Below are 52372 nucleotides of genomic sequence, written 5' to 3'. Positions count from 1 at the left end.
GCGCGGGAATTGAGCGAAGGCTGGCAGCGGCTCGACACCATCGACATCGCGATCACGCCGGGCGGGCGCAGCGAGGTCGGGCCGGCGGTCATTGCTGCGGTCCTGAGCTATGCCGGCAAGCCGGTGCCGATCTGGCGCGAAGGCGAATTGCAGACGACGGCCGGCTGGGGTTCCGGAGAAGTCATCGACATGCCCGGCCTCGGCCCACGGCGGGTCGCGCCGGTCGAGACGGTCGACGCCGAGACGCTCGGCCCGGGCCTCGACGTGCGGTCGCGCGTGAGTTTCTCCGCTGGGCTCGAAGCCGGCATCGAGCAATGGGGGCTGGCGCTGCTCGGCTGGCTGCGCCGCCGTGGTTGGCTCACCGAGTTCGCGCCCTTCGTGCCCTACCTCGTCAAGGCGCGCCGGATCACCCGCCTCTGGACTTCGGATCGCGGCGGGATGCGCGTCGCCATTGGCGGCATCGACGCCAAGGGACGGCCGCGCCGGGCCTATTGGTCGCTGCTGGCCGAGAACGATGACGGCCCGCAGGTGCCGGTGCTGGCCGCGGCAGCGGCGGTGCGCGCGCTGCTCGTGGACGGCATCGCCCCCGGTGCGCGCTCGGCTGCCGAAGCGCTCGATCTCGCCATGATCGAGGCCGAAATGGCGCCCTATGCGATCGGCACCAGCCAGGACGAGCGCGGCGCCGGCCCTGCCCTGTTCGAGACCGTATTCGGAGCAGACGCCTTCGCCGGCATGCCGGCGGCGATCCGCGCCTTCCACTCCGCCGATGCAGAACCGGTCTGGCAAGGTCGGGCTGACGTCGCACGTGGCGAGGGCGCGATGATCGATCTGCTTTGCCGGTTGTTCGGTCTGCCCGCCGCCGGAACCGACCTGCCGGTGACGGTCAGCGTTGCGCGCGGCGATTCGTTCGATGACAGCTCGGAAACCTGGACCCGCAACTTCGCCGGCCAGCGCTTCAGCTCGCATCTGGGCATCGATCGCGGCGAGCTGCGCGAGGCCTTCGGCCCGTTCTCCTTCACGCTGGCTGCCGAAGCGAGCCCGGAGGGACTGGCGCTGCCGATCGCCGCCTGGCGCGTCTTCGGCCTGCCTCTGCCCCGCTTCCTGATGCCGTCTGCCACTGCGCACGAGACGGTTGACGCGGACGGCCGCTTCCGTTTCGACGTGCGGCTCTCTTTGCCCTTCTTCGGCCTGCTGGCGCATTATCGCGGCTGGCTCAAACCTCGGGGATCAAGCGATGGATCAGGATAAGCTGGCAAAACTCAGGGCGCGCTATGCCGGGGCGAGCGGCGCCGACATCCATGATCCGCGCTTCGCCAAGGTCGCGGCCGGCCAGTTCCAGGGCGACCGGCGCAAATGGCCGTTCTCCGATGTCGCGACCTTCATCAGCGCGCCCTACCGCCCGGAAGCGCTTGGCCAAGCCGATCTCGGCGGGCTCGACGTCGCGATCATCGGCCTTCCGATGGATCTCGGGGTCACCAACCGAGCCGGCACGCGGCTCGGCCCACGCGCGGTGCGCGCCGTCGAGCGCATGGGGCCGATGGACCATGTCCACGGCACCGCGCCGTTCAGCATGGTCAAGGCGGCCGATATCGGCGACGTGCCGTTCCGCTCGCGCTATTCGCTGGAAAGCTGCCACGAGGATATCGAGGCGACCTTCAAGCAGATCGTGCAGGCTGGCGTCTCGACGCTCGGCGTCGGCGGCGACCATTCGATCACCTATCCGATCCTGAAGGCCGTCGGCGAGAAGCGCCCGGTCGGCATGGTCCATATCGACGCGCATTGCGACACCTCCGGCCCCTATGAGGGCTCGAAGTTCCACCATGGCGGGCCGTTCCGGCAGGCGGTGCTCGACGGCGTGCTCGACCCCGAGCGCGTCATCCAGATCGGTATCCGCGGCGGCGCCGAATATCTCTGGGAGTTCTCCTACGAGTCCGGCATGACCGTGATCCATGCCGACGAGGTCGACCGCATGGGCCTCGACGCGGTGATCGCGAAGGCGCTGGACGTGATCGGCGACGGGCCGACCTATGTCTCCTTCGACGTCGATTCGCTCGATCCGGCCTTCGCGCCCGGCACCGGCACGCCCGAGATCGGCGGCCTCACCCCGCGCGAGGCGCTCGCCATCCTGCGCGGCCTTAGAGGGCGCAACATCGTCGCCGCCGACGTGGTCGAGGTCGCGCCGCAATACGACGCGACCAGCAACACGGCGCAATGCGCGGCGCAGGTGCTGTTCCTCGAACTCTGCCTGATCGCCGAGGCGAGAGCCGCCGGCAAGGGCAGGCCGTGAAGCGAAAGGCGCTCCAGCTCGACGCGATCGACCGCCAGATCATCGCGATCCTGCGGACGGAGGGCCGGATCACCAACCAGGCCCTGTCGGAACGGGTTGGGCTCTCGGCCAGGCCCTGCCTCGAGCGAATGCGCCGGCTCGAGGCCTCCGGGCTGATCGCCAGCTATGGCGCGCGGCTCTCGCCCGAGCTCTCCGGCCACGCCATCATCGCCTTCGCGCAGATCTCGCTGCGCGACCATTCGGTCGGGCGGCGCGAGCGGGTCGAAAAGGTGCTGCGCGCCTGTCCTGATGTCGTCGAGCTTTTGGTGATCAGCGGCGATGCCGACTATCTCGCGCGCATCGTTGCGAGTTCGCTCGCCGCCTATGAGGAGCTGACCGGGGCCTGGCTCGCCGACAACCAGCTCGGCATCGCCCGGATCGCGACCACCTTCGCGCTGAAGGCGCTGAAGGACTTCGAGGGCTATCCGCTGCTCGAGGAGTAGGCCGGCGTCAAAGCGGCAACAGCGCGTCCGGCTTCACATCGCCGATCGAGGCGTAGCTGTGCGTTTCCCTGACCCCGGGTAAGGGCAGGATGACCCGCTGCAGGAACTCCTGGAACGTCGCCATGTCGGCGATGCGGGCTTTGACCAGATAATCGAAGCCACCGATCACCATGTGGCATTCGATGATTTCGGGCGCCTTCGCGACAGCCTCGGCAAAACGGTCGAAGACGTGCGGGGCGGTGTGATCGAGCCTGACCTCGATGAAGACCAGCGTCCCGCGCCCGATCTTCGAGGGCTCGAGCACAGCGCGGACGGCGCGGATGAAGCCCTCGCTGAACAGGCGCTTGATCCGCTGCGACGCCCCCGTCGGCGAGAGCCCGACGCGCTGGGCAAGATCGAGCACGGTGCGTCGGCCATCCTCCTGCAACAGCCCGAGCAGCAGCCGGTCGACGCGGTCAAGATCGCTCATGTTAGATTCGCACTTCTTGATAGTCAGTTGCGCGACAATCACGCAACAAAGCCGAAATTAGCATATTTCATCACACCAGATCGTCGCAATACTGTTTGAAAGGCACTTAACGCCAAGACGAAACCGAGGCGATCGACATCGTGGACAGCACACAAACTGCAACGAGCAATCACACGAAGGGTGAGGTCGCGCTTCTTTCGCTGAGTGAAGCGGAGATCAGAAACTGTATCGACCTGCGCAAGCTGCTCGACGCGCTGGCGGAAGGCTTCAAGGCCCTTGCCGATGACCGCGTCGTCATTCCGGCGCGACCACAACTCGACATTCCGGATGCAGGCTATTCGCTGGCGATGCCCGCCTGGATGGCGGGCATGCATCTGACCGTGAAACTGGTCAACGTCTTCGAAGGCAACATCGCCCGGGGCATCCCGAGCCATCTCGCGACGATCCATCTCTTCGATCCCGAGACGGGAATGCCCGTCTGCATCATGGACGGCACTTACATCACCGCCGTCCGAACATCCGGTTCGGCCGTGCTCTCGGTGCGGGAACTCGCCAGGCGCGATGCCCGGGTCGCGACCGTGGTGGGCGCCGGCGTCCAGGCCAGCCAGCACCTCAACCTGTTGCCGTTGGTTCGCGATTTCGAGGAGATCCGGGTGTTCTCGAAGAATTTCGCCGATGCGCGGGCGCTGGCTTCGCGTCACCCGGGCGTCACCGCCGTCGCGGATCTCGAGGCCGCGGTGCGCTCTTCGGATGTCGTCTGCCTCGCGACACACTCCTATGTCCCGGCGATATCCGCAGACTGGGTTCAACCGGGAACGCATGTGTCCTCGGTCGGTGTCGCGCCACCCGGCGGCGAGCTGCCGATCGATCTGATCGCTCGCGGCAACCTCTTCGTCGAGGCGCGGGAGGCCTTCGCGCCGACGCCGGTGGGCTGCTGTGAGCTGGCCGGCATCGATCCCGAGGCCGGCACCGACCTCGGTGCGATGCTGCTGGGACGGCGGCCAGGACGGACATCGGACCGCCAGATCACGATCTACAAGGCCATGGGCGTCGCCATGGAAGACATGGTGGCAGCCGATCTCGCCTATCGCGAGGCCCGGCGGCGAGGCGCGGGGCAGAGCATCTCGCTCTAGCTCGGGCGAACAGCAGAAATGCCATGCACGACTCGCATGGCGCTTCTGCTTGTCTCGACTCGAACCAGCAGGCACTTGCGATTCACGCATGCCTTGAGCATTATGTTGCAGCGCAATGCGCACCCTCGCGCTGCGACCAACAATAATCAATCCGGACCATCGTCATGAGCCTCTCGAGCACGGGAGACGCCTTCGCGCGCCCTGCCCGCTCCGCCACCTCGCCGCGTATCGGCCTTGTCCTGCTCGCTTTGGCGATGGGCGGCTTCGCCATCGGCACGGCCGAATTCGCGGTGATGAGCCTGCTGCCCTATTTCTCGGCCGGGCTCGGTGTCGACGAACCGACCGCCGGGCACGTGATCAGCGCCTATGCGGCCGGCGTGGTCGTCGGCGCCCCGATCATCGCGGTGCTGGCGACGAAGCTCTCGCGCCGCACGCTGCTGATCGCGCTGATGGCGGCCTTCGCACTCGGCAACGGCCTTTCCGCGCTTGCGCCCACCTATGGCTGGATGCTGCTGTTCCGTTTCCTCAGCGGGCTGCCGCACGGCGCCTATTTCGGTGTCGCAGCGCTGGTCGCAGCCTCGCTGGTGCCGGCGAACCGGCGCGCGCTCGCCGTGGCGCGCGTGATGCTCGGCCTGACGATCGCGACGATTCTCGGCGTGCCGCTGGCGAACTGGCTCGGCCAGGTGCTCGGCTGGCGCTGGGGTTTCGGCGTCGTCACCGCCCTGGCGCTGACGACGGTGATCCTGGTCGCGCTGTTCGCGCCGAAGGATAGGCCACAGCCCGGCGCCAGCGCCTTGCGCGAGCTCGGTGCGCTGCGCCATCGGCAGGTCTGGCTGACGCTCGCCATCGGCGCGGTCGGCTTCGGCGGTTTGTTCGCGGTCTATACCTATCTCGCCTCGACGCTGATCGAGGTGACGCAGGTTTCCCCTTCGATGGTGCCGATCGTTCTTGCGATCTTTGGGCTCGGCCTGACCTTCGGCACGCTCGCCGCCGCGTGGCTGGCTGACCGGATGCCGATGGCCTCGATTGCTATCATCCTGATCTGGACTGCGGGCTCACTGGCGCTCTTTCCGTTCGCCGCCGGCAATATCTGGGCGACCTGCGTCGTCGTCTTCATGATCGGTTGCGGCGGCGGGCTCGGCACACCCCTGCAGACGAGGCTGATGGATGTCGCGCAGGATGCGCAAACGCTCGCGGCGGCGCTGAACCACAGCGCCTTCAACACTGCCAATGCGCTCGGCCCCTGGTTCGGCGGCATGGCGATCGCCGCCGGTTATGGCTGGACCTCGACCGGCTGGGTCGGCGCCGGCCTCGCGCTTGCGGGCCTTGCGATCTGGCTGGTGACGCTGTGGGATGCGAAGGCCCGGCAACGGGCAGCCCTCGCCAGCGCCTGATCTCAGCGCGGTGTCGGCGCCGCGATCAGGCGCATCGCTGCGGGAATCGAAGCCTGGCCGGCCTCGAGCTGGTCGGTCAGCACATAGAACCAGTTGAAACCGAGATAGAGCGCGAGCCTGGCCTCGACCTCTTCGGCCGGGATGTCGCCGCGCGCAGCGGCTGCGTTGAAGAGACCACGGACATCCCGGAGCCGTTCGGGCAGGAACTTCTCGCGCAGCGCCGCCAGCGCCTCGGGATCGCTTTGCGCCTCCGCCAGCAGCGCCCGGAAGGTCCGCCCCGACGGGGTGCCGCACCAGAAGCCCCATAGCGCGATGGTGTGATCGACGAGGTCCCGCGCGAGATCGTCGGTCGGCACGGCCGTGATGATCGCCTTCTCGGCGGCATAGACCTCCATCAGCAGATCGGCCCGGTTCTTCCACCAGCGATAGATCGTCGGCTTACCCGCCCCGGCGCGGCGCGAGACCGCGTCGATCGAGAAGCCGGCATAGCCCTCTTCCGCCAGCACGGCGCGGGCCGCCGCCAGGATTGCCGCCTGTGAGGCCGGATTGCGCTTCGCCCCGATCGAGGCGCGGCGGGGTGGCGTCACGGCTTTTCCAGCCTTCATGAACGGCTCCCTGTCCCTCAACCCGGCTCGATGCTCAGGCCATCTCTGCAAGCGCGATCTTGCAACAAAACGAATTGATATCGAAACGGATCGTATCTATCAAATCACAACGAAACGGGCCGTTCCGTTATTGAGGTGACAATGACCGCTGCAACCCGCAATCCTATTCTCGCCCGCCTGCGTTTCCTGGGAACGCTGATGCTAGGGGCCTATCTGCTGATCAACCTGATCCTGGCCGCACTGGCGCCGGTGACGACCGGTTGGTCGACCTGGTCGGTGACCGCATTCGCCGTGCCGCCGATGGTGCTGGGCATGGTCTATCTCGTCATTCCGATCGCCCGCCGCTGAGGTCGCGGCCCGCATTTGTCCGATTCTGTCGTCATCGCGACAGAATCGGCTGCGATGCGGCCGCGTGGCAGCCTGCCTCGGCTGCTTTCGCGGGCCTACCCTCGAAGAAACGAGGGAGAACCGCCATGAACGCGATCGTGCTCGAACGGGAAGTCTGCGCGCAGAACTACGCGCCCCTGCCGATCATGCTCTCCCATGGCGAAGGAGTCTGGCTCACCGATGTCGCCGGCGTGCGGCGGCTCGACATGATGAGCGGCTATTCCGCCGTCAGCCTCGGCCATGGCCATCCGCGCATCCTCAAAGTGCTGAACGAGCAGGCCAAGCGCCTCGCCGTGACCAGCCGCGCCTTCCATACCGAGCCGCTCGGCCCCTTCCTGGCCAAGCTTTGCGCCGTCGCCGGCCAGGAAATGGCGCTGCCGATGAACACCGGCGCCGAAGCTGTCGAGACCGCGATCAAGGCTGCCAGGCGCTGGGGCCACAAGGTCAAGGGCATCGCCGACGGCAAGGGCGAGATCATCGTCGCCGACAATAACTTCCACGGCCGCACCACGACCATCGTCGGTTTCTCCTCCGATGAGAGCTATCGTGACGGCTTCGGCCCGTTCGCGCCGGGCTTCGTCAGCGTGCCCTTCGGCGATGCGGCCGCCATGGAATCAGCGATCACGCCGAACACCGCCGCGATCCTGATAGAGCCGATCCAGGGCGAGGCCGGTATCGTGCTGCCGCCGGACGGCTATCTCCGGGCGCTGCGCGAGCTTTGCGACCGGCACAACGTCCTCCTGATCCTCGACGAGATCCAGTCCGGCCTCGGCCGCACCGGGCACTGGTTCGCGCATCAGCACGAGGGCGTGAAGCCGGACGGCCTGATCGTCGGCAAGGCGCTGGGCGGCGGGGTCTACCCGGTCTCGGCCTTCCTGGCCTCCCGCGCGGTGATGGAGCTGTTCGGGCCGGGCTCGCATGGCTCGACCTTCGGTGGCAACGCGCTTGCTGCCGCGATCGGCTTCGAGGCTCTGGCGGTGATCGAGGACGAGAAGCTGGTCGAGCGCTCGGCTGAGCTCGGCGCCTATATGAAAGAGCGCCTGGTGGCGATGACTGCAGGCCTCGCCAGCGAGGTGCGCGGACGCGGTCTCTGGATCGGCGTCGAGATCGCGCCTGGCGCCGCAAACGCCAAAGAGATCGTCGCCCGCCTCGCCGATGCCGGCGTGCTGACCAAGGAAACGCATGAGCACACCATCCGCTTCGCGCCGCCGCTGACGATCAGCCGGCAGGAGCTGGATTGGGGGCTGGAGCGCTGCGAAAACGTCTTTGCGGCACGGGCGCGCTGAGCGCAGTGACAAAATCCGTGTGCGGCCGGCCTGGCGCGGCGCGAGAAAAATCCTCTCCGCCGTGCGATTTCAACAAATAAAACAGCGGCTTGCCTTGCGCCATCTTTGTGCGGACACGCTCAGAAAAGCTGCAAGAGCCTACTTGCGGCCCGCACCAAGGATCGCACAAGCTGTCGCGCACAAGCCGATGCGGGAACTCGAAACGCCCAATCGGCCAGATCCAAGGGGAGGTCCCATGAAAGGTTTCGCAAAGTTCTTCGCCGCCGCAGCGCTCACCGTTGCCGGCGCCACCGGGGCGCTCGCCCAGGCCAAGGAGTGGAAGGAAGTCCGGATCGGCACCGAGGGCGCCTATCCGCCCTACAACAACCTCAACGCCAAGAAGGAGCTGGAAGGCTTCGAGATCGATTACGGCAACCTTCTCTGCGAGAAGATGAAGGTGAAGTGCAGCTGGGTGGTGCAGGATTGGGACGGCATCATCCCGGCGCTGCAGGCCAACAAGTACGACATCATCCTCGCCGGCATGAACGCCACCGACGAACGCAAGAAGCAGGTCGAATTCACCTCGGTCTACAGCAAGACGCCGATCTGGATGATCGGCCCTAAGAGCACCGCCTCGGCCGATATCTCGCCCGCGACCCTGAAGGGCAAGTCGATCGGCGCGCAGGGTTCGACGATCCACGCCAATTACGTCGAGAAATTCTACAAGGACTCGACGGCGCGCCTCTATCCGACCCAGGAAGAGGCCAATCTCGACCTGCTCAACGGCCGTCTCGACTATATCGTCGCCGACGCGCTGGCCCTCGCCGATTTCCTCAAGGGACAGGGCAAGGATTGCTGCAAGCGGATCGCCGAGGTGACGCGTGACGATGCGATCCATGGCGCCGGCGTCGCCGGCGCCATCCGCAAGGCGGATACTGCGCTGAAGGATCTGGTCAACAAGGCGATCGCCGAGACCGTCGCCGACGGCTCGCTGAAGAAGCTTGAGGCCAAGTGGTTCAAGTACGAATGATCTGAAGCCTGCTGACGCCCACCCGTCGGCCGCTTCAGGCCGGCGGATTCTGAAGCAAGTCCACTCTTCTTCGAAGCGCGGACTTGCTTCAGGTCTTTGTATTGTCGCGTTTCCGGACGGCGAACCGGTACCCACTTCGCCTGAAAACGCTCCAGCCCCTCGCGCGCCGGCCCCGCCATGTTCGACAAACTCGCTCTGCTCGGCTTCGGTCCCGGCGGCTGGGGTTGGGCCCTGCTGCAAGGCGCGGCCAACACCATCTCGGTCGCGCTCGCGACCCTGCCCTTCGGCCTGGCGCTCGGGCTGATCATCGCGCTGTGGAAGCGCTCCGACAGCGTGCTGCTGCGTTCGCTGGCGACGATCTACACCACCGTCTTCCGGGGCGTGCCCGAGCTGCTGACGCTCTACATCATCTATTTCGGCATCCAGGTGCTGGTGCAGAAGGTCTGGAGCGGCTTCTCGATCCCGCCCTTCGTCGCCGGCATGGTGGCGCTCGGCATGGTGCTCGCCGCCTTCTCGAGCGAGGTCTGGGTCGGCGCGCTGAACTCGATCCAGAAAGGCCAGCGCGAGGCCGCCTCGGCGCTCGGCCTGTCGAAGGCGCAGGCCTTCCGGCTCGTCGTCTTTCCGCAACTGATCCGCGTCGCGCTGCCGGGCCTCGGCAACAACTGGATGGTGCTGCTGAAAGAGACCTCGCTGATCTCGGTGATCACGCTGCAGGACATCATGTTCATCGCGACGCGCGCCAATGTCGTGACCAAGGAGCCGTTCCTGTTCTTCGGCACGGCGATGATGCTCTACTTCTTCTTCTCGCTGGTTTCCGCCTGGGGCATCGGCAAGCTCGAGCAGCGCACCAATCGCGGCTACGCCGCCTTCGGCGGAGCGACGCGATGAACTGGTGCGAATATCCCGGCTACCTGATCGGCAGCGAGGCCCTGCAGAACTACGGCTGCCGCATGGCGAGCGGCCTGTTGCTCACCTTCGAGCTGGTGGTGCTCTCGGTCGCGTTCGGCTTCGTGCTCGCGATCGGCCTCGCGATCGCCAGGCTCTACGGCCCGCGCTGGGCGCAGATCGCGATCAACGGCTACACCACCTTCTTCCGCGGCACGCCGCTGCTCTGCCAACTCTTCCTAGTCTATTACGGCTTTGGCCAATTCCGCCTGTTCTGGCAGGATATCGGCCTGTGGTGGTTCTTCCGCGAGCCGTTCTACTGCGCGCTCTTCACCTTCACGATCAACACCGCCGCCTATCAGGCCGAGATCCTGCGCGGCGCCATCCAGTCGATCCCGCGTGGGCAGTTCGAGGGTGCGCTGGCGCTGGGCCTGCATCGCTGGGCGACGCTGCGCCGCGTGATCCTGCCGCAGGCGATGATTCTGGCGCTGCGCCCGCTCGGCAACGAGCTGATCGTGATGATCAAGGCAAGCGCGATCGCCTCGCTGGTGACGCTGTTCGACCTGATGGGCGCGACCCGCCTAGCCTTCGCCCGCTCCTTCGACCTCTCGATCTATCTCTATGCGGCGCTGATCTACCTCGTGCTCACCGAGATCATCCGCCGGGTCTGGGATAGGATCGAGCTCAGGCTGACGCGGCACATGGCGCTGCGGTAGGCGCCTCGCCCGGGCGCTCCGGGGATTAAGGCAGCAGAAGCCGAGGCGCGGATGCTCGCAAATCCGGCCCAGGCGCCGACAAGGGAAAGCAGCACAGCGCAGCCGGCGCATATTCCGATCGGAGACGCGGGGGACAACCGGCTTCCCTCACGCCCTGAAGGTGGAAGCCGCATGTCGCCCCCGACCGTGACCGCCCCGATCGCCCTGCTGCCGATCCAGACTGCGCCTTTGCCGTGGCAGTTCCGCTTCAAAGTCCACTATTCGTCGACGCAGATCCCGAGACACAAGATTTACATCGTCGCCTCAATGCAGCCGATGTTCGCCGGATTCTGGCCGCTCGCCGATCAGGACGTAATCGACCCTTGCGGCTTCAGCCAAATGCTGTGCCGGATTCTGCATTACGCCGGGCTGCATAATCTCTGGGGGCAGACGATCCGGATTCGGGCAAACTACCCGCAGCCGAACGGCGCCATCGCCGAAGCAACTCAGTCGGACCCGCAAGACCTCGAGCTGCCACTGAAGCCGCTCCTGCTCAACGGCATGAACAAGATCCAGTGCGTCGGCCAATTACCCTGCGGCCTCGCGCCGCCACCGCAAGGGCTGCGCCTGTTATGGGCGCAGCTTCCCGCGGATCTCAGCCACAACGCCTGGTATGTCGGCCAGGACAAGCGCCTGTCCGGCAACGCGGCGACGCTGAGCTTCGACCGTTTTTCCTTCTGGATCTCGGCCCTTGGCCTGCCGATCAAAAGCTCCGCCGGCATCCAGACCGGCGAGGCCTTCGCCAACCTGATCGGGGCGCTGCGGTACCCGGTCGGCTTCCAGTTCGCGCAAGCGAGCGTGGCGCAGATCGAGGAGGCCGCCAGCGCCGATGCCTCGATCTTCAATTACTGCATCTTCTGGAACGCGACGCGCCTGCTCCTGTACCATGGCGGCTTCTTCGAGTTCGGGCCGGGCGGCTTCGGCCAGCTATCGCCGGCCCAGTTCGCCTCGGGCCAGGTGCAAGACGCCCTGTGGAACGTCCGCCTCCGTCCGAAGCTGGGCATGACCTGGGGCCAGGCCAGCGTGATGTGAGACCGGCGCAGAGCCGGGCTTCGGACCGCGATTTGCGGTCGCTGCTATCGCATTTGCGCGGCTTCCCAGCATTGCGCGCCCACGCTAAAGCTGCGGACATCTGTCCCGAACTGCAGCAGAGCATCGCATGGTCAAGGCCGCTTTTCTCGGTCTCGGCGTGATGGGCTATCCCATGGCCGGCCATCTCAAGGCCAAGGGTCACGAGGCCACTGTCTACAACCGCTCCCCCCGCCAAGGCGCAGGCCTGAGTCGCCCAGCATAGCGGTGCCAACGCCGGCTGATGCGGCGAAGGGCCAGGAATTCATCAGGCGGGTCTGGGACCGGCTGGAATTGCGGCTGACGCGGCACATGGCCCTGCGCTGAGCGGCACTCAGCCCGGCAAGGTCAGGATCAGCGGACCGTTGGCGGTCGCGACCACGGTGTGCTCGTACTGCACGGTCGGCGCGCGCGGCTCGGCATAGAGCGTCCAGCGGTCGTCGCCTTCGTGCTCAGCCCAGTCCGCTCCCAGCGACAGGAATGGCTCGACGGTGAAGACGAGCCCCTTCTGCATGATGCGGCGCTCGGAGCGCTCGGGCCAGGTGGCTATCTCCTTGGGCTCCTCGTGCAGCGAGCGGCCGATGCCATGGCTGGCAAGGTTACGGACCAAGGTATAGCCGTTCTTCTGCGCGAAGCGGCCGACCGCCTCGCCAATCCCGGCGATCGGCTTGCCGGCCCCGACCTGGCCGAGCCCGGCCCAGAGCGCACGCTTGCCGTCGCGGCACAGCCGTTCGATCCGGCGATCGACCGGCGGCACCGTGAACGACGCTCCCGTATCGGAGTAATAGCCGGCCTTCTCGGCGGAGACGTCGATGTTCACCAGATCGCCCGCAGCGATCCGGCGGTCGCCCGGAATGCCGTGCGCGACCTCCTCGTTGATGCTGATGCAGGTGGCGCCCGGGAAGCCGTAGACGGTCTCGGGGGCCGAACGTGCGCCCTGCTTTTCGAGAATGTCGCGGCCGATCGCATCGAGCTCGGCCGTGGTCATGCCCGGCTCGAGCGCCCGCCCCATGGCCGCCAGCGTATCGGCGACGATGCGGCCGATCTCGCGCAGGCTCTGAAGCTCATCGTCATTGGTGATGGTCATGAGGCGGTTCCTGACCGATTTCGGCGAGAGCGACAAGCCAGGGCGCGGTAGACTGCCCATGCATGATTTCTGCATAATCGCGATCGCTGCTATCGCGCCCGCATCGCTTCCCTCGCCTTCTCCGGCGCGCTAAAGCCGCACTGAGCTTTCAGACAATGCAGCGGAGCACCTCATGGCCAAAGTCGCTTTCCTCGGTCTCGGCGTGATGGGCTATCCCATGGCCGGCCACCTCAAGGCCAAGGGCCACGACGTCACCGTCTACAACCGCTCGCCGGAGAAGGCGCAGAAATGGGTAGCGCAGCACGCCGGCGTCTACGCACCGACGCCGGCCCAGGCCGCCGAGGGCCAGGAAATCGTGTTCTGCTGCGTCGGCAATGACGACGATTTGCGCTCGGTGACGACCGGCGAGAACGGTGCCTTCGCCGCGATGGGCAAGGGCACGGTCTTCGTCGACCACACCACCGCCTCGGCCGATGTCGCGCGCGAGCTTGATGCCGCAGCGAAGGCGGCCGGCTTCGGCTTCATCGACGCGCCGGTCTCCGGCGGCCAGGCCGGCGCCGAGAACGGCGTGCTGACCGTGATGTGCGGTGGCGATCCGGCAGCTTACGCCAGGGTCGAGCCGGTGATCGCCAGCTTTGCCCGCATGTGCCGGCTGATGGGCCCCGCCGGCTCCGGCCAGCTCACCAAGATGGTCAACCAGATCTGCATCGCCGGCCTCGTCCAGGGCCTCTCCGAGGGCGTCCACTTCGCCAAGCGCGCCGGACTCGATGTCGAGGCGATGCTGGAGGTGATCTCGAAGGGCGCCGCCGGCTCCTGGCAGATGGAAAACCGCGGCAAGACGATGAATGCCGACAAGTTCGATTTCGGCTTCGCCGTCGACTGGATGCGCAAGGATCTCGGCATCGTGCTCGACGAAGCCCGCAACAACGGCGCCCGCCTGCCGGTGACTGCACTGGTCGACCAGTTCTATGCCGATGTGCAGAAGCTCGGCGGCGGGCGCTGGGATACGTCGAGCCTGTTGAAGCGGCTGGAAGGTTGAGCTGCCTATAGAACTGCCGCGAGTGGCGCAGAGCGCCGTTCTGGGCGATGCAAGGGCCCGTCATGAGCGCTGAATGGATCAAATACTCGGCAACGACTGCAATCGCGGTCACAGCGCTCGTGGCAGGCTTCGTGCAATTCGGAACCACAAGCTCTTTTTCGGTTCGGCAGCCGTTTCTGGAGAAGCAGACAGCGCTATGTCTCCTTGCGGCCGAACACGCCGCGCGGCTCGCCAGTTCGATCGATGCCAAGACCTGGAGCCATTCACGCGAAGAATTCTGGATGCTTTATTGGGGACCTCTCGCCGTCGTGGAAGACGTAGAGAGCCAATTTAAGAATCGTGTCGAAGGAGCGATGGTCTCATTTGGATCTGAGCTGGCAAAGATTGATCCGGCAACACCGTCGCTGCCGGTCAAGATTTTGGAGCAACCGGCGCTGCGAGTCGCTCATTCCTGCCGTGACCTGCTTCGCTCCAAATGGAATGTTGGCATCCTGCGATGGTTTGAGCACCTCTAAGGAAATCGCCCGCCATCGCTATGCTCGGCGAGTGTATTAGCCCACCAGCCGCGCCACCTCGGCCCGCAGCACCGGCACCAGTTCCGCCTCGAACCAGGGATGGTTCCTGAGCCAGCCATTGTTGCGCCAGGACGGATGCGGCAGCGGCAAGATGCGCGGCTTGCGCTCCTGCGCGAAGATTGCGCGCCAGTCCGCGACGGTCGCGGTCAGGTCGGCCGCCGCCTTCGAGCCGATATGCCAAGCCTGCGCATAGCGGCCGATCACCAGCACGAGTTCGATATGTGGCAGCGCCGCCAGCACGCGCTCACGCCAGGCCGGTGCGCATTCGCGGCGCGGCGGCAGGTCGCCGCCCTTGGCGTCGACCCCGGGGAAGCAATGCCCCATCGGCACGATCGCAACGCGCGAGGCGTCGTAGAAGCGGGCATGATCCAGGCCGAGCCAGTCGCGCAGGCGGTCGCCGGAGCGGTCGGTGAAGGGCCTGCCGCTGGCATGGACCCGCGTGCCGGGCGCCTGGCTCGCGATCAACAGGCGGGCGCCTGCCTCCGCCTGGATCACGGGACGCGGCTCATGCGGCAGGCGCGGAAGATAGACCGGCTCATCCCGGCAGATCCGGCACGCGCGCAATTCGGCGAGGACATCGTCGAGCGCTTCCAGCGAGCCGTCTCCTTGCCCGCTCATCGTCCGGCCAAGCGCTCCTGGCCCGGGCGCTGCGAGATCAGCCCGTCGCAATGCCAGGCCGGCATCTTGTCGGCATGCTTTTCGGGATCGCCGGGCTGGATGGCGAAGGCACCGACGATGCTGCCGTTGACGACGCTGCGCGGGACATAGAGCGTGCCGCTGCGCTCGACGGTGAAGCAATGGGTCTGGCGTGTCTCGATCGGGCCGTAATAGTAGCAGATCGCGTCCTGCGTCGTGGTCCAGCAGGCATCGCGGTTCGGCGTTTCCCGGTCGCGATTATACCCGCTCACGCGCCCATCCTCGTGATGGTACTCGCTGAAGGTCCCGCCGGTGCTGTAGCGTCCGGTCACCGTGTTGCCCTCGACGAGCTGGCGCATCTGTTCGCCGGTCAGACGTTCGACGGCGAGCGCCTCGCCTCCCCAGATCGGGAGCCCGAGAAGCAGCGCCAGCGCGAACAGCCTCACCGCGAGGCGAGCCGCGGCGACATCGCTGGCGGCAACGCGTTCGAGATCAGCCCATCGCAATGCCAGGACGGCGCCTTGTCGACGTGTTTCTCGGGATCGCCCGACTGGATGGTGGCGATGCCGTTGATCCGGCCGGTGCGGTAGGTCTTCAACACATAGAGCGTGCCGCTGCGCTCGACGGCGAAGCAATAGGTCCGGCGGGTCTCGTGGGGACCGTAATAGTAGCAGGCGGCATCGTCCGTCGTCGTCCAGCAGGCATCGGTGTTGGTCACGTGCCGGTTGTGCCCGGTCGCACGTCCATCCGGGTGATGGTACTCGCTGAACGGCAGCCCGTTATTGTAGCGGCCGGCGACGGTATTGCCCTCGAAGAGCTTGCGGATCTCCTGGCCGGTCAGCCGCTCGACCGCAGCGGCGCTCGTGACGCAAGCGCATAGCCCCAGGAGAATCGCTGCCGTCGAGGCTCGCATCATCGCGCCGCCACCCGCCGCGACATCGGAAGTTGCGGGCCGCGCGAGATCAGCCCGTCACAATACCAGGGCTTGCCGCCATCGGTATGATTGCGCGGATTGGCAAGCTCGATCGTCGCCACCGCATTGATCCGGCGATCGCCGACATTGCGCAGGATATAGAGCCGCTCGGTCAATTCGACCGTGAAGCAATGCGTCGTCCGGTCCTCCGGCGGGCCATAATAATAGCAGACGGCGTCGCCTTTGGTGATCCAGCAGGCGTCGCGGTTCTCCTGCCAGCCATTATTGCCGAGCGCCCGTCCGTCGGGGTCGTGATATTCGGTGAAGAAGCCGCCACCGGTGTAGCGGCCGCTGACCGTATTGCCGGTGAAGGCCTGGTTGATCTGCTCGCCCGTCAGCTTGTCCGCCGCCATGGCGGCAAGCGGCAGCATGAGCGCAAACAGGACGGCCAGCAGGCGCATCGTTCAAGCCTTCCAGCTCGGCCGGGCCGAGAGTTCGCCATGCCAGCGCCGGATGTTGGCGAAATCCTCTGGCAGCGGAATGCGCGAGGGCTTCATGAAATCGATGGCGATGCCGGCGGTGATGTCGGCCACCGTCAGCTCGTCGCCGCAGATGAAGCGGTTGGCACCAAGCTGCAGGTCGAGCAGCACCAGATGATCGTCGATCAGCTCACGATTGGCCTCAGCCCATTCCGGGACCTGGTCTTCGAGCTCGGCCATGGCGGGATGGCTGTGGCGGAACACCGCCGAGACCGCCGTGAACAGCCCGAGTTCGATGCGCCGGTTCCACATCTCGATCAGCGCAGCTTCCTTCGGCGCGGCGCCGAATAGGGGCGGCGCCGGATGCAGGCTCTCGATGTAGCGGCAGATCGCGATCGTCTCGGCCAGCGCCGTGCCATCCTCGAGCAACAAGACCGGGAGACGCTGCGACGGATTGATACGCGTGAATTCCGGCGTCCGGTGCTCCTTCTTGCCGATGTCGATCGGCACGAGCTCAGGCAAGGTCACGCCCTTCTCGGCGAAGAAGATGCGGACCCGCCGCGGATTGGGCGCGCGCCCGCCATCATAGAGCTTCATGCCCCTCGCCTTTCGTCGTCTCGAGACATGGCGGTTTCACGGTGCCGCCGCGGCCCTGTCAAGAGTTCAGCCTGCAAAGACGGCGGCAAGACGACGCGAACGAACGGATGACAGGAACAAAGCGTCCTCGCCCGCGATTACCGATCCGCAAGGGGGGAACCGATATGCCGCAGGTTTGGAGCTTCATCGTCTGGATCGTGGTCCTCGCCATCCCGGTGGGACTGATGCTCGCGACCTTCTGGTCACGTTCGCGCGAACCTGGCGCGGCACGCCTCGAAGGACCGCGCGAGGATGATCCGCGCGAGCCGTCCTGAACAGATCAGCCCGGCGCCAGCAGGATCAAGGCGAGCGGCACCGCAATAGCGGCCAGCACGGTCTGCAGCGCACAGATGCCGGCCATCAGCGGTGCATCGCCGCCGAGTTGGCGCGCCATCACATAGGATGAGGAGGCGGTCGGCAGCGCCTGGAACAGGATGGCGAGCGTCGCCGCCTGGCCGCCGAGGCCGAAGCCCTTCAACGCGGCATAGGTCGCGAGCGGCATCACCACGAACTTGACGAAGGAGGCGACCAGCGCCGGCTTCAGGCCGCGGCCGAGCGCGTTCCAGTCGAGCGCCGCGCCAACGCAGAGCAATCCGATCGGAAGCGAGGCCTGGCCGAGCGCCTTCAGGCAGCCCTCGACACCGGGCGGCAGGCCGAGGCCGCTGAGCTGGATGGCGATGCCGAGCACGCAGGACATCAGCAGCGGGTTGAGGGCAAGGCCACGGAGAATGCCGCGCAAGGTCGGCTGCGCCGAGCCCCAGCGGGCAAAGACCAGGACGCAGAGCACGTTCACGGTCGGCACGATCGCCGCATTCGCCACGGCCGCGAGTGGAAGGGCTGATGATCCCAGCATGCTGCCGGCCGCGCTCAGGCCGACATAGTTGTTGAAGCGGATGCCGCCCTGGAAGACCGAGGTGAAGGCGGCGTCGCTGTAGCCAAGCCAGCGCTTGGCCAGCACGAGTGCCGCCGCCACCGCGATGATCGCCGCCATCAGCGTCAACGCCAGTTCGGCGACGGGAAGCCCCTTGAGGTCGGCCATCGCCAGGGCGTGCACGAAGAGGGCCGGCAGCAGGACGTAATAGCTCAGCCGCTCGGCCTGCGGCCAGAACGAGTCCGGCAAAAAGCGCAGGCGGCGCATGGCATGGCCGAGCGCGATCAACAAGGCGATCGGCGCCAGTGCGAGCAGGATGGCACCGATCATGCCGGCAGCTCCGATCGGCAGGCGGGCAACGGCGTCATACGGCAGCGAATCCGACGAGAGGACAGGAGGAGATGATCCTTCTTTAGATTGCGATCGTCGAAGACGAAAATGCCAAAGCTGCCCGCGGCATTGACGAATCCGCATGGCTGGCGGGCGCATTCAGCGCGGATGGCTCCTACGCCACGCCTCCGGCCGCTCGAAGCTCAACGCCCAGATGCCGCGACCGGCCGCCTTCGCGTCGTCCTCCTCAGCTTGATAGCCGCCATAGGCGACAGCCTGGCCCTGGCGCACCAGCGCCGCGTTGATCTCGGCATCGCCCTGCCGGCAGCGCGCCAACCCGCGGCCATAACGGTCAGCCCGCGAGACCGTGCAGGTGACGTTGCCGAGTACGAGCATGGCAGCGAGCGCGCGCCGCGCCTGCCGGCCACAGGCGACCTCGCCGCCGCTCCGGTCCCGACAGGTCTGCCGGTATTCGGGCGCGTCGATCCCTTCCAGCCGAAGCTCCTCGCCGAGAAGCCGCAGCGAATCGCCATCGATCGCTTCGGCCGCTCCGGCGAGGCTACGACCGGGGCCTAGTCGGTACTGCAGGACAGCGCCGGCAATCGCCAAAAGCACAAGGAATCCAAAGGCTACGACGAAATCGACCGAGCGGCCGACCCGTCGCCAGCCGAACGGACCATAGTTGCTTGTCCTGAATCCGAAGCGCGCCATCAGGACAAGCTTAACGATTTCCAACACATCATGGCGAGCCGGGGCGCGACGGGGCGCCACCGGTCGGGAGCCTTTGCCTTCAGATCATGGCGGAACTGACAGCCGAACAGGTGCAGCGCGGCCGCGGACCCGATCCGTCCGCGCTGGCGCGCCGCAAGCTGATCAACCGTGAGGTCCGGTCGGCGCGTGAGAAGCTGACCTCTTCGACCGGGCTCCAGCGCGCCTTCGACTACGAACTCATTCGCGTCTTCGCACAGTACCGACTGAACGGCTCGGCCGGTACCTTGCTGCTCGCGTTCCTGGTCGCGGCCGCGGCCTGCGTCTGGGTGCCGTTCTACAAAGTGTCGGGCTGGCTCTGCCTTGTCGTGCTGAGCACGGGCTTCACCGCCGTGCTGTGCCGGCGCTTCCTGGCCGAGCCCTCCGCTGCCGCACGCGTCGCCTTCTGGCGCAAGCTCCTGCCCACAGCTGAATTGCTGCACGGCCTGTCCTGGGCGCTGCTTGCGGGCCTCTTCGTCGGCATCGAGGCGCCCGGCGCCCGCTTCTTCCTGATGACGGCGCTGCTGATGGTCAGCGCGCTCACCGTCACGCTGGCAGCCGCGATCCCGATCGCGGTTTACTCCGCCCTCGTGCCGATCGTCGGCGCGATCGTTTTGTCCTTCAGCGGCCGCAGCGACATCGACAGCGTCACCATGCTGTTGATGGCCGCCAGCGCCCAGCTCTTCTTCATCTTCCTGACCAACAGACTCTATTCCACCTCGGTCGAGACGATCGAGTTCCGGGCCGAAAAGGACGCGCTGATCGCCGAACTCGAAACCGCCAAGGCCAATTCCGACGAAGCCCGGCGCAAGGCAGAGGAAGCCAACCTCGCCAAGTCGCGTTTCCTCGCAACGATGAGCCATGAGCTGCGCACGCCGCTCAACGCCATCCTCGGCTTTTCCGAGGTGATGAAGACCGAGGTTTTCGGGCCGCACGCCAACGCCTCCTACAAGGAATACTCCGGCGACATCCACTCCTCGGGCCAGCACCTCCTGACACTGATCAACGAGATTCTCGACCTGTCGCGCATCGAGTCCGGCAAATACGAACTCAGCGAGGAGGCAATCAGTCTCGCGGGCATTGCCGACGATGCCGCGCACATGCTCAACCTGCGCGCCAAGGCCAAGGGCCAGGCCATTCGCCAGGCGACCGAGCCCGAGCTTCCACGGGTCTGGGCCGACGAGCGCGCCATCCGCCAGGCCGTGCTGAACATTCTGGCGAATGCGATCAAATTCACCCCACAGGGCGGCGAGATCTCGATCAAGGTCGGCTGGACCGCCACTGGGGGGCAATATGTCAGCATCACCGACAATGGCCCCGGCATCCCCGAGGACGAGATTCCGGTGGTGATGCAGACCTTCGGACGCGGCTCGCTGGCGATCAAGACGGCCGAGCAGGGCTCGGGCCTGGGGCTGCCGATCGTGAAGGGGCTGGTCGACCTGCATGGCGGCGGCTTCCGCATCAAGTCGACGCTCCGGGCCGGCACCGAAGTGACGATCACGCTTCCCGCCGAGCGCGTCATGGACACGCTGCCGGCCTTGCCGCACCCCGGCGAGCGCTCCGCCGCGTAGAATCGGCCGGGTTACGCGACCCGCGGGAGCACCGGGACGCCCGCCCGCTCGGCCTCAACGTTCTCCCACCAGCCGCCAAGCGCATCGATCAGCGGCACGAGGCGCTGGCCCGCCAGTGTCAGCTCGTAGTCGACGCGGCGCGGATAGCCGTCATGGTCGATCCGGTGGACGATGCCGGCCGCCTCCAGCTTGCGCAGCTCCAGCGCCAGCATGCGGTGCGAGACGGTCGGGTTGTCGCGCTGGAGCTCGCTGAAGCGCTTGGTGCCGTCCTTCAAATAATAGAGCAGCAAGGTCGGCCAGCGGCCGCTCAGCACCCGCATGACGCTTTCGATCGAGCAGTCGGACACGACGTCCTTCATGTTCCGTTCCGCCTGGTTACAGAAAAGTGCGTAATTTACATGGGGCGACGGATGACTAGGTTCCAGCCCGCTGCGCAGCGTTTCCCGACCCAAATGGAAAACGCAACATGGAACCGATCCTCGTTTATGGCTATCCGTCCGGCACTTCGATGGGCCTGGTCGCGGCACTTGAATGGCTGGGCCAGCCCTACAAGCTGTGCCGCGTCGACATGCTGGGTGAAATGCGCGAACCGGCCTACACCCGGATCAATGCGCGCGTCGAAACCCCGGTGCTGATCACCGATCAAGGCCGCCCGCTCACCGAGACTATAGCGATCGCCGCCTATCTCGAAGCGCGCGACAAGGAGCGGCGGATCAGCTTCGACCCGCTCTCGCCGGAAGCCGACCGGATGCACCAGTTCATGGGCTTCCTCAACACCGGCTTCACAGGCGCCTTCTCGCCGCTCTGGGTCGCGCTGGAGATGCCCGAGCCCGACCCAGAGTTCGAGGCGGCGCTGCGCCGGTTCGGCCGCAAGGCGGTGGCTGAGCGCCACGACAAGCTGGAAGCCATGCTGGACGGCGGGCGCTGGCTGGTCGGCGACAAGCATACCCTGGCCGACGGCCTGCTCGCCGGCGTGGCGCGCTGGCTCGAATTCCATGAGGTCGCCGAGCTCGCGCGCTGGCCGAAGCTGCAGGCACTGCGTCAGCGGGTCGAGGCCGACCCGGCAGTGGTCTACGCGACCACTCTCGAGAACGGCGAGACGCCGGCCGGCAGCGGCGCCCTCAAAGGCCATGTCTCGCTGGCGGAAGTCATCGAGCGCTACGGCGCCTGACGAAACGAAGACGCGCCGGGTTGAATGCCCGGTGCGGCTTTCACAATTATTCGGCCTTCCCCGATACCTGCGCCTGCGCGAAGGTCGCCATGCCGGAATGGACGCCGGCCGCCGCCTTGACGAGACCGGCGGCGAGCGCTGCACCGGTTCCCTCGCCGAGCCGCATGCCGAGCGCCAGCAAGGGCTGCTTGCCGAGCCGGACCAGCGCCTCCGCATGGGCGCCCTCGGCCGAGAGATGGCCGGCGAGGCAATGGTCGAGCGCCGAGGAATCGAGCGCATGCAGGATCGCGGCGGCGGCGGTGACGACATAGCCGTCGAGGATCACCGGGATGCGCTGCAGGCGGGCGGCGAGGATCGCCCCGCAGATCGCCGCCATCTCGCGACCGCCGAAGCGGCGCAGCACTTCGAGCGGGTCGCTGAGATGATTGGCGTGGAACTTGAGCCCGGCCTCGACTGCCGCGATCTTGCGCTTCAGGCCGTCATCGTCGACGCCGGTGCCACGGCCGCACCATTTGGCAGCGCCCCCGCCATAGAGCGCCGCGAAGATTGCGGCGGCCGAAGTGGTGTTGCCGATGCCCATCTCGCCGAGCGCGAGCAGATCGGCGCCGCCGGCGAGCGCCTCCATTCCGAAGGCCATGGTCGCGACGCAGGCTCGCTCGTCGAGCGCATCCTCTTGCGTGAAATCGCCGGTCGGCAGGTCGAGCGCGAGGTCGAAGACCTTGAAACCGAGATCATAGGCCGCGCAAATCTGATTGATCGCGGCGCCACCGGCCGCGAAGTTCTCCAGCATCTGGCGCGTAACCGACTGCGGAAACGCCGAGACGCCCTGGGCGACGACGCCGTGATTGCCGGCAAAGACGCAGACCAGCGGCCGGTCGACCCGCGGCGGCGCCTTGCCCTGCCAGGCGGCGAGCCATTCGGCGATCTCCTCCAGGCGCCCGAGGCTGCCGGCCGGCTTGGTCAGCTCCTTGTCGCGGGCGCGCACCGTGTTGGCTGCCGCCATGTCGGGACCCGGCATGCTGGCGATGAGGTTGCGAATATCGTCGAAGGGCAGGCCGGAGGCGGGCATCGCAGACATCTGAGGAAGCCGATCTTGAAAGCCTAGGGAATCGCGCGGCGCGAGGTCGCCGCCATGTTGCCGCTGCTGCTATAGGCTGGAGCGGACGAAGACAATCCGAGGGCAGCGTGGCCGAAACCGACAGCGATGATGCGCCGCAGGCGGCGATTTGGCCGGGTTGGCTCGTAGCGACGGCGACCTGCATCCGCTTCTATTCACGCCTGCCGGTGCCGGCGCTGCCGGGCGAGAGCGTGCATGCCCTGCCGGATTTCCGGCTGGTGCCGCGTGCCCTGCCCTTCGCGGCGCTGGTGATCGCACTACCTGCGGCGCTGATCGCACTGTTCGCGGGCCTTGCGGGTGTCAATGCGCTGCTGACGTCGGCGCTTACTGTGACCGCGCTCGTGCTGACGACGGGCGCCTTCCACGAAGACGGGCTCGCCGACAGCGCCGACGGGCTGTTCGGAGGCCACACACCGGAGCGGCGGCTGGAGATCATGAAGGACAGCCGCGTCGGCACCTTCGGTGCCCTGGCGCTCGGGCTGTCGCTGCTGCTGCGGGTGACGGCGCTCGCAGCGATCCTGCAAGGCGCCGGCGCGTGGGCATTAGCCGCGGCCGTGCTCGTCGCAGCGCCCTGGTCGCGTGTCGAAGGCATTCGCATCCTCGCCATGGTCGAGCCAACCCGGCGCGATGGCGCTTCCGCTTCGGTCGGACGGCCCGAGCGATCGGTGTTGCCGGTCGCCTACAGTCTGTCGGGCATCTTCGCCGTCGTGCTCGTCACAGTGGGCGCCATCCCCCTCGCCGGTGTCTTCCTCGGCTTCATGCTGTCAGCACTGGCGACATATTGGCTGTCGCGCACCGCCATCCGCCTGATCGGCGGCCAGACCGGCGACATTCTCGGCGCGGCGCAGCAGCTCGGCGAAATCGCGATCTATCTCGGCCTCGCCATCGTTATCGGCTGGAGCGGGCAATGAACGCGATCTCCAGCCCCTGCATCAAGATCTGCGTGATCGACCCCGTGAGCAAGCTCTGCCAGGGCTGCGGCCGGACCCTGCAGGAGATCGCGCAATGGTCGCGATTGAGCGAAGCGGAGCGCCTCGCCATCATGGCGACGCTGGCGGACCGCGTCAGCCTTCCGCGAGACGGGCAAGCCCCTCGCCGGTCAGCCTGAAGAAGACCTTCTCCGGCTGCGGCGTCGCGCCAAGACTCTCATAGAAGCGCAGCAGGCGTTCATTGTCGCGCGCCGCCGTCCAATCCATCCGCCCGAGGCCGCGATCCAGCGCAAGCCGCGCCAGTTCGGCGAGCAATGCCCGGCCGACGCCGAAGCCGCGCGCGGTTTCGGCCACATAGATTTCCTTGAGGAAGCAGCCTGCCTTCAGGCCGGGGCCGGGATAGATCGCCGAGAAGGCAGCGAAACCGACGAGCGTCCCGTCATGCTCGGCGACGAGCAGTTCGGTTCCCGCCGGCCGACTAGCCAGCCCGGCCCGGATCTCGGCATCCGGCGGACAGGGCACGTGGTAATACGCCTGCATCTGCGCCATCAAACCGGCGAGCGCAGGATGATCGGCGATTTCGCAGGCGCGCACGGCAACCATGGCCGCCCTGCTCAGGTGATCAGCGACCAGAAGAAGCGGGCGCAGACCACCAGCAGGAAGATGCCGAAGGCAACCTCGAGCCGGCGCTTCGACAGCCGGTGCGCCAGGCGTGCGCCGATCGGCGCCGTCCAGATCGAGGTCGGGATGAAGAGCAGGAAGCCGATGAAGGAGACATAGCCGAGCGAGAGCGGCGGCAGGATGTCCATCTTCGGCCAGCCGGCATAGATGTAGCCGAGCGCACCGGGGATCGAGATCAGGACGCCGAGACCCGAGGAGGTCGCGACCGCCTGGTGGATCGGCCGGCCATAGAAGGTCATGAACAGGCTGGAGAGCTGGCCGCCGCCGATGCCCATCAGTGCCGAGAGCACACCGATGATCACGCCATAGATCCGCATCAGGAACGGCCCGGGCATATCGTCGCCGAGCTTCCAACGGTCCGAGGCGAAGAGCAGCCGCATGGCGCTGGCGAAGGCGACCGCGACGAAGACTGCCTTGAACAGGTCCGGCGGCGCGTAGCGCGCAACCAGGCTCCCGCCGAGCACGCCGAGCACGACGGGCATCGCCCAGATCTTGATGATCGAGGTGTCGACCAGCCCCTTGGCGAGATGGGCCCGGTAGGAGCGGATCGAGGTCGGGATGATCACCGCCAGCGAAGTGCCGACCACCAGCGGCATGCGCACCTCCTCCGGCACGCCGATCACCCGGAAGACCTCGTAGAGCACCGGCACGATGACCGCGCCGCCGCCGACACCGAACAGGCCGGCGAGCAGGCCGGTGACGGCGCCGGCCGCGATCAGCGACACGGCGAGGAAGATCAGGTCGTTCAGGGGAATGCCGGCGATCATCATGCACCCGAGCCAGGACAAGTCGGGCTGCTCTTAGGCTTTTGGCCGGAAAGGGCAAGGTTCAGCCGGCAAGGCAGGCATGCGCGGGGGCGCGCGTGCTGGCATTGCTGTCCGCGAGCGAACTGTCCCGAGCTCGGGCAACCGCAGCAAATCCGCAACACCGGATCGATTTGACGAGATGTGAACAGCTGTTCATTGCCTCGCGCGCGACGCTGCCTAAGCCTGCCATCGCGGTTGGGACCTGACTATCGATGCCGAACGATCTGAAGCTTGCACGGATGCTGCCGGCGCGTGGCCGGCGGCCAGAGCGGCTGCATCAGTCCGTTTCGATGCTCGCGCTCGGCCTCGCGCTGCTCGCCGGCGCCCCCACAGCCATAGCTCAATCGGTCACCGGCACCGGCGAGCTGTCTCCCGCTATCCCGACGCCGCCGCTCACCAACTGGGATCTGGGCGGGGTCGATCTCACGATCGGCGACACTGCCACCGGCACCCTGGCCATCGCGGCCGGTGGCACCGTTTCCAATATCCGTGACGGCTATATCGGCAACCAGGCGGGCAGCACCGGCACGGTGACGGTGACCGGCGCCGGCTCGACCTGGAACAACCATCCAGGCAATATCTATCTCGGACATCGCGGCACAGGCACGCTGACGGTCGAGAATGGCGGCGCCGTCTCGACGGGCGTCCTTGAAATCGGTTATCGCGCCGGCAGCAACGGCACGGTGACGGTGACCGGCGCAGGCACCAGTTTGACCGCGTTCTACATCTATGCCGGGAATACAGGCACCGGCTCATTGACCATCGCGGATGGCGCCACCCTCTCCGGTGGCGTGGGAGGCAGCGTCGGCAATGTCGGTGGTGGCATCGGCAGCAATGGCACGGCGACGGTGACCGGCACCGGCTCGCGCTGGATCGATGTCAGCATCCTCCGGGTCGGGCTCGGCGGCACCGGCACGCTGCGGGTCGAGAATGGTGGTGTCGTCGAGAGCTTCGACGGTGGGGTCGGCACGGGTACCACCGGCAATGGCACGGTGACGGTGACCGGCACCGGCTCGCGCTGGACCATGTCCTCTCACGCCATCATCGGCGGTGCGGGCACCGGCAGCCTGATCATCGAGAATGGCGGCGCAGTCTCCGGCGGCGCATCCGCCAGTCGATCGGGCACGATCGGCTTCAGCGCCGGCGGCAGCGGCACGGTGACGGTGACCGGCGCCGGCTCGAGCTGGACCATGTCGCGCGATCTTTTCGTCGGCCGTGAGGGCAATGGCGGGTTGACCATCGCGAATGGCGGCACGGTTTCTAACCGTGCAGGCGTGATCGGCGAGATGGCTGGCGGCAGCGGCAGCGTGACGGTGACGGGCGCCGGCTCGACCTGGACCAACAGCACCACGCTTGCGGTCGGAAGCGCGGGCAGCGGCGCGCTGACCCTTGCGGCTGGCGGCAAGGTCAGCGCGACGGTGACGACGCTGGCGACCGCGGCCGGATCGAGCGGCACGCTGACGCTCTCCGGCGACGGCGTCAGCGGCCGCGGCGTGCTGGAGACCGGGCAGGTCCGTAAAGGCGCCGGCACCGCGACGCTCAACCTCGACGGCGGCATCCTGCGGGCGACCGGCAATCAGGCCGACTATCTCCAGGGCTTCACGGCGCTGACCATCGGGGCGGGCGGTGCCTTCTTCAACAGCAACGGCTTCATCATCGGCGTTGCGACCAATTTCTCCGGCACGGGCGGTTTGACCAAGAGCGGTTCCGGCACGCTCACACTCACTGGCACGAACAGCTATTCCGGCGCGACCTTCGTGCAGGATGGCACGCTCTACATCAATGGTACTGGCGCGCTGTCTGCGGCCTCGGATTACACGATCGCGATCAGCGGGCTGCTCAACGTCAACGACACGCTCGGCACGGTCACCGCCGGCTCGATCGCCGGTTCCGGCCAAATCCGGATCGAGGGCGGCTCGACGCTGGAGACTGGCGCGACCAACGCCTCGACCACCTTCACCGGCGCGATCTACGACGCCGGCAGCCTGCGGAAGGTCGGCACGGGCACGCTGACGCTGACGCAGGAGAACACCTACTCCGGCGGCACCACGATCGCGGGCGGGGCGATCAGCATCGACCGCGAGAGTAATCTCGGCGCCTTCACCGGCGCGCTGACGCTGGATGGCGGCGTGCTCAAGGTGACCGGCACGACGCTGACCGAGCTGACCCGCGACATCGTCTTCGGTGCGGCCGGCGGCGGCTTCGACATCGCCGATGCCGGCAACAGTTTTACGGTGACGCAAGGCTTCTCGGGCACGGGCGCGTTCTCCAAGGCCGGCGCAGGCTCGCTCCTGCTTAAGGGAGCGAACAGCTATTCCGGCGCGACGACGGTGTCTGGCGGGACGCTGCGGGCCGGCGTGGCTGGCGCGTTCTCGTCGAACTCGGCTTTCACGGTGGCATCAGGCGCACGACTCGACCTCAACGGATTCAGCCAAAACATCGGCTCGCTCGCCGGCGCAGGCATGGTCACGCTCGGCAGCGGTTCGCTGACGGCGGGTTCCGACAACAGCTCGACGAGCTTCTCGGGCTCAATCACCGGCGCGGGCGGTGTCACCAAGACCGGCACTGGCACGCTGACGCTGTCGGGCACGAATACCTATACCGGTGCGACGATGGTTTCGGCCGGCAAGCTGGTGGTCAACGGCTCGCTCGCCAGCAGCGTGGCGCTGAACGGCGGCTCGCTCGGCGGCTCGGGCACGGTCGGCGGGGTGAGCGTCGGCAGCGGCGCGACGGTCGCGCCCGGCAACTCGATCGGCACGCTGACGGTGTCGGGCAATGTTGCCTTCGCGGCGGGCTCGACCTACCAGGTCGAGGTCAACGCCGCCGGTCAGAGCGACCGGATCGCCGCATCCGGGATCGCGACGCTCTCGGGCGGCACGGTCGAGGTGCTGGCCGAGACCGGCAACTACGCGGCCTCGACCAACTACACCATCCTGACCGCCGCAGGCGGGATCAGCGGCCAGTTCGGCAACGTTACCTCGAACCTCGCCTTCCTGACGCCGTCGCTGAGCTATGGCGGCAGCAGCGTCACCCTGACTATGGCCCGCAACCAGGCGCTGTTCCTTGGCGTCGCGCAGAGCCGCAACCAGGGCTTCATCGCCAATGCGGCCGAGGCGCTCGGCGTCGGCAATCCGATCTACGACACGCTGCTCTCGGGCACGGCCGCCGAGGCCCGCGCCGGCTTCGACCTGCTCTCGGGCGAGGCGCATGCCCAGGCGGTCAGCGTGATGATCGACGAGAGCCGGCTGGTGCGCGACACGATCCTGTCGCGTTTGCGCGGGCCACTGCTGACGGCGCCGGGCGGACAGGTTGCAGCCGCCTTCAGCGCCGACCTGCCCGGCCGCAAGGGCGCGGTGCTGATGGCCGCCCCGGTCCCGCAGCCGCGCTACGCCCTCTGGGGCGAGGCCTTCGGTGGCGCCGGCAACACCAGCGCCGACGGCAATGCCGCCGGCCTCAGCCGCCGCAGCGGCGGCGCCCTGCTCGGCGCCGACTTGATGCTCTACGACAATCCCGGCTCGTCGCTCAGGGTCGGTGTCGCCGGCGGCTACAGCCAGTCGCGCTTCGACCTCGATGCCAGGCGCTCTTCGGGCAAGCTCGAGAGCGGCCATGCCGCGCTCTATGCCGGCGCCCGCTTCGGCAATCTGCGGCTCGATGCAGGTCTGGCCTACTCATGGTCCGAGAGCGACATCCGCCGCCAGGTCCAGATCCGTGGTTTCGGCGACAGCTTGCGCCTGCAGCGTCCAGGGGCGGTGGCGCAAGGCTTCGCCGAACTCGGCTATGGCTTCGCCTTCAACGGTTTCGCGCTCGAACCCTTCGCGCAATTGGCGCTGATCCGGGTCAGCACGGATGCCGGCACCGAGCAGGGCGGCGCTGCGGCGCTCCGGGTTCTCTCCTCCGAGCAGGTACTGGGCTTCACCACGCTCGGCCTGCGCGCCGAGGCGCAAATCGGCTCGGCCCCGCTCTTCGCCCGCGCCATGCTCGGCTGGCGCCACGGCTTCGGTGAGCTCACCCCGCAGGCGAAGACCGCCTTCGCGCTGGGCACCACACTGGCCCAGGTCTTCGCTGCCCCGATCGATCGCGAGGCGCTCGTCGCCGAAGCCGGCCTCGACTGGCGCATCTCCCAGGCCACCGCGCTCGGCCTGACCTATTCCGCCGCCATCGGCGAGCGCTCGCGCGATCACGCCCTCAAGGGCAGGGTCGAAGTCAGGTTCTGAAAAGGCTGCTTCCGACTGGCCAATCCTTCAGCGTGTAAGGCCAGCTTCGCGACCTAGTCGCTCACATCCTCCCGCGCAACGATCATCATACAGGTCGCGGTCAGCATGGCACAGAGCTTCGCCTTGCCCGCCGTCACGGCGAAGACCTCGGCCATGGCGAGCGTCAGGGTGCGGCCGGCCTTGACCACCCTGCCCTTGGCCACAAGCTCGTCGCCGGTCGCCGGCGCCAGCAGGTTGATCTTGAACTCGGCAGTGAGGACGCCGTTGCCCGCCGGCATGGTGGTCAGGGCGGCATAGCCGGCGGCGCTGTCGGCGATGGTCGAGACCGCGCCGGCATGGACGAAGCCGTGCTGCTGGCACAGATGCGCCGAGACCGGCATGGCGATCTCGATCTCGCCTGGCGCGACCCGGACGAGCCGGGCGCCCAACGTCGCCATGAAGGCCTGCTTGCCGAAGCTCGACTCGATGCGGGCGACGAGGGCGGGGTCGATCATATCGCCAGCCTGCATCGTCTCATTCCGCCGCGATCGCGGACGGGACCTGCCGCTCGACATGGGCAATCGCGGCGCGCAGCTCGGCGAGGCCGGCGCCGACTGCGACGCAGTGCTCGGAGAGGTGGCGGCGGAACAGGCGCGAGCCACGCCGACCGGGAAACAGCCCGACGAGATGGCGGGTGAAGGCGTGCAGGCGCCCTCCCCGTTCGAGATGGGCGGCGATGAAGGGCTCGAGCGCTTCCAGCATCTCGAAGGCATCGGCCACCGGCGCGTCTTCGCCGAAGAGCAGCGGATCGACCGACAGCAGCACCTCGGGATTCTGGTAGGCCTCGCGGCCGAGCATGACACCGTCGACATGCCGGAGGTGCGGCAGCCATTCGTCCGGCTGCCGGATGCCGCCGTTCAGCGAGATGAGCAGGTCGGGATTGGCGGTCTTCAGGCGATAGGCGCGCTCATAGTCGAGCGGCGGGATCTCGCGGTTTTCCTTGGGCGAGAGGCCCTGGAGCCAGGCCTTGCGGGCATGGACGACGAGCGCGTCGACGCCGGCGGCGCGTACGGTCGCGGTCAATGCATCGAGCGCCGCTTCCGGGTCCTGATCGTCGACACCGATGCGGCACTTGACCGTAACGGGGATGGCGACCGCCGCCTTCATCGCCGCGACGCAATCGCCGACAAGGGCCGGCTCGCGCATCAGGCAGGCGCCGAAGGCCCCGCCCTGGACACGATCCGAGGGGCAGCCGCAATTCAGGTTGATCTCGTCATAGCCGAAATCGGCGCCGATCTTCGCCGCCTCTGCCAACAGCGTCGGATCATTGCCGCCGAGCTGGAGCGCCAGCGGATGCTCGACATCGTCGAAGCCGATCAGCCGCTCCCGGTCGCCGCGGATCACAGCCTGCGCCGTAACCATCTCGGTATAAAGCCGGGCGCGGCGCGACATCAGGCGATGGACTATCCGGCAATGCCGGTCGGTCCAGTCCATCATCGGGGCGACAGTGAAACGCCAAACGCTCGACAGGGCTCTATTGTCCTTACTTTTCAATATCTTGAATCCACCGCTGCATGGTCAGCCCATATCAGCCCTTCCCACGCTACTGCAAGGCTCTTCAGGCCCAGCTTTTGTCTGCCGTACCAGACAAAGGCATGCTGCACCGGCAGGCCCAGCCTAGCACGCGAGCGCGCTGACGACACGGCCGGCCATCTGGCCGGGATCGCTCGCAAGAAAGTCCGGGCGCTCCTGCAGATCGAATTACCGCCAAAAATGGCTGCTCGATTGTGCCTTCCACAGGAGAAACGACATGCGCTTCACGTTCGTCATCATTGCTTTGGCAGTTTCCGGCTGCAGCGGCGCTGACCAGCCGACCGGAGCCGCCCGGAACCTGACCGCGGGAACCGCGCAATGCTCCAAGTTTTCCTGGGGCACCTCTCAAATGGCCGAATGCCTCGATCAGGCTGCGGCCCGCCAATCGGCGACTGTCGGCGGGACGAAGGACGGCGACAGCGGCTGATACCTTTCCGGCATCGAAGCCCACTCTCCGTCACCCGGCGACACCTTCACAAGACAGCGAGATCGCAGGGTACCCGCTCGCGGCGCTTGTGCAGTGCAGCAATTGTTCATATCTAACCCGTGCCTGAAGCAACCTCCCAACCATTCGAAAGGAGCGATCCATGCTGGAACGGCACGATTGTGAGTGCGCGCTCGAGACCGAGCACGACCACGAGGATAACCAGGAAACGCAAGAGCAGGACGCCGCAGAAGCGTTCTCAGCGCGTGACCACCAAGCGGGCTTCTGGAGCTAGAAGCTGACACGAGTGCGGAGGGCATTGGCGCCCTCCGCCGACCGCGGCACCCGCGGAACAAGCAACCTCTCACGATTTTAGCGCAAGTGAATATGAGTGGCGTGCTCGGATCGAGCGTCACCCCAGACTCAACCCGCAGGCCGCGCCAAAGGCCGTCAGCGCAGCGAAGCTGGTGAGCAGCGCCAGCGGAAACCGCATCAGACTGCGCCGCGTCCAGTCGCGGGCGGCGGCCTCGTCGACCGTCTCGGCCTTCTCGAACGCGATCGCCTTCGGGATCATGTCGAAGGCCGACCAGAGCCGCAGCGTCACATGCGCGACCAGAGCGAGCAGCAATGCCTTGCGGACCCCGTCATTAGCCCAGCCAAGATAGAGCGTGACGAGCAGGACGATCTCGAAGGCGCTATGAGCGGGTATCCAGAACCTGGCCCGGCTGATCCCGCCCTTCCCCGGCTGGATGATCTCCGGCTTGCGAGGCCAGGCTCGATCGATAAGCCCATGCTCGAAAACTCCGCCGCCCAGCGCGATATTGGCCAGAAGCGCCGTCAACGCCGTGGACAGAACGACCATGTCCATGAGATTATCTCATTTGCTAATTATCTTTGTAACTAAGATATGAGACAGATGCCGCCCTCAGGTCAAGGCCAGGCGATCGAACGCCTGACGACGGTTCTGCGGTGCATGGGCGCCGCCAGCGCCCTGCACAGCCAGGCGGTCGCCAAGCGGGTCGGCCTTGCCCCGGTCGATCTCGAATGCCTCGACATGATCCTGCTGGCCGGCCCCGTGACCGCCGGCCAGATCATGGAGCATACGAAACTGACCAGCGGCGCCGTGACCGGGCTGATCGATCGTCTCGCGAAGAAGGGCTATGTCGAGCGGGCGGCCGATCCTCAGGATCGGCGCAGGGTCATCGTTCGGATCGTGCCCGAGGCGATCAGGCCGATCCAGGAGTTCTTCGTCCCGATGGCCGAGCGCTCGGCCGCGCTGATGCGGCACTACAGCGCGGAGGAACTCGAGCTGATTGCAGGCTTCGTCGAAAAGGGCACCGCTCTCGCGCTGGAGCGCGCCAGGGAGCTGGACGAGGACTGAGCCTCTCCAGCGCAGAACCGGTGGCTTGCGCCCCCCTCAGGCCGCTTCGCGGATGAAGCGGCTGAGGAAGAGCCGCGTGCGCGGGTGACTCGGATTGGCCAGGACCTCTTCCGGCGGGCCCTGCTCGACGACGAGGCCGCCATCCATGAAGACGACACGGTCGGCCGCCTCGCGGGCGAAGCCGATCTCATGGGTGACGACGATCATGGTCAGGCCCTGGCCGGCGAGATCGCGCATCGTCGAAAGCACTTCGCCGACGAGCTCGGGATCGAGCGCCGAGGTCGGCTCGTCGAACAGCATCAGCTTCGGCCGGATCGCCAAGGCCCGGGCGATGGCGACGCGCTGCTGCTGGCCGCCGGAGAGCTGGCGCGGATAGGCATTGGCCTTCTCGGTCAGGCCAATGCGGGCGAGCAGCTCCATGGCGTAGTCGGTCGCGTCCTTGCGACTGCGGCCATGGACGCCGACAGGCGCCTCGATGATGTTCTCCAGCGCCGTCATATGCGGGAAGAGGTTGAACTGCTGGAAGACCATGCCGATCTGCCGGCGCTGCGCTGCGATGGCGCGGGCCGAGAGCTTGATCAGCCGCTCGCCGCTCAGCCGGTAGCCGATCTGCTCGCCAGCGACCATGATCGAGCCGCGATTGATCGCCTCGAGATGGTTGATGCAGCGCAGGAAGGTCGACTTGCCGGAGCCGGACGGCCCGAGCACAACGACCACCTCGCCCGGCATGACGTCGAGGTCGATGCCCTTCAGCACCTCGTTGCTGCCGAAGGATTTGTGGACGTTGCGGGCGCTGACCAGCGGCGCCGTCTCTGTCGCGATCGCGTTCATGGCGTCGGCTCCGCAATGACGGGCATGGGTTCGCTCGCGCCGCGCTCGCCGCGGGCATAGTAGCGCTCGATGAAGCCCTGGCCGATGTTCAGCACCGTGGTGATGACCAGATACCAGATCACCGCGACCATCAGCATCGGGACGACCTCGAAGGTGCGGTTGTAGACCGCCTGCACCGAATAGAGCAGATCGGCCATGGCGATGACGCTGACCAGCGAGGTCGCCTTGATCATGCTGATCAGCTGGTTGCCGGTCGGTGGCACGATCGAGCGCATCGCCTGTGGGATGATCACCCGCCACAATGCTCGGGCCCGGGTCATGCCGAAGGCGTCGCTCGCCTCGGACTGGCCCTTGTCGACCGAGAGCAGGCCGCCGCGGATGATCTCGGCCATGTAGGCGGCTTCGTTGAGCGAAAGGCCGGCGATCGCCGCCGTCATCGGCGTGATCAGGTCGTTGGTGTGCCAGCTGATCAGCGTCGGCCCGAACGGGATCGCAATCGAGATCTCGGGGAAGAGCGTCGAGAGATTGTACCAGAAGATCAGCTGGACCAGCAGCGGCGTGCCGCGGAAGAACCAGATGAACAGACCGGCGAGGCCGCTGAACAGCCGGTCGTCGGAGAGCCGGGCAATCGCCAGCAGCAGGCCGATGATGACGCCGATCACCATCGCGACGACGGTGAGGCCGAGCGTGACATAGAGCCCGCGCAAGATCGATTCCGCTGTGAACCACTGAGCCACGACCGGCCAGCCGAAATTCGGGTTCCAGGCGACGATCCAGGCGAAGTTGGCGCCGACCGCGAGCACGAAGGCCCAGGTCAGCCAGCGCCCCCATTCGAACGGGCGGTGGGCATTGGCGACGTCGCGCAACGTCGCCCGCCGGTCATGCATCGGCTCAGCCGCGCTGCTCATGACCCGTCCGCTCAGTTCTTCGAGAGGTTGATGCCGGGCTCGCCGATCATGTTGTTCTCGAGCCCCCATTTCTTGAAGATCGCCTCATAGGTGCCGTTCGCCTTGAGCGCCTTGATGGCGGAGACCAGCACTTCGCCCAGCGGCGAGCCCTTCGGCACCACCGCGCCCTGGAACAGGTCCTGGAAGCCATTGGCCTTGCCGACCGCGGCGAGCTCGAGATCGCCCTTGGCCTGCTGAACGAAATAGGTCAGTGGCGCCTGCGAGGAGAAGAAGCCGTCGGAGCGCCGCGAGCGGACCGAGAGGATCGAGGTCGGCTGGTCGGTGAAGGACATCACCTCCACCGCCGGTTTGCCCTCGGCCGTGCATTTCTCGGCCTGCGCCTTGATCACCTTCTCGGCCGAGCCGGCCGACATCACCGCGATCTTCTTGCCGCAGGTGTCGTCGAGGCTGCCGATCGCCTTCGGGTTGCCCTTCTGCACCGCGAAGATCACGAATTCGCGGACATAGTCGACGAAGTCGTTGGCCTCCTGCCGCGACTTGAAGTCGCCGATCGGGCCCATGGCGAACTGGAAGCGCCCGGCGGCGATGCCGCTCAGCGCCGCGGCCAGCCCGCTCACCGTCGCATGCTCGATCTTGACGCCAAGCAGCTGGCCGATCGCGTCGGAGAGCTCGGCACTGGCACCGGTCATGGTCTTGGCATCGGTGACGATCTCGTAGGGCGGGAAGGAGCCGTTATTGACCGATATCATCTTGCCGGCGGTGCGGATCGTCTCCGGCAATTTGGCGCGCAGGGCCTCGTCGACCTTCTGCTCGGGGATCTTGATGCTGGCGTCCTGGGCGAAGGCCGGGCCTTGCAAGAGTACCGCGGCCAGTGCAGCGGCTCCGGCGAATTTCACGATCATGTCCATGGTGACGTCCCCTTTTTTCGTTGTCGGTAAACCAGCGTGAGGCCCGCTCTTATGCGGCAAGCTCCGGGCCGGCGAAGCGGCGGTTGGCAAGGACCGGCAGCGCCGCGCGCGCCGCTGCGATGCGGGCCGGATCGATCTCGGCATAGATCAGCGCCGGAGCCTCGCCGGCACGAGCGACGGCGACGCCGAGCGGGTCGACCACCATGCTGGCGCCGATATTGCGCGGGCCGCATTCGCCGGTGGCGATGACGTAGCAGGTGTTCTCAAGCGCGCGGGCGGTGACCAGCACCTCCCAATGCGCCTCCTTGCCGAGGCCGCGCACCCAGGCGGCCGGCAGCAGCAGCACATCGGCGCCGTCGAGCGCCAGACGGCGCGCCAGCTCGGGGAAGCGGACATCGTAGCAGGTCATCAGCCCGCATTTCAGGCCGGCGATCTCGAGCAGCGGCGGCACCTCGGTGCCGGGCTCGACATTGGTCGATTCCAGTGCCGAGAAGGCGTCATAGAGGTGGAGCTTGCGATAGGCGGCGACGATTGCGCCGTCGCGGACTGCGACATGGATGTTGAAAACACGCCCCTTGCCGTTCGGGACATGGATGCAGAACAGCGTCGTCAGTGCCGAGCCCTTGCTGGCTGCCAGCGCGCCCTGCATGAACGGGCCGTCGAGCGGTTGCGCCGTCTTCAGCACGATGTCGGGATCGGTGATGTCGCGCGCCAGGATGCCCTCCGGCAGCAGCAGGAGGTCGGCGCCGGCGGAGGTCGCCTCGCCCATCAGGCGGGTGGTGGTGGCAAGATTCTCCTGCCAGTCGCGGCTGACGGCGAATTGTCCGAGCGCGGCTTTCATCAATGGGCTCCTTCCAGCGCGGGGGCGGCCGGGAACAGGGTCTCGGGCGTCAGATCAGTGTCGGCGAGGTTCTGGATGCGCAGCTGCTCGATGAACGCGGCGATCATTCCCCGGTTCGCGGCAAGCCCGCTCGCATTCCAGATCTCGGGCAGATCATGCCCGCTGCGCACCAGCTCGTCGATCAGCCATGGCGTGGTGTCGGCATAGCGGCGGCGCTTCTCCAGCCAGACGCGCTGGCTTTCGTCGAGGAGATCGCTGAGCGCCTGCGGCAGCCAGGGCTCGCGGGCGGCGAGCTCGGGCTTGATGCCGATGATGTGCATGCCGGGCACGAAGCCGACCTTGGCGAAATAATCGCGCTCGGCGGCGCGGACGTCGGGCAGCAGCGCCCGGAAGCGCGAGCCCTTCGCGAAGAAACCCTGCGGCATGAACGGCATCAGCACCGCTGCGATCTCGCCGGTGGAAAGCAGGTCGAGCAGCGGCGGCTGGCCGGGCAACGCCTCGATCCGACCGGGCCGGGCATAGCGCCCGACGCGGTCGATGATCGGGTGATCGGCAGCAAGGCGGCTGACTGCCCAGAAGGCATCCTCGATGCCGAGCCCGGCTTCGGCCATGGCGGCGCGCGTCCAGGTATTGCCGGAATCCTGCCAGCCGGCGATGCCGATGCGCTTGCCGCGCAGCTCCTCGAAGGACGTCAGCTTGCTCTCGGCCGCGGTGACGACGCAGCGATGGCGGAAGCCACGCATGATGAAGTTCGGGATGCCGACGACGCCGGTCTCGCCGCGAGCGCGGCCGGTGGTGTAGCGGCTGAACGAGATCTCGCTGGCGTCGAAACGCGGGTCGCTGGCGAAATCGTCAGGCAGTGCGGCGAGGCGCTCGATCTTCAGCTCGAAGCGGTCGGAAGTGAGATCGCCGAGCAATAGCGGCGTGATGAAATCCCAGTCGCGCAGGGCCAGCCGGATCACAGGTTTCAAGCCATCGCCTCGCTGCAGATAAACCTTGGACAGCGGCGAGATTAAATGTTCATTTCTCCTGATCAATCGATATTACGTTCCTGAACATTCATTTTTGATTCGATGACCGACGAACCCGACGCCTCCTGGCTGGCAAGCCGCCTGACGCAGCGTACCGCGCGCGGCATTGCGCTCGATCTAAGCCAGCTGATCCGCTCCGGCCTGCTGCCGGTCGGCATGCGGCTGCCGACGGTGCGCGATCTCGCCTTCCGGCTCGGGGTCAGCCCCGGCACGGTCTCCGAAGCCTGGAGCGAGCTGAAGCGGCAGAAGATCGTCTCGGGGCGCGGGCGCGGCGGCGCCTGGGTCAGCGGCGACAATGCGACGCCAAGGCCTACACGGATGGCGAGCGTCGCCGATTTCGGGCCGGATGCGCTCGATCTCTCGCTAGCGGTCCCGGATGCGGCGCTGCTGCCGCCGCTGCGGGAGGCGCTGGCGCAGGCCGCAAGCGCGGAGAACCTCAACAGCTATGAGCGCACGCCGATCCTGCCGGCGCTGCGCGAGGCCGTGGCGCCGCATTGGCCTTACCGGCCGGACGCCTTCCTCGCCACCAATGGCGGCTACAACGCGGTCTATTCGGTGCTGCACGCGACGGTGCTGCCCGGCTCTTGCGTCGCCATCGAGGATCCGACGGCGATGCGGCTGCTCGACATCATCGAGGACTTGGGCGCCGAGATCCTGCCTGTCGCCCGCGATGCCGAAGGCCCCCTGCCCGGCGAACTTGCCGCCGCGCTGGAGCGGCGACCGTCCGCTTTCATCTTCCAGCCGCGCACCCATTCGGTCACCGGCCAGCATGTCAGCGCCGCACGGCTCGCCGAGCTCGGCCAGGTGCTCGCCGGCAGCGACACGCTGGTGATCGAGGATGACGGCGTTGGCGACGTCTCGATCCACCAGCTGATCAGCCTGGGCGTGACGATGCCGGAGCGGGTCGTGCATATCCGCTCCTTCTCGAAATCGCTCGGTCCGGACCTTCGGATCGCCGTGCTGTCGGCGCCGGCCATGGTGATCCGGCAGATCCAGTCCTATCGCAGCTTCTCCTCGGGCTGGACCAGCCGGCTGCTGCAGGCCGCGACCGCCTGGCTCCTGACCGATGCCGAGACAGGCCGGCGGGTCGCGGAGGCGCGCGCCGTCTACGCCGATCGCAGGCGGGCGCTGGTTTCCTGCCTGGGTGAACGAGGGCTCGCGATGCCGAAGAGCGACGGGCTGTGCATCTGGGTCCCGGTCGAGACCGAGCAGTTTGCGCTGGTGACGCTGGCGGCGCATGGCATCGCGGTGCTGCCCGGCAGCAAATGCGCGGTCAGGCCGACCGAGCATGTCCGGGTCGCCACCGCGATCCTGGCCGAGGGCCATGAGCGCGTCGCCGACGCGCTGATCAAGGCGGCGCAACGAGGCGATCAGCGCTGACGTGGCGTCCTCGTATGGGCCGGCAGCTCCTCGTCCTCGAACAGGTCCGGATGCTCGGCGGCGATGCGCGGCAGCGCGTTCAGGATTTCGCGCAGATGAATGCGCATCGCGGTCGCGGCCGTGTCGGCATCGCCGGTCTCGATCGCGTCGACGATGGCGTTGTGCTGGGTGATCAGCAGCGGGATTGGCGAGGTGCCGGGCAGCGAGAGAAAACGCACCCTGTCGGTCTGGGCGCGGGCGCTCTCGACCACCTTGCCGGCATAGTCGCAATCGACGATCTCGGCGATGGCCTGGTGGAAGGCCTCGTCCAGCACGGTGAAGCCGGAATAATCGCTGCGGCCGGCGGCAGCGGCCTGCTCGGCGATCAGACGGCGTAAGCGCGCGACACCGTTGGGGTCGATCAGCCGGCTTGCCGCCCGCGCCAGGGCGCATTCCACTGCCTCGCGCACAAAGCGGGCATTGGCGACTTCGCGCATCGAGATCTTCATGACATAGGTGCCGCGGCTCGGCAGGATCTGCACCAGCCCGGCCTCCGAGAGCTTGATGAAGGCCTCGCGCACCGGCTGCCGGCTTACGCCGAAGCGACCGGCGATCTCCTTCTCCGACAGCGCTTCGCCAGGGCGAAGTTCGCTGGCGATGATCGCCTGGCGCAGCGCCGCGACAAGCTGCGGCGCAATCGGATCGCGAAGGCGGAGCGAGATGTCCATGAGTCAAACTCCTCGGCCAGCCGCTGTAGATCATACCGGTATGGTGGCCTAACGGCAAACGCCGCCGGTCAGCCCTCGCGCCGCCTCAGCAGATAGGTGTCCATGATCCAGCCATTCTCGGCGCGGGCCGCCTCGCGCCTGCGGACGATCTCGTCCGAGATTTCGGCCAACGGCCCGGAAGCGAGGATCTCCTGCGGCGCGCCGAGATAGGCGCCCCACCAGATCTCGAGCCCGGCCGGATCGATCATGGCGAAAGCCTGCTCGCCGTCGAGCATGACGACGGTGCTGCCGGCTTCGTCGCGGAAGCCGCTCTCGGCGAGCTTGCGGCCAGTGGTGATGGCGACGGGCTCGCCGATCCGGTTCAGCACCAGCCGATGCGCCGCCGCCAGCGCCTGGACGCTGGTGATGCCGGGGATGACGTCGTAGTCGAACGCCAATCCGCGTGCGCGCACGGCCTCGATGATGCGCAGCGTGCTGTCGTAGAGCGACGGATCGCCCCAAACGAGAAGCGCGCCAGTCTGGTCCTCGCCGAGCTCTTCAAGGAACAGGCGCTCATAGCTCTCGGCCAGCGCCGCATGCCAGTCGTCGACGCTGCCGCGATAATCGTCGCCCGCCGCAGCGCGCTTCGGCACAGAAAGCGGCACGGTGCGCCAGTCGTCACGCTCGATATAACGCCGGCAGATCTCCTCCCGTAGTTCGCGCAGGGCCGCCTTCTCGGCGCCCTTGTCCGGCACGAAGACGACATCGGCGGTGTTGAGCGCCTTGATCGCCTGGATCGTCATGTGCTCGGGATTGCCGGCGCCGATGCCGATGATCCTGATCCTGCGCATGGGCACCTCTGTTCCGTTAGAGGCGCCGCATAGCACGCAGGAGTATGCGACCGCTAACCCAGCAGATTGCGGATCGTGCGCATGAAGACGCGGGCGCCGGGCGCGATCAGCGCGTCGGGGAAGTCATAGTCGGGATTGTGCAGCGGCGGCGTGTTCTCGCCCGAGCCGAGCAGGAACATCGCCGATTTCGACGAGCGTCCAAACAGCCCGAAATCCTCGGAGCCGCGCTGCGGCGGCGTCTCGCCATGGCCGATGCCCTCCTCGTCGCAGGCACGACGCAGATGCGCCACTGCCTCGGGATCATTCTCGCAGTGATGGAAGACGTCGTGATAATCCATCGCCACGGAGAGCCCGCCGGCGGAAGCCGCATCGCGCACCAACGCCTCGGCCTCGGCGCAGAGCGAGCCCATCAGGGAATCGCTGAGCGTCCGCAGCGTCGCCCAGAGCTCGGCCCGGCCGGGCGTGATGCCGAAGGCCGGCTCGCCCATGCTGGCATGGGTGACGGTGACGAGGCGGTAATTGCCCTCGAGGGCGCCGCCCTGCCCGAGCGCGGTCAGCTCCGGCATCAGGCGGGCGAGCGCCTTCATCGGCGAGATCGCGTGCTCGGGCGTCGCGGCATGCGAGGTGTGGCCAGTCAGCACGATTTTCAGGCCGCGCGAGGCGCAATTGGCCGGGCCTTCCGAGAGCCGGATCGCGCCGAGCGGCAAACCGGGCTTGTTGTGCAGCGAGAAGGAGAAGTCGGGCGCGATCTCCTTAAACTTGGGATCGGCGATCACGGCGGCGGCGCCAGCGCCAGTCTCCTCGGCCGGCTGGAACAACAGGATGGCACGCCCGCGCTGCGGCCGCTGCCGGCCGAGCCCGCGCGACAGCGCCGCGACGGTGGTCATATGGCCGTCATGGCCGCAGAGATGGCCCTTGCCCGGCACCTGCGAAGTATGCGGCACGCCGGAGAGGTCCTCGATCGGCAGGGCATCGAGCTCGGAGCGGATCAGGACGGTCGGGCCGGGCTCAGTGCCTTCATAGATCGCGGCGACGCCATGGCCGCCGAGATCAGTGACGATGCGGTCGGGCGCGCTCGGCGTGAGGAAGCCGACGATCGCTTTTGCGGTCTCGCGTTCCTCGCCGGAAATCTCCGGCGCGCGGTGGAGAGCGTGACGGAGCTCGATCAGCTCGACCATGTCGGAATTGGTGAGAAACATGCCTGGAGCTTCCTCGGATGATTTGGTCCGAGCTTGGCCAGCACGCGGGCCGGGTTCAACCCCCGCCGCCGCCCGGCACTGGCAGGCGGCCATGCATCCCGCTCACGCCGCCAGCAACCCCAGCGCCCGCTCGATGCGCGAGCAGCCGCCGCGGCCGCGCGCCTTGCGATAGGCACGGCTGAGGCGGCCGCTGGCATAGGCGTCGACGACGATGGCGTGGACATAGCTCTTGCGCACCACGGCCGGCGTGTTGACCAGCCGTTCGGCGATGGCGCGCATGATGTCGGCGAGCTGGCGCTTGCGACCGCGCTCGCTGGCGGCGATCTCGGTCGAGAGCAGGAGCTCGGCCGCAGCGGCATTGGCGGCGAGCATACGCAGGTCCTTGCTCGATATCGGCAGGCCTGCCGCCTCTTTCAGATAGGCGTTGATGTCGGCGGCGTTGATGGCGGCGACCGAACCGTCCCCGGCGCGGTACTGGAACAGGCGCTTGCCCGGCAATGTCTTCAATCGCGTCAGTGCGCGGGCGAGCGGAGCATCATCACGCCCGCAGACGATGTCCTTGCCGCCCTTGCCGCGAAAGGCTAGCGCAACATGCCTGCCGGTGACGGAGACGTGGCGCTTGAGCAGGGTCGAAGCGCCGTGGCTGCCATTGGTGCGGGCATAGACCTCGTTGCCGACGCGGATATGGCAGCGATCGATGATGGCGGCGGCACAGGCGAGCGCCTTGCCGCGGGAGAGCGTGCGGTCCTTAAGGTCTGCGGCGATGCGCTCGCGCAGCTTCGGCAAGGTATCGATCAACCGGCCGAGGCGCTTCAACTTGCGGCGCTCGCGCACGCGCTCCCAATCGGGATGATAGCGATGCTGGCTGCGCCCGGCCTCGTCGCGGCCGATCGCCTGGAGATGAGCGCGCGGATCGCTGGCGATCAGCACATGCTCATAGGCCGGAGGGATCGCCAAAGAGCGGATGCGCGCCAGCGTCTCCTCGTTGATGATCTTGCCGCCTTCGGCGTCGCGATAGCCGAAATTGCGGCCGACGCGGACGCGGCGGATGGTGAGATCGTCGACGCTCAGGCGGCGCAGGCGGCCCTTGCTCGCCGCGGCGCTTCCCTTGCCCTTGGTGACCATTCAGCGCCTCCGCAGCTCGACCGGCTGCGGAGGAATGCGGGAGGCCGCGCGTTGTTCCGGCCTAGCGCTTCGCCCGCGCCACGATCTGCGTCGGATTGACGAAGCGCAGCGCGATGATGAGCCAGATCAGCGTCGTCACCATATAGATCACCGCCATGGCGTCGATCGACTGCACGGCGCGCACGCCGGCGGCGAAGACCGCGTAGTAGAGCGCGACCACCAGCGTCTGGCTGGTCGGGCCGGCGGTGAGGAAGGTCAGCTCGAACATCGCGATCGTGCGCACCAGCACCAGCAGCAGCGCGGCAAGGATGCCGGGCATCAGCAACGGCAGCAGGATGTAGACGAAGAGCTTGAAGGTGTTGGCGCCGAAGACGCGCGCCGCCGCCTCGATCTTGGTGTCAATCTGCTCGATGAACGGGATCATCACCAGAATGACGAAGGGCACCGTCGGCACGAGATTGGCGAGCACCACGCCCGACATCGAGCCGGCGAGCCCGGTGCGATAGAGCACCGTCGCGAGCGGGATGCCGAAGGTGATCGGCGGCACCAGCAAAGGCAGCAGGAAGAGCAACATCACCAGCTTCTTGCCGGGGAAGTCACGCCGCGCCAGCGCATAGGCGGCGGGTACGCCGATCAGCCCCGAGAGGAAGACGACGAGGAAGACGATCTGGAAGGTGACCGTCAGCACGTCGCCGAGCTGGAACTCGCTCCAGGCGGCGCCATACCAGCGCGTCGTCCAGCCGTCCGGCAGCCAGGAGCGCAGCCAGCGCGTCGAGAACGAGCTCGTCACCACCGCCGCGATCATGCCGAACAGGTTGACGATGAAGAAGCCGATCAGCGTCCAGTTGGCCGCGGCCCAGAGCTTGGTGGAAAGGCGGGTGTCCTTGACCATCGGATCAGCCCTTCCCGCCGCCGGCCGGGCCGCGATAGAGCATCCCGCGCAGGCCCAGAACCGCGACGACGATGGCGAGCTGGACCACGCCCATGATCATCGCGACGGCCGAGGCCATCGAGTAGTCGTATTCCTCGAAGGCGGCCTGGTAAGCGGCGATCGAGATGACGCGCGTCGGCCCTGCCGGCGCACCTAGCAGCACCGCCGAGGGGAAGACCGAGAAGGCCTGGACGAATGACAGGCAGAAGGTGATCGCCAGCCCGGGCAGCAGCAGCGGCAGGAGGATATGCTTGAAGCGCTCCCAAGGTCCCGCGCCAAGCGTCGCACCAGCCTGCTCCAGCGCCGGGTCGACGCCGCTGAGATAGGACAGCGTCAAGAGGAAGGTGAAGGGAAATCCGGTGATGACCAGCGAGATCATCACGCCCCAGTAATTGTGCAGCAGCTTCACCGGGCTTGAGATCAGGCCGATCGCCATCAGCGTCCGGTTGAACCAGCCTTGCGGGCCGAGATAGTTCAGCAGCCCTTCCGCAACCAGCACGGTGCCGAGCGTGATCGGAATCACCAGGATGGTGGTGAGCAGGCGCTGGTTCTTCATCAGCCGGACGCGGAAGGCGATCGGGATCGCCAGCAGCAGCGTCAGGATCGTCACCGGCATGGCGAGCCAGAGCGTGGTCGCGATCGTGCCGTAAAGGAAGGAATCCGAGAAGAAGCGCTGGTAGTTCGCCAGCGCCCCGCCCGCCTTCGGATTGAAGGACAGGAACAGCCCGTAGAAGAACGGGTAGATGAACAGCGCCAGCAGGAAGATCACCGCCGGCAGGACGAGCATGGTGAGCCCGTCGAGGCCGCGCGCGGCGAGGCGCTGCTTGAGCGGAATCTCGGCGGTGCTCGACGCCGCGCCAGATAGCGTGCTCATGCGCCCTCTCCGAAGACGAGGACGCGATCCGGAGCTGCGGCGAGGCGGATTTCGGTGCCGGGCGCGATGCGGCTATCGGCTAGGAAGGTCAGCGGCGTGTCATCCGCCATGCGGGCAAAGCCGACGAATTCGCGGCCATGGAACTCAGTCGAGACGACCTTGGCGGCGAGCCCCGGCGCGCCATCCGCGACCGGATGCAGGTCTTCGGGGCGGATCGAGATATGGGCGCCCTGCCCGGCCGCGACCTGCGACCTCGTACGTCCGGTGACGCCGACCTCGCCGCATGTGACCGTCGCCTGCCCGTCAGTGACGGAGGCGACGCGGCCGGCGACCTTGTTGCGGAAGCCCATGAACTCCGCGACATCGAGATGGTCCGGCCGCGAGAACAGGTCCTCCGGCCCGCCGACCTGACGGATCTGGCCATCACGCATCACCACGATCCGGTCGGCGAGCGAAAGCGCCTCCTCCTGGTCGTGGGTGACGTAGATCGTGGTGGCGCCGAGCGTGTTGTGGATGCGCCGGATCTCGGCGCGCATCTCGAGGCGCAGCTTGGCGTCGAGGTTCGATAGCGGCTCGTCCATCAGCACGAGCGGCGGCTGCACCGCGATGGCGCGGGCGATGGCGACGCGCTGCTGCTGGCCGCCGGAGAGCTGGCCAGGCAGCTTCGTCTCCTGGCCCTGCAGGCGGACCAGCGCGACGGCTTCCGCGACGCGGCGTTCGCTCTCCGCCTTGGCCATGCCGCGCATCTTGAGGCCGAAGCCGATGTTCTTCTTCACGGTCATATGCGGGAAGAGCGCATAGCTCTGGAAGACCATGCCGAAGCCGCGCTCCTCGGGGCGGAGCGGATCGATGCGCTTCTCGTCGAGCCAGATGCCGCCGCCGGTCGCAGGCAGGAGGCCGGCGATCAGGTTCAGCGTCGTCGACTTGCCGCAGCCGGAGGGGCCGAGCAGCGCGATGAACTCGCCCTGCTTGATCGTCAGCGAGACGTCCTTGACGGCATTATGCGTCCCGAAGTCGCGGCAGAGCCGGTCGAGCCTGAGTTCGCGGAAATTCGCGGCATGTATCGACATGAAGGACCATCGAGTTCGAACGGATTGGCGGTCAGCTGCCGGCAGGCGACAGCAAGGCGGCAGGCCGGTCAAGAACCGGCCTGCTCGTTGATTTCAGCAGAGGCTATTTGCGCTTGGCGCCGCCGACCTGCTCGTCCCAGATGCGGAAGGCGACGACCATCTTGTCGGGGTCGAGCGGCGTCTCCATCGGGTTCTCGGCGATCAGCTTGTCGTATTCCGGACGACCGTATTCCTCGATCGCCTTGCGGCTGGCCGCCGGCGCCATCGAAAGCGGCACGTCCTTCACCGCCGGACCCGGATAGAAGTAGCCCTCGTCATAGGTGTAGGCCTGCTGCTCCGGCGTCAGCATGTGACGGATCAGGTCGAGGAGCACTGCGAGCTTCTCGTCGGAGACGCCCTTGGGGATCATCATGTACTGGGCGTCGGTGACCCAGTGGAAGCCCTTCAAGGTCTGGATCTTGGCTTCCTTCGGCACGACACCCAGCACGCGCGGATTGATGTCCCAGCCCGTCGTCGAGACGATGATGTCGCGCGAGCCGTCGCCGAGCTCCTTCATCGTCGCGCCGGTGCCGCCGGGATAGTATTCGATGTTCTCGCCCAGGGCCTTGAGATAGGCCCAGGTCTTGTCCCAGCCCTTGGCCGGATCCTTGGGATCGCTGTCGCCGAGAATATAGGGCAGGCCCATAATGAAAGTCCGGCCTGGGCCGGAGTTGGCCGGGCGGGCATAGAGGAAGCGGTTCTTGTTCTGGCGCGCCCAGGCAAGCAGCTCCTCGGCCGTGGTCGGCGGCGTCTTGACCTTGTCCGGCATGTATTCGAGCAGCGGGCCCGACGGATAATAGACCATCGCCATCCCCTGGCCACGCCCGAGATTGTGCATGGCGAGCGCAGGCTTGAGGAAGACCTCCTCAGGCTTCGGCAGATCGGAGGCGAAGCGCGGCAGCAACTCGACCCAGAGCTTCTGGTCGATGCCGGCCGAGAGCACATCCAGGCCGCCGATGACGAAATCGATATCGACGCGGCCGGCGTCCTGCTGCGCCTTCAACTTGGCCGGCAGCTCGGGAGCGGGAGCCTTGGTGAAGGTCATCCGCGAGACGAGCTTGGGGTTGCCCTTGGCGTAGTTCTCCAGCGGAGCCTGTACCAGAGCGAGCGCGCCGCCGACGTCGATGATGCTGAGCGCGACGGGCGAGGTCGGCAGCTTGAGCCCCTGCGCGAATGCGCCGGGCGCGGCGGCCATACCGGCCACACCAGCGACGCCGCCGAGGAATGTCCGACGATGGATAGTGTCCTGAGCCATGATCTCCCCTCCCGGCGGCCTTGCCGCCCGTTGTTTCCCCAGCCCGTTAGCGCGCGCTCTTGCGGCACTTTTAGCACCGGCGCTTATTGAAATCGCGGCATTCGGAGTTGACGCCCCCGTATAGGCCGGTATCCTAGTATACTAGTGAACAAGAGCTTGGCAATGGGCATCGCCGCGGCGAGACAGAGCACCGACCAGATCTACCGGGCGCTGCGCGGCGACGTGCTGAACGCGGTACTGCGTCCGGGCGAGGCGATCTCGGAAGCGCGCATGGCGCTGCAATTCGGCGTCAGCCGGACGCCGGTGCGCGAATCGTTCAAGCGGCTGGTCGAGGACGGCTTCCTCGTCGTCGTGCCGCAGGTCGGCACCTTCATCGCGCCGATCGACCTCGCCGCGGTCTATGACAGCCAGTTCGTGCGCGAGACGCTGGAGTGCCGCACGGTCGTGCTGGCGGCGCAGAACATCGACGACGCCGGGAAGGCCAACCTCGCCGCGCTGATCCAGCAGCAGGAACAGGCGCTCGCGGAGGGCGACCGGCCCAGCTTCTTCCGCGGCGACGAGGAATTCCATGCCGAGCTGGCGCGTCTCTCCGGCCACCCGTCGGTCTGGAACCTGATCGAGAGCGTCAAGGCCCAGCTTGACCGCGTTCGCTGCCTGTCGCTCGACACCGGCGGCTGGTCCGAGATGATCCTGGGCGAACACCGCCAGATTGCCGAAGCTGTCAGCGCCGGCGACGAAGCCAAGGCCGAGCGGACCATGCGGGCGCATCTGCGCACCGTCTTCGACGCCATCGAGACGATCGCGCGCGACCATGTCGACGCCTTTGCCGCAAGCGGCGGGCTCAGCAAACCCACCTGACGACGGCCACGCAGCAGGCCGCCTCCTAAGAAGACTCGGACGAGGAAACGCGACGATGGAAGAGACCTGGCGCTGGTTCGGCCCGGACGATGTGGTGACGCTCGCCCAGGCCCGGCAGGCGGGCGCGCGCGGCATCGTCAACGCGCTCCATCAGATCCCCTATGGCGTGGTCTGGAGTGTCGAGGAGATCGAGACGCGCAAGGCGATCATCGAGCAGGACAAAAGCCTCGGGCTGCGCTGGTCGGTAGTCGAGAGCCTGCCCATCCACGAGGACGTCAAGATCGGCGAAGGCGACCTCGAGAGCATCCTCGCCAATTACCGCCAGTCGCTGCGCAACCTCGCAGCCTGCGGCATCGAGGTGGTCTGCTACAACTTCATGCCGGTGCTGGACTGGACCCGGACCGACCTCGCCCAGCCTTTGCCCGGCGGCGGCACGGCGCTGCGCTTCAACCTGCATGAATACGTCGTCGTCGACCATTTCATGCTGCAACGGCCGGGCGCCGACGAAGGTCATTCCGCCGAGGTGATGGACAAGGCCAGGGCCTGGTTCGAACGCTCATCGGAGGCCGACCGGGCCAAGCTGATGGCCAATATCATGGCCGGCCTGCCCGGCGCCTATGATCGCTACGACGTGGCGGGCCTGAAGCGCATCCTCGCGCGCTATGCCGAAATGAGCCATGACGGGCTGCGCGCCAATCTCAAGCGCTTCCTCGAGGCGGTGATCCCGACCGCGGAAGAGGTCGGCATCCGTATGTGCATCCATCCGGACGACCCGCCGCGGTCGCTCTTCGGCCTGCCGCGCATCTGCTCGAACGAAGACGACATCGCCTTCATCCTCGGCGCGGTCGACAGCCCCTCGAACGGGCTTACCCTCTGCTCCGGCTCGCTCGGCGCCAATCCGAAGAACGACGTGCCGGGGATCGCGCGGCGCTTTGCCGACAAGATCTGGTTCGCGCATCTGCGCAATGTCGCCAAGGATCCGGACGGCTCGTTCATGGAGGCCGAGCACCTCGGCGGCGACACCGACATGGTCGCGCTCGTCGATGCGCTGATGGCCGAGCAGACACGGCGCAAGGCCGCGGGCTGGAAGCACTGGCGCATCCCGATGCGCCCCGACCACGGCCATGAATTGCTCGACGACGCCAGCAAGGGCTCGTTCCCGGGCTATCCGGCGGTCGGGCGCCTGCGCGGGCTGGCGGAACTGCGCGGCGTGATGACGGCGCTTTCGAGCGTCAAGGGGTATGCGAGCTGAGGCGAGCTATCCTGGCGATCGTTCAGAACCGGCGCGCGGCAACGATGCTCAAGCTCGACCACCTGACGGTCATCGCTCCCACACTGCCCGAGGGCGTCGCGCATGCGCGGGCCTGCCTCGACCTCGATGTGCCGTTCGGGCAGCGCCATCCTTATATGGGTACGCACAACCATCTGCTTCAGCTCGGCGACACGACCTATCTGGAGATCGTCGCCCTCGATCCGCAGGGCGATGGGCCAGGCCGCCCGCGCTGGTTCGGTTTGGACAATCAGCGGCAGGTTCGGGCGGATTGGGATGCCGGCCGGCGCCTGCGCGGCTGGGTGGCCAGGACCGACACGATCGATACCGTCATTGCCGGTCGCGGAAGCATTTTCGGGAAGAAGGTCGCCCTGCCCTGGGCCGAGCCGTTATTTGATTTCGCCATCCCCGAAGACTGCTCGCTTCCGCTTGATGGCGCCGCGCCGTCTATCATCGATCGGCGCGGCAAGCGCCGCTCGATGGCGACGATAGCGGATCTGGGCGTCCGGCTCCGCTCGTTCGCTCTCGAACATCCGGACGCGACCGCCATCACGAAGCTTTACCAGGAGCTCGACATCGATCGCCCGCCTATGATCGTTCAAGGCAGCGAGCTGCGCTATCGCGCGCAGATCGAAACGCCGGCGGGCGCGAGAGAATTGTCCTGAAGGGATAGCGGAATTCGCGAGAGTTCGGACCCCTGCCAGCCTCTAGCGGCTTACCGCAGCACGTATCCCGCCTCGGTCAGCGGCGCGTATTCGTAGCGGCAGTTCCATTCGTAGAGGCCGCCCTCACCGATGCTCATCCGGTTCATCAGCAGGGCCTCGCGCAGCGCCGCCCCGCCGGGGCGGCTGACGCGGATGACGTGAAACCAGAGGCGGTGATAATTGACCTCGACCAGCTCGCGGATGAAGCGGTTGTGCGAACTGCGCCCGAGATCGCGGCCATAGGTGCGGATGCGCTGGTAGAGCGTTACCGGCGCCTTGCCGATATATTTCGGATAGAAGGTTTCGCGCTGGATATAGCCGATCTCGTAGACGCCAGGGACCTGCAGATAGGTCTCGTATTCCTTGTACTCGGATAGCTTCATCGAGTCGGACCAGCGCGCCATCGTCCTCTCCCCTTACCCGCAGGCTGAAATTCTAGGTTGCAGCGACGTGGCCGGCAACCGGCGAGGTAGATCAGCCCAGAATGCGCTGATCCGCCAGATGCACCAGCCTGCCCCCGGCGATCGTCGCGACGACGCGCGGCTGTGGCTCCGGCGCGATCAGCACGAGATCGGCGCGCTTGCCGGGCGCGATGACACCGCGATCGGAGAGCCCTAGTGCCTCCGCCGGACCCTGCGAGACCAGCCGCCAGGCGGTGGCAAAATCCGCGGCGCCCTTGCGCGTCAGGATGAAGGGCGCGAGCGGCAAGGCGGGGTAGTAGTAGTCCGAGGCCAGGATGGTGCAGAGCCCCTCACGCACCATCGCCTCGGCGGCCGGGCAATCGAGATGCGAGCCGCCGCGCACCACGTTCGGCGCGCCGAAGACGATCGCCTCGCCATGGGCGGCGGCCTCGCGTGTCGTCGCCTCGTTAACCGGGAATTCGGCGACAGTGACGCCGAGGCCGCGATACCAGCGCCGCATCTCAGGCGTCATGTCGTCATGCGACATCACGGGGACACCCGCAGCGCGCGCCGCTGCGGCGAGCCGCTCGACCGAGCCCGGCACCTCGTCCTTGCGCGCCCAGACATTCTCGGCCAGCGCCATGAAGTCCTCATGCGTCAGCCCGGTGCGCTCGACCATCTTGGCGATTTTGCCCGGTCGGCTGCTCGATTTCAGGATGCCGCCGGTGTGGTCGTTGAAGGCGAGCACGCCGACGCGCCCAGCGCCGAGCCAGTCGATGATCTCGGCCTCGGCGTCGAGATTGAAGGTCTCATGGCGCAGATGGAAGCGCGTGTCGGCGCCGAGCTCGGGTTTCAGCACCGCGATCCGCTCGACCAGTTGGCGGGCGTTGTCGGCGCCGCGCAGACCGGGTTCCCAGGACCAGGTGACGCCGTGGAAGGCCGTGGTGATGCCGCTCGCCAGGATGGCGCGGTCGGCGTCGCGCAAAGCGAGGTCGATGTCGAAGGAGACGCCCGGCCGCGGCATGATATGGCGCTCGAAGGCGTCGCCATGACAGTCGACGATGCCGGGCAGAACATAGAGGCCGGTGGCATCGAGGCGCAACGCGCCAACCGGAGCGCTACCATCGAGACCAAGGATGCTCTCCCCTTCCGTGACAAGATCGGCACGGATGAGCGCTTCGGTCAGCACCTCGCCGCCGGTGATATGCAGACTCATGCCCCGCCTCCGTCACTGAAAGGACGGCGCGCTTGGCTGTCTCTTATGACAGGGCGATGACGCCTGCCTCAGCTAGCGAGGAGCGCGACGCCGGCCAGCAAGAGCCCACCACCAGCGACGCGGGCGAAAAGCGGCGCGCGGGTGGCGAGAGCGCCGGCCAGCAGGATGCCGACGAGGTGGAGCGCGGCCGTGGCGATGACGAAACCGGCAGCATAAGCGACACCGCTGGCATTCTCCGGCAGTTCGGCGCCATGGGCGAAGCCGTGGAAGATCGCGAGGATGCCGCAGGCGAGTGTGCCTGCAGCGAGCGGCGGCGAGGCCTTCAGCGCGACCGCGGCTCCAAGGATGATCACCGAGAAAGCGATGCCCGTCTCGACGCCCGGCAGCGCGCCGCCGGACATGCCCCAGGCGCCGGCCAGCGCCATCGTGCCGACGAAGGCCGCCGGATAGGCGATGCGCGCCTTGCCGCCGACGAGCCCGGCCCAGAGGCCGACCGCGACCATGGCCAGCACATGGTCGAGCCCGGTCAGCGGATGCATCAGGCCGTGGACGAAGCCATCGACCGGCCCGGCGCCGGTATGGGCGAAGGCCGGAGCCGAAACGAGGGTCAGCAGCATGGCAAGAGATCCGGTCGCGCGCATCGTCAGGTCCTATCTTCAGCTCTGGGCCAGCGCTTTCAACCCGCCGGCGGTCTCGATGAAGTCGACGACCAGGTCAACGCCCTCCCCCGCCCGCGTATTGGTGAAGGCATAGGGGCGCTTGCCACGCATGGTCTTCGAATCCCGATCCATCACAGCAAGATCCGCGCCGACATGCGGAGCGAGATCGGTCTTGTTGATGACGAGCAGGTCGGAACGGGTAATGCCGGGGCCGCCCTTACGCGGGATCTTCTCGCCGGCGGCGACGTCGATCACGTAGATCGTCAGGTCTGCGAGTTCTGGCGAGAAGGTCGCGGCGAGATTGTCGCCGCCGGATTCGATCAGGATCAGGTCGAGCGAGGGGAACTTGCCGCGCATCTCCGCGACGGCGGCGAGGTTGATCGAGCAGTCCTCGCG

General features: G+C 66.9%; 59 protein-coding genes and 1 pseudogene (2 of these 60 cut by a window edge). 26 read left to right on the top strand and 34 right to left on the bottom strand.

From position 1 onward, the window contains the following. The 3 genes in view from ACSQ3M_RS23350 to ACSQ3M_RS23340 are tightly spaced (each overlapping or abutting the next) and all read left to right on the top strand, a layout consistent with a single transcriptional unit that may run on beyond the window. Window positions 1-1248 carry the 3' portion of a DUF4166 domain-containing protein gene (locus tag ACSQ3M_RS23350; RefSeq protein ID WP_436152457.1) on the top strand. 432 nt of this gene lie to the left of the window's left edge, so only the last 1248 of its 1680 coding nucleotides appear in the window; its start codon lies beyond the left edge, outside the window; its stop codon occupies window positions 1246-1248. Then, on the top strand, window positions 1235-2287 hold the full coding sequence (gene speB / locus ACSQ3M_RS23345; protein WP_436152456.1) for an agmatinase: 1053 nt from the start codon (window positions 1235-1237) through the stop codon (window positions 2285-2287). Before ACSQ3M_RS23350 ends, speB begins: the two co-directional genes overlap by 14 nt. Then, a complete protein-coding gene (locus ACSQ3M_RS23340) occupies window positions 2284-2769 on the top strand; it encodes an Lrp/AsnC family transcriptional regulator (RefSeq protein ID WP_436152455.1) in 486 nt (161 codons plus the stop codon). Before speB ends, ACSQ3M_RS23340 begins: the two co-directional genes overlap by 4 nt. 7 nt (window positions 2770-2776) lie before the next feature. On the opposite strand, the gene ACSQ3M_RS23335 is transcribed toward ACSQ3M_RS23340, so the two are convergent. Beyond that, window positions 2777-3238 carry an Lrp/AsnC family transcriptional regulator gene (locus tag ACSQ3M_RS23335; protein WP_436152454.1) on the bottom strand — a complete coding sequence of 154 codons (462 nt, stop codon included), beginning with the start codon at window positions 3236-3238 and terminating at the stop codon, window positions 2777-2779. Window positions 3239-3378: 140 nt separating this feature from the next. On the opposite strand from ACSQ3M_RS23335, the gene ACSQ3M_RS23330 reads away from it, so the two are divergent. Both ACSQ3M_RS23330 and ACSQ3M_RS23325 read left to right on the top strand, forming a co-directional pair. Beyond that, complete coding sequence (locus ACSQ3M_RS23330) at window positions 3379-4371, top strand: ornithine cyclodeaminase family protein (protein WP_436152453.1); 993 nt, start codon at window positions 3379-3381, stop codon at window positions 4369-4371. 164 nt (window positions 4372-4535) lie between these two features. Further along, entirely contained in the window at window positions 4536-5765 is a 1230-nt protein-coding gene (locus ACSQ3M_RS23325; RefSeq protein WP_436152452.1) for an MFS transporter, read from the top strand. Between the two features lie 2 nt (window positions 5766-5767). Here ACSQ3M_RS23325 and ACSQ3M_RS23320 read toward each other — a convergent pair whose 3' ends face one another. After that, window positions 5768-6370, bottom strand: coding sequence for a TetR/AcrR family transcriptional regulator (locus ACSQ3M_RS23320; protein WP_436152451.1), 603 nt, complete (start codon window positions 6368-6370; stop codon window positions 5768-5770). A 141-nt stretch (window positions 6371-6511) separates the two neighbouring features. Between ACSQ3M_RS23320 and ACSQ3M_RS23315 the strand changes: the two genes are divergently transcribed. From ACSQ3M_RS23315 to ACSQ3M_RS23285, 7 genes and pseudogenes are all read left to right on the top strand, one after another. Continuing rightward, window positions 6512-6718: a hypothetical protein gene (locus tag ACSQ3M_RS23315; protein ID WP_436152450.1), complete on the top strand. Its 207-nt coding sequence runs from the start codon at window positions 6512-6514 to the stop codon at window positions 6716-6718. A gap of 125 nt (window positions 6719-6843) precedes the next feature. Next, window positions 6844-8043, top strand: a complete 1200-nt coding sequence (rocD, locus tag ACSQ3M_RS23310; RefSeq protein WP_436152449.1) for an ornithine--oxo-acid transaminase — start codon at window positions 6844-6846, stop codon at window positions 8041-8043. 235 nt (window positions 8044-8278) lie between these two features. Further along, the gene (locus tag ACSQ3M_RS23305) at window positions 8279-9052 is read left to right on the top strand and encodes a transporter substrate-binding domain-containing protein (protein WP_436152448.1); all 774 of its coding nucleotides are present in this window, start codon (window positions 8279-8281) and stop codon (window positions 9050-9052) included. 177 nt (window positions 9053-9229) lie between these two features. After that, window positions 9230-9940 carry an ABC transporter permease gene (locus ACSQ3M_RS23300; RefSeq protein WP_436152447.1) on the top strand — a complete coding sequence of 237 codons (711 nt, stop codon included), beginning with the start codon at window positions 9230-9232 and terminating at the stop codon, window positions 9938-9940. Next, entirely contained in the window at window positions 9937-10653 is a 717-nt protein-coding gene (locus ACSQ3M_RS23295) for an ABC transporter permease (protein WP_436152446.1), read from the top strand. The genes ACSQ3M_RS23300 and ACSQ3M_RS23295 overlap by 4 nt, the downstream gene beginning before the upstream one ends. Before the next feature lie 171 nt (window positions 10654-10824). After that, the gene (locus ACSQ3M_RS23290; protein WP_436152445.1) at window positions 10825-11724 is read left to right on the top strand and encodes a hypothetical protein; all 900 of its coding nucleotides are present in this window, start codon (window positions 10825-10827) and stop codon (window positions 11722-11724) included. 127 nt (window positions 11725-11851) lie between these two features. Beyond that, window positions 11852-11965: pseudogene (locus ACSQ3M_RS23285) on the top strand (NAD(P)-binding domain-containing protein); the annotation flags it as partial. Between the two features lie 129 nt (window positions 11966-12094). On the opposite strand, the gene map reads toward ACSQ3M_RS23285, so the two are convergent. Continuing rightward, the gene (gene map, locus ACSQ3M_RS23280) at window positions 12095-12847 is read right to left on the bottom strand and encodes a type I methionyl aminopeptidase (protein ID WP_436152444.1); all 753 of its coding nucleotides are present in this window, start codon (window positions 12845-12847) and stop codon (window positions 12095-12097) included. 172 nt (window positions 12848-13019) lie between these two features. On the opposite strand from map, the gene ACSQ3M_RS23275 reads away from it, so the two are divergent. Beyond that, window positions 13020-13886 (top strand): NAD(P)-dependent oxidoreductase, encoded by an 867-nt coding sequence (locus tag ACSQ3M_RS23275; protein WP_436152443.1) that lies wholly within the window; start codon window positions 13020-13022, stop codon window positions 13884-13886. Window positions 13887-13948: 62 nt separating this feature from the next. After that, complete coding sequence (locus ACSQ3M_RS23270; RefSeq protein ID WP_436152442.1) at window positions 13949-14401, top strand: hypothetical protein; 453 nt, start codon at window positions 13949-13951, stop codon at window positions 14399-14401. Between the two features lie 36 nt (window positions 14402-14437). Here the strand turns inward: ACSQ3M_RS23270 and ACSQ3M_RS23265 are convergent, their stop codons facing one another. The 5 genes from ACSQ3M_RS23265 to ACSQ3M_RS23245 are packed head-to-tail and all read right to left on the bottom strand — an operon-like array spanning window position 14438 to window position 17086. After that, entirely contained in the window at window positions 14438-15079 is a 642-nt protein-coding gene (locus tag ACSQ3M_RS23265) for a uracil-DNA glycosylase family protein (protein WP_436152441.1), read from the bottom strand. Continuing rightward, entirely contained in the window at window positions 15076-15543 is a 468-nt protein-coding gene (locus ACSQ3M_RS23260) for a hypothetical protein (protein WP_436152440.1), read from the bottom strand. The genes ACSQ3M_RS23265 and ACSQ3M_RS23260 overlap by 4 nt, the downstream gene beginning before the upstream one ends. Continuing rightward, a complete protein-coding gene (locus ACSQ3M_RS23255; protein WP_436152439.1) occupies window positions 15540-16013 on the bottom strand; it encodes a hypothetical protein in 474 nt (157 codons plus the stop codon). The genes ACSQ3M_RS23260 and ACSQ3M_RS23255 overlap by 4 nt, the downstream gene beginning before the upstream one ends. Next, window positions 16010-16471: a hypothetical protein gene (locus ACSQ3M_RS23250; protein ID WP_436152438.1), complete on the bottom strand. Its 462-nt coding sequence runs from the start codon at window positions 16469-16471 to the stop codon at window positions 16010-16012. The genes ACSQ3M_RS23255 and ACSQ3M_RS23250 overlap by 4 nt, the downstream gene beginning before the upstream one ends. 3 nt (window positions 16472-16474) lie before the next feature. Then, window positions 16475-17086, bottom strand: coding sequence for a glutathione S-transferase family protein (locus ACSQ3M_RS23245; protein ID WP_436152437.1), 612 nt, complete (start codon window positions 17084-17086; stop codon window positions 16475-16477). 164 nt (window positions 17087-17250) lie between these two features. Between ACSQ3M_RS23245 and ACSQ3M_RS23240 the strand changes: the two genes are divergently transcribed. Next, window positions 17251-17400 carry a hypothetical protein gene (locus ACSQ3M_RS23240; RefSeq protein ID WP_436152436.1) on the top strand — a complete coding sequence of 50 codons (150 nt, stop codon included), beginning with the start codon at window positions 17251-17253 and terminating at the stop codon, window positions 17398-17400. 5 nt (window positions 17401-17405) lie between these two features. Here ACSQ3M_RS23240 and ACSQ3M_RS23235 read toward each other — a convergent pair whose 3' ends face one another. Beyond that, window positions 17406-18326 carry an AEC family transporter gene (locus ACSQ3M_RS23235; protein WP_436152435.1) on the bottom strand — a complete coding sequence of 307 codons (921 nt, stop codon included), beginning with the start codon at window positions 18324-18326 and terminating at the stop codon, window positions 17406-17408. A 159-nt stretch (window positions 18327-18485) separates the two neighbouring features. Further along, a complete protein-coding gene (locus tag ACSQ3M_RS23230) occupies window positions 18486-19037 on the bottom strand; it encodes a thermonuclease family protein (RefSeq protein ID WP_436152434.1) in 552 nt (183 codons plus the stop codon). An 86-nt stretch (window positions 19038-19123) separates the two neighbouring features. Between ACSQ3M_RS23230 and ACSQ3M_RS23225 the strand changes: the two genes are divergently transcribed. Continuing rightward, window positions 19124-20644, top strand: coding sequence for a sensor histidine kinase (locus tag ACSQ3M_RS23225; protein ID WP_436152433.1), 1521 nt, complete (start codon window positions 19124-19126; stop codon window positions 20642-20644). Window positions 20645-20655: 11 nt separating this feature from the next. On the opposite strand, the gene ACSQ3M_RS23220 is transcribed toward ACSQ3M_RS23225, so the two are convergent. After that, the gene (locus tag ACSQ3M_RS23220; protein ID WP_436152432.1) at window positions 20656-21003 is read right to left on the bottom strand and encodes a winged helix-turn-helix transcriptional regulator; all 348 of its coding nucleotides are present in this window, start codon (window positions 21001-21003) and stop codon (window positions 20656-20658) included. Window positions 21004-21110: 107 nt separating this feature from the next. Here ACSQ3M_RS23220 and ACSQ3M_RS23215 point away from each other — a divergent pair, with 107 nt between their 5' ends. Continuing rightward, the gene (locus ACSQ3M_RS23215) at window positions 21111-21815 is read left to right on the top strand and encodes a glutathione S-transferase family protein (RefSeq protein ID WP_436152431.1); all 705 of its coding nucleotides are present in this window, start codon (window positions 21111-21113) and stop codon (window positions 21813-21815) included. 46 nt (window positions 21816-21861) lie between these two features. On the opposite strand, the gene cobT is transcribed toward ACSQ3M_RS23215, so the two are convergent. Then, window positions 21862-22893, bottom strand: coding sequence for a nicotinate-nucleotide--dimethylbenzimidazole phosphoribosyltransferase (cobT, locus tag ACSQ3M_RS23210; protein WP_436152430.1), 1032 nt, complete (start codon window positions 22891-22893; stop codon window positions 21862-21864). Window positions 22894-23000: 107 nt separating this feature from the next. Between cobT and ACSQ3M_RS23205 the strand changes: the two genes are divergently transcribed. After that, complete coding sequence (locus tag ACSQ3M_RS23205; protein WP_436152429.1) at window positions 23001-23843, top strand: adenosylcobinamide-GDP ribazoletransferase; 843 nt, start codon at window positions 23001-23003, stop codon at window positions 23841-23843. Further along, window positions 23840-24040 carry a DUF1289 domain-containing protein gene (locus ACSQ3M_RS23200; protein ID WP_436152428.1) on the top strand — a complete coding sequence of 67 codons (201 nt, stop codon included), beginning with the start codon at window positions 23840-23842 and terminating at the stop codon, window positions 24038-24040. Before ACSQ3M_RS23205 ends, ACSQ3M_RS23200 begins: the two co-directional genes overlap by 4 nt. Here ACSQ3M_RS23200 and ACSQ3M_RS23195 read toward each other — a convergent pair. Both ACSQ3M_RS23195 and ACSQ3M_RS23190 read right to left on the bottom strand, forming a co-directional pair. Further along, on the bottom strand, window positions 23997-24464 hold the full coding sequence (locus ACSQ3M_RS23195) for an N-acetyltransferase family protein (RefSeq protein ID WP_436152427.1): 468 nt from the start codon (window positions 24462-24464) through the stop codon (window positions 23997-23999). The genes ACSQ3M_RS23200 and ACSQ3M_RS23195 overlap by 44 nt on opposite strands. Window positions 24465-24475: 11 nt before the next feature. Then, complete coding sequence (locus ACSQ3M_RS23190) at window positions 24476-25309, bottom strand: sulfite exporter TauE/SafE family protein (RefSeq protein WP_436152556.1); 834 nt, start codon at window positions 25307-25309, stop codon at window positions 24476-24478. Window positions 25310-25560: 251 nt separating this feature from the next. Here ACSQ3M_RS23190 and ACSQ3M_RS23185 point away from each other — a divergent pair, with 251 nt between their 5' ends. Beyond that, entirely contained in the window at window positions 25561-29562 is a 4002-nt protein-coding gene (locus ACSQ3M_RS23185; protein ID WP_436152426.1) for an autotransporter domain-containing protein, read from the top strand. 53 nt (window positions 29563-29615) lie between these two features. Here ACSQ3M_RS23185 and ACSQ3M_RS23180 read toward each other — a convergent pair whose 3' ends face one another. After that, the gene (locus ACSQ3M_RS23180; RefSeq protein WP_436152425.1) at window positions 29616-30071 is read right to left on the bottom strand and encodes a PaaI family thioesterase; all 456 of its coding nucleotides are present in this window, start codon (window positions 30069-30071) and stop codon (window positions 29616-29618) included. 4 nt (window positions 30072-30075) lie between these two features. Then, a complete protein-coding gene (dusA, locus tag ACSQ3M_RS23175; protein ID WP_436152555.1) occupies window positions 30076-31071 on the bottom strand; it encodes a tRNA dihydrouridine(20/20a) synthase DusA in 996 nt (331 codons plus the stop codon). A gap of 280 nt (window positions 31072-31351) precedes the next feature. On the opposite strand from dusA, the gene ACSQ3M_RS23170 reads away from it, so the two are divergent. Continuing rightward, a complete protein-coding gene (locus ACSQ3M_RS23170; RefSeq protein WP_436152424.1) occupies window positions 31352-31561 on the top strand; it encodes a hypothetical protein in 210 nt (69 codons plus the stop codon). 409 nt (window positions 31562-31970) lie between these two features. On the opposite strand, the gene ACSQ3M_RS23165 is transcribed toward ACSQ3M_RS23170, so the two are convergent. Beyond that, on the bottom strand, window positions 31971-32426 hold the full coding sequence (locus tag ACSQ3M_RS23165) for a hypothetical protein (RefSeq protein ID WP_436152423.1): 456 nt from the start codon (window positions 32424-32426) through the stop codon (window positions 31971-31973). 48 nt (window positions 32427-32474) lie between these two features. On the opposite strand from ACSQ3M_RS23165, the gene ACSQ3M_RS23160 reads away from it, so the two are divergent. Further along, a complete protein-coding gene (locus ACSQ3M_RS23160; protein ID WP_436152422.1) occupies window positions 32475-32939 on the top strand; it encodes a MarR family winged helix-turn-helix transcriptional regulator in 465 nt (154 codons plus the stop codon). A 36-nt stretch (window positions 32940-32975) separates the two neighbouring features. Here the strand turns inward: ACSQ3M_RS23160 and ACSQ3M_RS23155 are convergent, their stop codons facing one another. The 5 genes from ACSQ3M_RS23155 to ACSQ3M_RS23135 are packed head-to-tail and all read right to left on the bottom strand — an operon-like array spanning window position 32976 to window position 37389. Then, window positions 32976-33770: an amino acid ABC transporter ATP-binding protein gene (locus ACSQ3M_RS23155; protein ID WP_436152421.1), complete on the bottom strand. Its 795-nt coding sequence runs from the start codon at window positions 33768-33770 to the stop codon at window positions 32976-32978. Further along, complete coding sequence (locus tag ACSQ3M_RS23150; protein WP_436152420.1) at window positions 33767-34678, bottom strand: amino acid ABC transporter permease; 912 nt, start codon at window positions 34676-34678, stop codon at window positions 33767-33769. Before ACSQ3M_RS23150 ends, ACSQ3M_RS23155 begins: the two co-directional genes overlap by 4 nt. An 11-nt stretch (window positions 34679-34689) precedes the next feature. Continuing rightward, window positions 34690-35580, bottom strand: coding sequence for an ABC transporter substrate-binding protein (locus ACSQ3M_RS23145; protein ID WP_436152554.1), 891 nt, complete (start codon window positions 35578-35580; stop codon window positions 34690-34692). A gap of 55 nt (window positions 35581-35635) precedes the next feature. Next, window positions 35636-36427, bottom strand: a complete 792-nt coding sequence (locus ACSQ3M_RS23140; RefSeq protein ID WP_436152419.1) for a deaminated glutathione amidase — start codon at window positions 36425-36427, stop codon at window positions 35636-35638. Continuing rightward, on the bottom strand, window positions 36427-37389 hold the full coding sequence (locus tag ACSQ3M_RS23135; protein ID WP_436152553.1) for a nitrate ABC transporter substrate-binding protein: 963 nt from the start codon (window positions 37387-37389) through the stop codon (window positions 36427-36429). Before ACSQ3M_RS23135 ends, ACSQ3M_RS23140 begins: the two co-directional genes overlap by 1 nt. A 111-nt stretch (window positions 37390-37500) precedes the next feature. Between ACSQ3M_RS23135 and ACSQ3M_RS23130 the strand changes: the two genes are divergently transcribed. After that, window positions 37501-38838: a PLP-dependent aminotransferase family protein gene (locus ACSQ3M_RS23130; RefSeq protein WP_436152418.1), complete on the top strand. Its 1338-nt coding sequence runs from the start codon at window positions 37501-37503 to the stop codon at window positions 38836-38838. On the opposite strand, the gene ACSQ3M_RS23125 is transcribed toward ACSQ3M_RS23130, so the two are convergent. From ACSQ3M_RS23125 to ACSQ3M_RS23090, 8 genes are all read right to left on the bottom strand, one after another. Next, window positions 38829-39545 (bottom strand): GntR family transcriptional regulator, encoded by a 717-nt coding sequence (locus ACSQ3M_RS23125; protein ID WP_436152417.1) that lies wholly within the window; start codon window positions 39543-39545, stop codon window positions 38829-38831. The genes ACSQ3M_RS23130 and ACSQ3M_RS23125 overlap by 10 nt on opposite strands. A 68-nt stretch (window positions 39546-39613) precedes the next feature. Next, complete coding sequence (gene cobF, locus ACSQ3M_RS23120) at window positions 39614-40375, bottom strand: precorrin-6A synthase (deacetylating) (RefSeq protein ID WP_436152416.1); 762 nt, start codon at window positions 40373-40375, stop codon at window positions 39614-39616. Between the two features lie 53 nt (window positions 40376-40428). Continuing rightward, complete coding sequence (locus tag ACSQ3M_RS23115) at window positions 40429-41574, bottom strand: amidohydrolase (protein WP_436152415.1); 1146 nt, start codon at window positions 41572-41574, stop codon at window positions 40429-40431. A 102-nt stretch (window positions 41575-41676) separates the two neighbouring features. After that, window positions 41677-42699: a DNA topoisomerase IB gene (locus tag ACSQ3M_RS23110; protein WP_436152414.1), complete on the bottom strand. Its 1023-nt coding sequence runs from the start codon at window positions 42697-42699 to the stop codon at window positions 41677-41679. A 61-nt stretch (window positions 42700-42760) separates the two neighbouring features. Beyond that, entirely contained in the window at window positions 42761-43591 is an 831-nt protein-coding gene (locus ACSQ3M_RS23105; RefSeq protein WP_436095863.1) for an ABC transporter permease, read from the bottom strand. 4 nt (window positions 43592-43595) lie between these two features. Beyond that, window positions 43596-44417, bottom strand: a complete 822-nt coding sequence (locus ACSQ3M_RS23100; protein WP_436152552.1) for an ABC transporter permease — start codon at window positions 44415-44417, stop codon at window positions 43596-43598. A gap of 83 nt (window positions 44418-44500) precedes the next feature. After that, window positions 44501-45574 (bottom strand): ABC transporter ATP-binding protein, encoded by a 1074-nt coding sequence (locus ACSQ3M_RS23095; RefSeq protein ID WP_436152413.1) that lies wholly within the window; start codon window positions 45572-45574, stop codon window positions 44501-44503. Window positions 45575-45677: 103 nt separating this feature from the next. After that, the gene (locus tag ACSQ3M_RS23090; RefSeq protein ID WP_436152412.1) at window positions 45678-46868 is read right to left on the bottom strand and encodes an extracellular solute-binding protein; all 1191 of its coding nucleotides are present in this window, start codon (window positions 46866-46868) and stop codon (window positions 45678-45680) included. Between the two features lie 162 nt (window positions 46869-47030). Between ACSQ3M_RS23090 and ACSQ3M_RS23085 the strand changes: the two genes are divergently transcribed. The 3 genes from ACSQ3M_RS23085 to ACSQ3M_RS23075 are packed head-to-tail and all read left to right on the top strand — an operon-like array spanning window position 47031 to window position 49661. Further along, window positions 47031-47726, top strand: a complete 696-nt coding sequence (locus ACSQ3M_RS23085) for a GntR family transcriptional regulator (protein WP_436152411.1) — start codon at window positions 47031-47033, stop codon at window positions 47724-47726. Window positions 47727-47781: 55 nt separating this feature from the next. Further along, complete coding sequence (gene uxuA / locus ACSQ3M_RS23080; RefSeq protein ID WP_436152410.1) at window positions 47782-48978, top strand: mannonate dehydratase; 1197 nt, start codon at window positions 47782-47784, stop codon at window positions 48976-48978. Window positions 48979-49022: 44 nt separating this feature from the next. Next, window positions 49023-49661 (top strand): VOC family protein, encoded by a 639-nt coding sequence (locus ACSQ3M_RS23075; protein WP_436152409.1) that lies wholly within the window; start codon window positions 49023-49025, stop codon window positions 49659-49661. Between the two features lie 50 nt (window positions 49662-49711). Here ACSQ3M_RS23075 and ACSQ3M_RS23070 read toward each other — a convergent pair whose 3' ends face one another. The 4 genes from ACSQ3M_RS23070 to ureG all read right to left on the bottom strand — a co-directional run. Next, window positions 49712-50104, bottom strand: coding sequence for a hypothetical protein (locus tag ACSQ3M_RS23070; protein WP_436152408.1), 393 nt, complete (start codon window positions 50102-50104; stop codon window positions 49712-49714). Window positions 50105-50174: 70 nt separating this feature from the next. Then, window positions 50175-51317 (bottom strand): alpha-D-ribose 1-methylphosphonate 5-triphosphate diphosphatase, encoded by a 1143-nt coding sequence (locus ACSQ3M_RS23065; RefSeq protein WP_436152407.1) that lies wholly within the window; start codon window positions 51315-51317, stop codon window positions 50175-50177. A 68-nt stretch (window positions 51318-51385) separates the two neighbouring features. Then, window positions 51386-51934 (bottom strand): HupE/UreJ family protein, encoded by a 549-nt coding sequence (locus tag ACSQ3M_RS23060; RefSeq protein WP_436152406.1) that lies wholly within the window; start codon window positions 51932-51934, stop codon window positions 51386-51388. A 39-nt stretch (window positions 51935-51973) separates the two neighbouring features. Then, window positions 51974-52372, bottom strand: partial view of an urease accessory protein UreG gene (ureG, locus tag ACSQ3M_RS23055; RefSeq protein WP_436152405.1) — the 3' portion only. Its footprint extends 234 nt past the window's final position; 399 of the gene's 633 nt are visible here — the last part of the coding sequence; its start codon lies off the right edge, out of view; the stop codon is at window positions 51974-51976.

The sequence above is a fragment of the Allobosea sp. LjRoot90 genome (assembly GCF_964254315.1).
GTDB lineage: Bacteria > Pseudomonadota > Alphaproteobacteria > Rhizobiales > Beijerinckiaceae > Allobosea.
Note: the sequence above shows the minus strand (reverse complement) of the source record. Positions and strands in the feature narration are given on the sequence as shown.

Excerpts from the sequence above, each read along its gene's own strand:
- speB (WP_436152456.1), top strand. The coding sequence starts at position 1,235 with ATGGATCAGGATAAGCTGGCAAAACTCAGGGCGCGCTATGCCGGGGCG.
- ACSQ3M_RS23335 (WP_436152454.1), bottom strand. The coding sequence starts at position 3,238 with ATGAGCGATCTTGACCGCGTCGACCGGCTGCTGCTCGGGCTGTTGCAG.
- ACSQ3M_RS23325 (WP_436152452.1), top strand. The coding sequence starts at position 4,536 with ATGAGCCTCTCGAGCACGGGAGACGCCTTCGCGCGCCCTGCCCGCTCC.
- ACSQ3M_RS23320 (WP_436152451.1), bottom strand. The coding sequence starts at position 6,370 with ATGAAGGCTGGAAAAGCCGTGACGCCACCCCGCCGCGCCTCGATCGGG.
- ACSQ3M_RS23315 (WP_436152450.1), top strand. The coding sequence starts at position 6,512 with ATGACCGCTGCAACCCGCAATCCTATTCTCGCCCGCCTGCGTTTCCTG.
- rocD (WP_436152449.1), top strand. The coding sequence starts at position 6,844 with ATGAACGCGATCGTGCTCGAACGGGAAGTCTGCGCGCAGAACTACGCG.
- ACSQ3M_RS23305 (WP_436152448.1), top strand. The coding sequence starts at position 8,279 with ATGAAAGGTTTCGCAAAGTTCTTCGCCGCCGCAGCGCTCACCGTTGCC.
- ACSQ3M_RS23300 (WP_436152447.1), top strand. The coding sequence starts at position 9,230 with ATGTTCGACAAACTCGCTCTGCTCGGCTTCGGTCCCGGCGGCTGGGGT.
- ACSQ3M_RS23295 (WP_436152446.1), top strand. The coding sequence starts at position 9,937 with ATGAACTGGTGCGAATATCCCGGCTACCTGATCGGCAGCGAGGCCCTG.
- ACSQ3M_RS23290 (WP_436152445.1), top strand. The coding sequence starts at position 10,825 with ATGTCGCCCCCGACCGTGACCGCCCCGATCGCCCTGCTGCCGATCCAG.
- map (WP_436152444.1), bottom strand. The coding sequence starts at position 12,847 with ATGACCATCACCAATGACGATGAGCTTCAGAGCCTGCGCGAGATCGGC.
- ACSQ3M_RS23275 (WP_436152443.1), top strand. The coding sequence starts at position 13,020 with ATGGCCAAAGTCGCTTTCCTCGGTCTCGGCGTGATGGGCTATCCCATG.
- ACSQ3M_RS23270 (WP_436152442.1), top strand. The coding sequence starts at position 13,949 with ATGAGCGCTGAATGGATCAAATACTCGGCAACGACTGCAATCGCGGTC.
- ACSQ3M_RS23265 (WP_436152441.1), bottom strand. The coding sequence starts at position 15,079 with ATGAGCGGGCAAGGAGACGGCTCGCTGGAAGCGCTCGACGATGTCCTC.
- ACSQ3M_RS23255 (WP_436152439.1), bottom strand. The coding sequence starts at position 16,013 with ATGATGCGAGCCTCGACGGCAGCGATTCTCCTGGGGCTATGCGCTTGC.
- ACSQ3M_RS23250 (WP_436152438.1), bottom strand. The coding sequence starts at position 16,471 with ATGCGCCTGCTGGCCGTCCTGTTTGCGCTCATGCTGCCGCTTGCCGCC.
- ACSQ3M_RS23245 (WP_436152437.1), bottom strand. The coding sequence starts at position 17,086 with ATGAAGCTCTATGATGGCGGGCGCGCGCCCAATCCGCGGCGGGTCCGC.
- ACSQ3M_RS23240 (WP_436152436.1), top strand. The coding sequence starts at position 17,251 with ATGCCGCAGGTTTGGAGCTTCATCGTCTGGATCGTGGTCCTCGCCATC.
- ACSQ3M_RS23235 (WP_436152435.1), bottom strand. The coding sequence starts at position 18,326 with ATGATCGGTGCCATCCTGCTCGCACTGGCGCCGATCGCCTTGTTGATC.
- ACSQ3M_RS23230 (WP_436152434.1), bottom strand. The coding sequence starts at position 19,037 with ATGGCGCGCTTCGGATTCAGGACAAGCAACTATGGTCCGTTCGGCTGG.
- ACSQ3M_RS23225 (WP_436152433.1), top strand. The coding sequence starts at position 19,124 with ATGGCGGAACTGACAGCCGAACAGGTGCAGCGCGGCCGCGGACCCGAT.
- ACSQ3M_RS23220 (WP_436152432.1), bottom strand. The coding sequence starts at position 21,003 with ATGAAGGACGTCGTGTCCGACTGCTCGATCGAAAGCGTCATGCGGGTG.
- ACSQ3M_RS23215 (WP_436152431.1), top strand. The coding sequence starts at position 21,111 with ATGGAACCGATCCTCGTTTATGGCTATCCGTCCGGCACTTCGATGGGC.
- cobT (WP_436152430.1), bottom strand. The coding sequence starts at position 22,893 with ATGTCTGCGATGCCCGCCTCCGGCCTGCCCTTCGACGATATTCGCAAC.
- ACSQ3M_RS23200 (WP_436152428.1), top strand. The coding sequence starts at position 23,840 with ATGAACGCGATCTCCAGCCCCTGCATCAAGATCTGCGTGATCGACCCC.
- ACSQ3M_RS23195 (WP_436152427.1), bottom strand. The coding sequence starts at position 24,464 with ATGGTTGCCGTGCGCGCCTGCGAAATCGCCGATCATCCTGCGCTCGCC.
- ACSQ3M_RS23190 (WP_436152556.1), bottom strand. The coding sequence starts at position 25,309 with ATGATCGCCGGCATTCCCCTGAACGACCTGATCTTCCTCGCCGTGTCG.
- ACSQ3M_RS23185 (WP_436152426.1), top strand. The coding sequence starts at position 25,561 with ATGCCGAACGATCTGAAGCTTGCACGGATGCTGCCGGCGCGTGGCCGG.
- ACSQ3M_RS23180 (WP_436152425.1), bottom strand. The coding sequence starts at position 30,071 with ATGCAGGCTGGCGATATGATCGACCCCGCCCTCGTCGCCCGCATCGAG.
- ACSQ3M_RS23170 (WP_436152424.1), top strand. The coding sequence starts at position 31,352 with ATGCGCTTCACGTTCGTCATCATTGCTTTGGCAGTTTCCGGCTGCAGC.
- ACSQ3M_RS23165 (WP_436152423.1), bottom strand. The coding sequence starts at position 32,426 with ATGGACATGGTCGTTCTGTCCACGGCGTTGACGGCGCTTCTGGCCAAT.
- ACSQ3M_RS23160 (WP_436152422.1), top strand. The coding sequence starts at position 32,475 with ATGCCGCCCTCAGGTCAAGGCCAGGCGATCGAACGCCTGACGACGGTT.
- ACSQ3M_RS23155 (WP_436152421.1), bottom strand. The coding sequence starts at position 33,770 with ATGAACGCGATCGCGACAGAGACGGCGCCGCTGGTCAGCGCCCGCAAC.
- ACSQ3M_RS23150 (WP_436152420.1), bottom strand. The coding sequence starts at position 34,678 with ATGAGCAGCGCGGCTGAGCCGATGCATGACCGGCGGGCGACGTTGCGC.
- ACSQ3M_RS23145 (WP_436152554.1), bottom strand. The coding sequence starts at position 35,580 with ATGATCGTGAAATTCGCCGGAGCCGCTGCACTGGCCGCGGTACTCTTG.
- ACSQ3M_RS23140 (WP_436152419.1), bottom strand. The coding sequence starts at position 36,427 with ATGAAAGCCGCGCTCGGACAATTCGCCGTCAGCCGCGACTGGCAGGAG.
- ACSQ3M_RS23130 (WP_436152418.1), top strand. The coding sequence starts at position 37,501 with ATGACCGACGAACCCGACGCCTCCTGGCTGGCAAGCCGCCTGACGCAG.
- ACSQ3M_RS23125 (WP_436152417.1), bottom strand. The coding sequence starts at position 39,545 with ATGGACATCTCGCTCCGCCTTCGCGATCCGATTGCGCCGCAGCTTGTC.
- cobF (WP_436152416.1), bottom strand. The coding sequence starts at position 40,375 with ATGCGCAGGATCAGGATCATCGGCATCGGCGCCGGCAATCCCGAGCAC.
- ACSQ3M_RS23115 (WP_436152415.1), bottom strand. The coding sequence starts at position 41,574 with ATGTTTCTCACCAATTCCGACATGGTCGAGCTGATCGAGCTCCGTCAC.
- ACSQ3M_RS23110 (WP_436152414.1), bottom strand. The coding sequence starts at position 42,699 with ATGGTCACCAAGGGCAAGGGAAGCGCCGCGGCGAGCAAGGGCCGCCTG.
- ACSQ3M_RS23105 (WP_436095863.1), bottom strand. The coding sequence starts at position 43,591 with ATGGTCAAGGACACCCGCCTTTCCACCAAGCTCTGGGCCGCGGCCAAC.
- ACSQ3M_RS23100 (WP_436152552.1), bottom strand. The coding sequence starts at position 44,417 with ATGCTCGTCCTGCCGGCGGTGATCTTCCTGCTGGCGCTGTTCATCTAC.
- ACSQ3M_RS23095 (WP_436152413.1), bottom strand. The coding sequence starts at position 45,574 with ATGTCGATACATGCCGCGAATTTCCGCGAACTCAGGCTCGACCGGCTC.
- ACSQ3M_RS23090 (WP_436152412.1), bottom strand. The coding sequence starts at position 46,868 with ATGGCTCAGGACACTATCCATCGTCGGACATTCCTCGGCGGCGTCGCT.
- ACSQ3M_RS23085 (WP_436152411.1), top strand. The coding sequence starts at position 47,031 with ATGGGCATCGCCGCGGCGAGACAGAGCACCGACCAGATCTACCGGGCG.
- uxuA (WP_436152410.1), top strand. The coding sequence starts at position 47,782 with ATGGAAGAGACCTGGCGCTGGTTCGGCCCGGACGATGTGGTGACGCTC.
- ACSQ3M_RS23075 (WP_436152409.1), top strand. The coding sequence starts at position 49,023 with ATGCTCAAGCTCGACCACCTGACGGTCATCGCTCCCACACTGCCCGAG.
- ACSQ3M_RS23070 (WP_436152408.1), bottom strand. The coding sequence starts at position 50,104 with ATGGCGCGCTGGTCCGACTCGATGAAGCTATCCGAGTACAAGGAATAC.
- ACSQ3M_RS23065 (WP_436152407.1), bottom strand. The coding sequence starts at position 51,317 with ATGAGTCTGCATATCACCGGCGGCGAGGTGCTGACCGAAGCGCTCATC.
- ACSQ3M_RS23060 (WP_436152406.1), bottom strand. The coding sequence starts at position 51,934 with ATGCTGCTGACCCTCGTTTCGGCTCCGGCCTTCGCCCATACCGGCGCC.